Source organism: Ectothiorhodospira marina, assembly GCF_900109495.1.
Taxonomy (GTDB): domain Bacteria; phylum Pseudomonadota; class Gammaproteobacteria; order Ectothiorhodospirales; family Ectothiorhodospiraceae; genus Ectothiorhodospira; species Ectothiorhodospira marina.
In genome coordinates this window covers 115,344-170,962 of sequence record NZ_FOAA01000002.1, presented here as the reverse complement: position 1 = coordinate 170,962, position 55,619 = coordinate 115,344, and the positions used below count along the sequence as shown (strand labels likewise).

Annotated in this window: 57 protein-coding genes (1 of these 57 only partly in view); 21 read left to right on the top strand and 36 right to left on the bottom strand. The window is 63.6% G+C overall.

Annotation, left to right across the window (positions count from 1 at the left end; all coding sequences use genetic code 11):
* Window positions 1–87 precede the first annotated feature (87 nt).
* From ruvA to BMY52_RS03365, 8 genes are all read right to left on the bottom strand, one after another.
* The gene (gene ruvA, locus BMY52_RS03400) at window positions 88–693 is read right to left on the bottom strand and encodes a Holliday junction branch migration protein RuvA (protein WP_090250944.1); all 606 of its coding nucleotides are present in this window, start codon (window positions 691–693) and stop codon (window positions 88–90) included.
* The gene (gene ruvC, locus BMY52_RS03395) at window positions 690–1,199 is read right to left on the bottom strand and encodes a crossover junction endodeoxyribonuclease RuvC (RefSeq protein WP_177169830.1); all 510 of its coding nucleotides are present in this window, start codon (window positions 1,197–1,199) and stop codon (window positions 690–692) included. Before ruvC ends, ruvA begins: the two co-directional genes overlap by 4 nt.
* A complete protein-coding gene (locus BMY52_RS03390) occupies window positions 1,196–1,942 on the bottom strand; it encodes a YebC/PmpR family DNA-binding transcriptional regulator (protein WP_090250938.1) in 747 nt (248 codons plus the stop codon). The genes ruvC and BMY52_RS03390 overlap by 4 nt, the downstream gene beginning before the upstream one ends.
* Before the next feature lie 46 nt (window positions 1,943–1,988).
* A complete protein-coding gene (locus BMY52_RS03385) occupies window positions 1,989–2,630 on the bottom strand; it encodes an esterase/lipase family protein (protein WP_090250936.1) in 642 nt (213 codons plus the stop codon).
* Window positions 2,623–3,072 (bottom strand): dihydroneopterin triphosphate diphosphatase, encoded by a 450-nt coding sequence (nudB, locus tag BMY52_RS03380; RefSeq protein WP_090250933.1) that lies wholly within the window; start codon window positions 3,070–3,072, stop codon window positions 2,623–2,625. The genes BMY52_RS03385 and nudB overlap by 8 nt, the downstream gene beginning before the upstream one ends.
* 74 nt (window positions 3,073–3,146) lie before the next feature.
* The gene (locus BMY52_RS03375; RefSeq protein ID WP_245740534.1) at window positions 3,147–4,430 is read right to left on the bottom strand and encodes a BamA/TamA family outer membrane protein; all 1,284 of its coding nucleotides are present in this window, start codon (window positions 4,428–4,430) and stop codon (window positions 3,147–3,149) included.
* Between the two features lie 73 nt (window positions 4,431–4,503).
* Window positions 4,504–5,106, bottom strand: coding sequence for a DedA family protein (locus BMY52_RS03370; RefSeq protein WP_090250930.1), 603 nt, complete (start codon window positions 5,104–5,106; stop codon window positions 4,504–4,506).
* A 16-nt stretch (window positions 5,107–5,122) separates the two neighbouring features.
* The gene (locus BMY52_RS03365) at window positions 5,123–6,481 is read right to left on the bottom strand and encodes an NAD-dependent succinate-semialdehyde dehydrogenase (protein ID WP_090250928.1); all 1,359 of its coding nucleotides are present in this window, start codon (window positions 6,479–6,481) and stop codon (window positions 5,123–5,125) included.
* 177 nt (window positions 6,482–6,658) lie between these two features.
* Between BMY52_RS03365 and BMY52_RS03360 the strand changes: the two genes are divergently transcribed.
* Both BMY52_RS03360 and BMY52_RS03355 read left to right on the top strand, forming a co-directional pair.
* Window positions 6,659–7,597 (top strand): complex I NDUFA9 subunit family protein, encoded by a 939-nt coding sequence (locus BMY52_RS03360; RefSeq protein ID WP_090250925.1) that lies wholly within the window; start codon window positions 6,659–6,661, stop codon window positions 7,595–7,597.
* A 2-nt stretch (window positions 7,598–7,599) separates the two neighbouring features.
* Window positions 7,600–8,838, top strand: a complete 1,239-nt coding sequence (locus BMY52_RS03355) for a multifunctional CCA addition/repair protein (protein WP_090250922.1) — start codon at window positions 7,600–7,602, stop codon at window positions 8,836–8,838.
* On the opposite strand, the gene BMY52_RS03350 is transcribed toward BMY52_RS03355, so the two are convergent.
* Complete coding sequence (locus tag BMY52_RS03350) at window positions 8,822–10,003, bottom strand: class I SAM-dependent methyltransferase (RefSeq protein ID WP_090250920.1); 1,182 nt, start codon at window positions 10,001–10,003, stop codon at window positions 8,822–8,824. The two genes, BMY52_RS03355 and BMY52_RS03350, sit on opposite strands and share 17 nt — an antisense overlap.
* 108 nt (window positions 10,004–10,111) lie before the next feature.
* On the opposite strand from BMY52_RS03350, the gene BMY52_RS03345 reads away from it, so the two are divergent.
* Window positions 10,112–10,870 carry a pteridine reductase gene (locus tag BMY52_RS03345; RefSeq protein ID WP_090250917.1) on the top strand — a complete coding sequence of 253 codons (759 nt, stop codon included), beginning with the start codon at window positions 10,112–10,114 and terminating at the stop codon, window positions 10,868–10,870.
* Between the two features lie 44 nt (window positions 10,871–10,914).
* On the opposite strand, the gene folK is transcribed toward BMY52_RS03345, so the two are convergent.
* Both folK and folB read right to left on the bottom strand, forming a co-directional pair.
* Window positions 10,915–11,418 (bottom strand): 2-amino-4-hydroxy-6-hydroxymethyldihydropteridine diphosphokinase, encoded by a 504-nt coding sequence (gene folK / locus BMY52_RS03340; protein ID WP_245740531.1) that lies wholly within the window; start codon window positions 11,416–11,418, stop codon window positions 10,915–10,917.
* A complete protein-coding gene (gene folB, locus BMY52_RS03335; protein ID WP_090250914.1) occupies window positions 11,415–11,771 on the bottom strand; it encodes a dihydroneopterin aldolase in 357 nt (118 codons plus the stop codon). Before folB ends, folK begins: the two co-directional genes overlap by 4 nt.
* 142 nt (window positions 11,772–11,913) lie before the next feature.
* Here folB and rpmB point away from each other — a divergent pair, with 142 nt between their 5' ends.
* Together rpmB and rpmG are read left to right on the top strand one after the other, a co-directional pair.
* A complete protein-coding gene (rpmB, locus tag BMY52_RS03330) occupies window positions 11,914–12,150 on the top strand; it encodes a 50S ribosomal protein L28 (protein WP_090250912.1) in 237 nt (78 codons plus the stop codon).
* A 12-nt stretch (window positions 12,151–12,162) separates the two neighbouring features.
* Window positions 12,163–12,330: a 50S ribosomal protein L33 gene (gene rpmG / locus BMY52_RS03325; protein ID WP_025280648.1), complete on the top strand. Its 168-nt coding sequence runs from the start codon at window positions 12,163–12,165 to the stop codon at window positions 12,328–12,330.
* Between the two features lie 70 nt (window positions 12,331–12,400).
* Here the strand turns inward: rpmG and BMY52_RS03320 are convergent, their stop codons facing one another.
* The gene (locus BMY52_RS03320; protein ID WP_090250909.1) at window positions 12,401–12,616 is read right to left on the bottom strand and encodes a DUF6967 family protein; all 216 of its coding nucleotides are present in this window, start codon (window positions 12,614–12,616) and stop codon (window positions 12,401–12,403) included.
* 29 nt (window positions 12,617–12,645) lie between these two features.
* Window positions 12,646–13,155 (bottom strand): Hsp20/alpha crystallin family protein, encoded by a 510-nt coding sequence (locus BMY52_RS03315; protein WP_090251145.1) that lies wholly within the window; start codon window positions 13,153–13,155, stop codon window positions 12,646–12,648.
* 200 nt (window positions 13,156–13,355) lie between these two features.
* On the opposite strand from BMY52_RS03315, the gene BMY52_RS03310 reads away from it, so the two are divergent.
* Complete coding sequence (locus BMY52_RS03310; protein ID WP_090250908.1) at window positions 13,356–14,345, top strand: chorismate transformation FkbO/Hyg5 family protein; 990 nt, start codon at window positions 13,356–13,358, stop codon at window positions 14,343–14,345.
* The gene (gene mutM / locus BMY52_RS03305) at window positions 14,338–15,153 is read left to right on the top strand and encodes a bifunctional DNA-formamidopyrimidine glycosylase/DNA-(apurinic or apyrimidinic site) lyase (RefSeq protein ID WP_090250905.1); all 816 of its coding nucleotides are present in this window, start codon (window positions 14,338–14,340) and stop codon (window positions 15,151–15,153) included. Before BMY52_RS03310 ends, mutM begins: the two co-directional genes overlap by 8 nt.
* 237 nt (window positions 15,154–15,390) lie before the next feature.
* On the opposite strand, the gene BMY52_RS03300 is transcribed toward mutM, so the two are convergent.
* The 3 genes from BMY52_RS03300 to BMY52_RS03290 form a co-directional block, all read right to left on the bottom strand.
* Window positions 15,391–15,645, bottom strand: coding sequence for a YfhL family 4Fe-4S dicluster ferredoxin (locus tag BMY52_RS03300; protein WP_090250903.1), 255 nt, complete (start codon window positions 15,643–15,645; stop codon window positions 15,391–15,393).
* 143 nt (window positions 15,646–15,788) lie between these two features.
* Window positions 15,789–16,268 (bottom strand): pantetheine-phosphate adenylyltransferase, encoded by a 480-nt coding sequence (gene coaD / locus BMY52_RS03295; protein ID WP_090251142.1) that lies wholly within the window; start codon window positions 16,266–16,268, stop codon window positions 15,789–15,791.
* Window positions 16,269–16,292: 24 nt separating this feature from the next.
* Entirely contained in the window at window positions 16,293–17,618 is a 1,326-nt protein-coding gene (locus BMY52_RS03290; protein ID WP_090250900.1) for an MFS transporter, read from the bottom strand.
* 235 nt (window positions 17,619–17,853) lie between these two features.
* On the opposite strand from BMY52_RS03290, the gene BMY52_RS03285 reads away from it, so the two are divergent.
* A complete protein-coding gene (locus BMY52_RS03285; protein WP_090250897.1) occupies window positions 17,854–18,252 on the top strand; it encodes a DUF6627 family protein in 399 nt (132 codons plus the stop codon).
* Window positions 18,253–18,263: 11 nt separating this feature from the next.
* Window positions 18,264–19,313 (top strand): PA2778 family cysteine peptidase, encoded by a 1,050-nt coding sequence (locus tag BMY52_RS03280; protein ID WP_090250895.1) that lies wholly within the window; start codon window positions 18,264–18,266, stop codon window positions 19,311–19,313.
* Between the two features lie 493 nt (window positions 19,314–19,806).
* Here BMY52_RS03280 and trhA read toward each other — a convergent pair whose 3' ends face one another.
* Window positions 19,807–20,466 (bottom strand): PAQR family membrane homeostasis protein TrhA, encoded by a 660-nt coding sequence (gene trhA / locus BMY52_RS03275; protein ID WP_090250892.1) that lies wholly within the window; start codon window positions 20,464–20,466, stop codon window positions 19,807–19,809.
* Window positions 20,467–20,742: 276 nt separating this feature from the next.
* Here trhA and BMY52_RS03270 point away from each other — a divergent pair, with 276 nt between their 5' ends.
* Entirely contained in the window at window positions 20,743–21,675 is a 933-nt protein-coding gene (locus BMY52_RS03270) for a carbohydrate kinase family protein (RefSeq protein ID WP_090250889.1), read from the top strand.
* A 71-nt stretch (window positions 21,676–21,746) separates the two neighbouring features.
* On the opposite strand, the gene mgtE (BMY52_RS03265) is transcribed toward BMY52_RS03270, so the two are convergent.
* The 3 genes from mgtE (BMY52_RS03265) to rluD form a co-directional block, all read right to left on the bottom strand.
* Window positions 21,747–23,102: a magnesium transporter gene (gene mgtE / locus BMY52_RS03265; protein WP_090250887.1), complete on the bottom strand. Its 1,356-nt coding sequence runs from the start codon at window positions 23,100–23,102 to the stop codon at window positions 21,747–21,749.
* Between the two features lie 21 nt (window positions 23,103–23,123).
* On the bottom strand, window positions 23,124–24,479 hold the full coding sequence (gene mgtE, locus BMY52_RS03260) for a magnesium transporter (RefSeq protein WP_090250885.1): 1,356 nt from the start codon (window positions 24,477–24,479) through the stop codon (window positions 23,124–23,126).
* A gap of 95 nt (window positions 24,480–24,574) precedes the next feature.
* Window positions 24,575–25,522 carry a 23S rRNA pseudouridine(1911/1915/1917) synthase RluD gene (rluD, locus tag BMY52_RS03255; RefSeq protein WP_090251140.1) on the bottom strand — a complete coding sequence of 316 codons (948 nt, stop codon included), beginning with the start codon at window positions 25,520–25,522 and terminating at the stop codon, window positions 24,575–24,577.
* A gap of 118 nt (window positions 25,523–25,640) precedes the next feature.
* On the opposite strand from rluD, the gene BMY52_RS03250 reads away from it, so the two are divergent.
* Both BMY52_RS03250 and BMY52_RS03245 read left to right on the top strand, forming a co-directional pair.
* The gene (locus BMY52_RS03250) at window positions 25,641–26,426 is read left to right on the top strand and encodes an outer membrane protein assembly factor BamD (protein WP_090250882.1); all 786 of its coding nucleotides are present in this window, start codon (window positions 25,641–25,643) and stop codon (window positions 26,424–26,426) included.
* Window positions 26,427–26,470: 44 nt separating this feature from the next.
* Window positions 26,471–26,992: a nitroreductase family protein gene (locus BMY52_RS03245; RefSeq protein ID WP_090250881.1), complete on the top strand. Its 522-nt coding sequence runs from the start codon at window positions 26,471–26,473 to the stop codon at window positions 26,990–26,992.
* 434 nt (window positions 26,993–27,426) lie between these two features.
* Here BMY52_RS03245 and BMY52_RS03240 read toward each other — a convergent pair whose 3' ends face one another.
* From BMY52_RS03240 to sucC, 4 genes are all read right to left on the bottom strand, one after another.
* A complete protein-coding gene (locus BMY52_RS03240) occupies window positions 27,427–27,765 on the bottom strand; it encodes a P-II family nitrogen regulator (protein WP_090250878.1) in 339 nt (112 codons plus the stop codon).
* Window positions 27,766–27,828: 63 nt separating this feature from the next.
* On the bottom strand, window positions 27,829–29,463 hold the full coding sequence (locus BMY52_RS03235) for an NAD+ synthase (RefSeq protein WP_090250875.1): 1,635 nt from the start codon (window positions 29,461–29,463) through the stop codon (window positions 27,829–27,831).
* A gap of 96 nt (window positions 29,464–29,559) precedes the next feature.
* The gene (gene sucD, locus BMY52_RS03230; protein ID WP_090250872.1) at window positions 29,560–30,429 is read right to left on the bottom strand and encodes a succinate--CoA ligase subunit alpha; all 870 of its coding nucleotides are present in this window, start codon (window positions 30,427–30,429) and stop codon (window positions 29,560–29,562) included.
* Window positions 30,430–30,488: 59 nt separating this feature from the next.
* Window positions 30,489–31,655: an ADP-forming succinate--CoA ligase subunit beta gene (gene sucC, locus BMY52_RS03225; RefSeq protein WP_090250870.1), complete on the bottom strand. Its 1,167-nt coding sequence runs from the start codon at window positions 31,653–31,655 to the stop codon at window positions 30,489–30,491.
* A 148-nt stretch (window positions 31,656–31,803) separates the two neighbouring features.
* On the opposite strand from sucC, the gene BMY52_RS03220 reads away from it, so the two are divergent.
* The 8 genes from BMY52_RS03220 to zapD all read left to right on the top strand — a co-directional run bounded on the left by BMY52_RS03220 (window position 31,804) and on the right by zapD (window position 40,611).
* Window positions 31,804–32,046 carry a PP0621 family protein gene (locus BMY52_RS03220; protein ID WP_090250867.1) on the top strand — a complete coding sequence of 81 codons (243 nt, stop codon included), beginning with the start codon at window positions 31,804–31,806 and terminating at the stop codon, window positions 32,044–32,046.
* A gap of 51 nt (window positions 32,047–32,097) precedes the next feature.
* On the top strand, window positions 32,098–33,738 hold the full coding sequence (locus BMY52_RS03215; protein WP_245740530.1) for a two-component system sensor histidine kinase NtrB: 1,641 nt from the start codon (window positions 32,098–32,100) through the stop codon (window positions 33,736–33,738).
* A 21-nt stretch (window positions 33,739–33,759) separates the two neighbouring features.
* A complete protein-coding gene (locus tag BMY52_RS03210) occupies window positions 33,760–35,121 on the top strand; it encodes a sigma-54-dependent transcriptional regulator (RefSeq protein WP_090250865.1) in 1,362 nt (453 codons plus the stop codon).
* Between the two features lie 154 nt (window positions 35,122–35,275).
* Window positions 35,276–36,991 carry a type IV-A pilus assembly ATPase PilB gene (pilB, locus tag BMY52_RS03205; RefSeq protein ID WP_090250863.1) on the top strand — a complete coding sequence of 572 codons (1,716 nt, stop codon included), beginning with the start codon at window positions 35,276–35,278 and terminating at the stop codon, window positions 36,989–36,991.
* Window positions 36,992–36,994: 3 nt separating this feature from the next.
* Window positions 36,995–38,203 carry a type II secretion system F family protein gene (locus BMY52_RS03200; RefSeq protein WP_090250861.1) on the top strand — a complete coding sequence of 403 codons (1,209 nt, stop codon included), beginning with the start codon at window positions 36,995–36,997 and terminating at the stop codon, window positions 38,201–38,203.
* Window positions 38,204–38,211: 8 nt separating this feature from the next.
* On the top strand, window positions 38,212–39,075 hold the full coding sequence (locus BMY52_RS03195; RefSeq protein WP_090251135.1) for a prepilin peptidase: 864 nt from the start codon (window positions 38,212–38,214) through the stop codon (window positions 39,073–39,075).
* Between the two features lie 37 nt (window positions 39,076–39,112).
* Window positions 39,113–39,712, top strand: a complete 600-nt coding sequence (gene coaE, locus BMY52_RS03190; RefSeq protein ID WP_090250858.1) for a dephospho-CoA kinase — start codon at window positions 39,113–39,115, stop codon at window positions 39,710–39,712.
* 56 nt (window positions 39,713–39,768) lie between these two features.
* Window positions 39,769–40,611, top strand: coding sequence for a cell division protein ZapD (zapD, locus tag BMY52_RS03185; protein ID WP_090250854.1), 843 nt, complete (start codon window positions 39,769–39,771; stop codon window positions 40,609–40,611).
* A gap of 27 nt (window positions 40,612–40,638) precedes the next feature.
* Here zapD and BMY52_RS03180 read toward each other — a convergent pair whose 3' ends face one another.
* The 5 genes from BMY52_RS03180 to BMY52_RS03160 form a co-directional block, all read right to left on the bottom strand.
* Window positions 40,639–41,136: a hypothetical protein gene (locus BMY52_RS03180; RefSeq protein ID WP_143050411.1), complete on the bottom strand. Its 498-nt coding sequence runs from the start codon at window positions 41,134–41,136 to the stop codon at window positions 40,639–40,641.
* A 12-nt stretch (window positions 41,137–41,148) separates the two neighbouring features.
* Window positions 41,149–42,126: a Nudix family hydrolase gene (locus BMY52_RS03175; protein WP_090250850.1), complete on the bottom strand. Its 978-nt coding sequence runs from the start codon at window positions 42,124–42,126 to the stop codon at window positions 41,149–41,151.
* 17 nt (window positions 42,127–42,143) lie between these two features.
* Window positions 42,144–43,358, bottom strand: coding sequence for a bifunctional glutamate N-acetyltransferase/amino-acid acetyltransferase ArgJ (gene argJ, locus BMY52_RS03170; protein ID WP_090250848.1), 1,215 nt, complete (start codon window positions 43,356–43,358; stop codon window positions 42,144–42,146).
* A gap of 3 nt (window positions 43,359–43,361) precedes the next feature.
* Complete coding sequence (secA, locus tag BMY52_RS03165) at window positions 43,362–46,223, bottom strand: preprotein translocase subunit SecA (RefSeq protein WP_090250845.1); 2,862 nt, start codon at window positions 46,221–46,223, stop codon at window positions 43,362–43,364.
* 106 nt (window positions 46,224–46,329) lie between these two features.
* Window positions 46,330–47,247: a M23 family metallopeptidase gene (locus BMY52_RS03160; protein WP_090250843.1), complete on the bottom strand. Its 918-nt coding sequence runs from the start codon at window positions 47,245–47,247 to the stop codon at window positions 46,330–46,332.
* Window positions 47,248–47,413: 166 nt separating this feature from the next.
* Here BMY52_RS03160 and BMY52_RS03155 point away from each other — a divergent pair, with 166 nt between their 5' ends.
* The gene (locus BMY52_RS03155) at window positions 47,414–47,824 is read left to right on the top strand and encodes a DUF721 domain-containing protein (RefSeq protein ID WP_090250840.1); all 411 of its coding nucleotides are present in this window, start codon (window positions 47,414–47,416) and stop codon (window positions 47,822–47,824) included.
* 11 nt (window positions 47,825–47,835) lie between these two features.
* On the opposite strand, the gene lpxC is transcribed toward BMY52_RS03155, so the two are convergent.
* From lpxC to murC, 7 genes are all read right to left on the bottom strand, one after another.
* The gene (lpxC, locus tag BMY52_RS03150; RefSeq protein WP_090250837.1) at window positions 47,836–48,747 is read right to left on the bottom strand and encodes a UDP-3-O-acyl-N-acetylglucosamine deacetylase; all 912 of its coding nucleotides are present in this window, start codon (window positions 48,745–48,747) and stop codon (window positions 47,836–47,838) included.
* Between the two features lie 232 nt (window positions 48,748–48,979).
* Window positions 48,980–50,194 (bottom strand): cell division protein FtsZ, encoded by a 1,215-nt coding sequence (gene ftsZ, locus BMY52_RS03145; protein ID WP_090250833.1) that lies wholly within the window; start codon window positions 50,192–50,194, stop codon window positions 48,980–48,982.
* A 120-nt stretch (window positions 50,195–50,314) separates the two neighbouring features.
* A complete protein-coding gene (gene ftsA, locus BMY52_RS03140; protein ID WP_090250830.1) occupies window positions 50,315–51,550 on the bottom strand; it encodes a cell division protein FtsA in 1,236 nt (411 codons plus the stop codon).
* Window positions 51,551–51,625: 75 nt separating this feature from the next.
* On the bottom strand, window positions 51,626–52,402 hold the full coding sequence (locus BMY52_RS03135; RefSeq protein ID WP_090250827.1) for a cell division protein FtsQ/DivIB: 777 nt from the start codon (window positions 52,400–52,402) through the stop codon (window positions 51,626–51,628).
* A gap of 10 nt (window positions 52,403–52,412) precedes the next feature.
* Window positions 52,413–53,348, bottom strand: a complete 936-nt coding sequence (locus BMY52_RS03130) for a D-alanine--D-alanine ligase (protein WP_090250824.1) — start codon at window positions 53,346–53,348, stop codon at window positions 52,413–52,415.
* Complete coding sequence (gene murB, locus BMY52_RS03125) at window positions 53,345–54,247, bottom strand: UDP-N-acetylmuramate dehydrogenase (protein WP_090250821.1); 903 nt, start codon at window positions 54,245–54,247, stop codon at window positions 53,345–53,347. Before murB ends, BMY52_RS03130 begins: the two co-directional genes overlap by 4 nt.
* On the bottom strand, window positions 54,244–55,619 hold the 3' portion of the coding sequence (murC, locus tag BMY52_RS03120) for a UDP-N-acetylmuramate--L-alanine ligase (protein ID WP_090250819.1). Its footprint extends 55 nt past the window's final position; only the last 1,376 of its 1,431 coding nucleotides appear in the window; its start codon lies off the right edge, out of view; it ends in the stop codon at window positions 54,244–54,246. Before murC ends, murB begins: the two co-directional genes overlap by 4 nt.

Here is a 55,619-nt window from a genome sequence, read left to right as displayed (position 1 = left end):
CATCCCCAGCCCTTCTCCCCCAGGGGAGAAGGGAGCTGAAGCCCCTCTCCCGCTGGCGGGAGAGGGGTTGGGGTGAGGGCCGGACCGTCAGTTCTTCAGCGTGGCCTTCAGTGCCCGCCGGATCATGTCTTCACTGCTGTCAGACTCCCCTTCCACCTTGCTGACCAGACGGCTGGCTTCCTGGGGCTTGTAGCCCAGGGAGACCAGGGCGGCAACGGCATCGCCGGTCGGATCAGTCGGGCCGGTGGCGATGGTCCCGCCCCCCCCCAGGGTTCCCTGAGCCTGAATCTGCGCCGTCACCTTGTCCCGCATCTCGATGATCAGGCGCTCGGCGGTCTTGCGCCCGATTCCCGGCAGGCGGGTGAGCGTGGTGATGTCGTTGTCCATGACGCAGCGGTGAAAGGCCTCGGCACTCATGCCCGACAGGATCGCCAGGGCCATCTTGGCGCCCACGCCGCTCACGCGAATCAGGCTGCGGAACAACGCCCGCTCGTCGGGGCTGGCGAAGGCAAACAGGACATGGGCATCCTCGCGCACATGCAGATGCGTGTGCAGGATCACCTCCTCACCGGTCTGAGGCAGCTCATAGAAGGTGGACAGGGGCGCCTCCAGTTCATACCCCACGCCATTCACCTCCACCATGAGTTGGGGCGGCTGTTTGAGCACCAGCACACCACGCAAACGTCCGATCATCGACCTCTCCTGGCAAACCCTGCCGGCAAACGGGACAGGGTGGCATGGGTATGGGCATGGCACAGGGCCACGGCCAGTGCGTCAGCGGCATCCGTGGCAGGCGTTGCCTGCAACTCCAGGATCATCGTCACCATATGCTGCATCTGCTCCTTGGCCGCCGCCCCGGTACCCACCACCGCCTGCTTGATTGACCGGGGCGCGTACTCGGCGACGGTGAGCCCGCCCTCCACGCCGGCACAGATGGCGGCGCCACGCGCCTGACCCAGCTTCAGGGCCGAGGACGGGTTACGGGAGACGAAGACCTGTTCCACCGCCATGGTGTCGGGCCGGTGCCGGGCAATGATCGCCTGCACCTGTCTGAAGATGAAACCCAGACGCTCGGGCAGTTCCTCGCCCTTGACGCGAATGCAGCCGCTGTCCACATAGGTGCTGCGACGCCCGTCGGTGTCCAGCACCCCGTATCCCGTCACCACGGAGCCGGGGTCAATACCGATGACCCGCATCAGGACATGCCCTGCATGACCTCGTCCGGGAAGTCGGCGTTGGTATAGATATTCTGCACGTCGTCCAGGTCATCCAGCATGTCCAGGAGCTTGAGTACCTGCTGAGCGCTGTCCACGTCCAGACTGCTGGCCGTGGCGGCGCGCATGGTCACCTCGCCTCGCTCCGGTTTGAACCCAGCCTCGGTCATGGCCTCACGCACAGTCTCGTATTCATCCGGGGAGGTGAGCACCTCCATGGAACCATCATCGTTGACCACCACGTCTTCGGCACCCGCCTCCAGGGCAGCCTCCATGATGCGCTCCTCATCGAGCCCTTCCGGGTAGCTGAGCACGCCCTTTTTATCGAACAGATAAGCCACGGAGCCATCGGTCCCCAGGTTGCCGCCACACTTGCTGAAGGCATGGCGCACTTCGGCAACCGTGCGGTTGCGATTATCGGTCATGCAGTCCACCATCAGGGCGGCACCGCCGGGGCCGTAACCCTCGTAGCGAATCTCCTCGTAGGTGACCCCTTCCAGTTCCCCGGCGCCACGCTTGATGGCCCGCTCCACCGTGTCCTTGGTCATGTTGGCATCCAGCGCCTTGTCCACGGCCAGGCGCAGACGGGGGTTGGAATCGGGATCCGAGCCACCCATGCGGGAGGCCACCGTGATCTCCTTGATAAGCTTGGTGAACAGCTTGCCGCGCTTGGCATCCTGAGCATTCTTGCGGTGCTGGATATTAGCCCATTTACTATGTCCGGCCATGTGATCTCTTCTGTTGGTTGCTCTTGGATACTATGCCTCGGAGGCATCATGAATGGGTGGTCCGACCCGCAAAATCCCCTGTGCGCAGAAAGGCACAGACTGCCTGGGCCACCGGCCGGGCCGTGAGCAGGGTGAAATGGGTGTAGGGCACGGTGAGATGCGCGGTCACTGCCTCGCACCGGGTCTCGTCCAGGTCGACCGTGCCGTCGCCCTCACCCGGCGGCGCGGCTCCCAGGGCACGCCCGACGCCCAGGCCACGCGCGCCGGCGATCATGCCCAGTTCGCGCCCGCCTTTCCAGCGGGGCGCATCCCCCAACAGCCCCCGCTGGACACTGCACCCCAGGGTCCAGCGGGTCAGGGACCAGCGCGCCAGCGCGGCGGCCACGCCACTGCCGGAAACCGGCGTGCCCAGCATGACCACCCGACCCGGTCGCTGCAGAGGAAACTGATGGAACAGGTGCATGATCACCAGCCCACCCAGGCTATGCCCCACCAGGTGAATCACATCGGCATCGAGGGTACGCAGATAGGCATCCAGGCGGGCCGCGTTGGTTTCGGGCGTGGCAAGGATACTGGAATAGCGAAAACGGTGCACGGCAAAGCCCTGCCGACTCAGTCGATGGGCCAGCAGCCCCATCTCCAGACCGGTCATCCACAGGCCATGTACGTAGACTACGGCCTCACGCATCCTGGGAATCCAGGCCTTTGGGCACGCAGTTCAAGATCGCCTCGGCATTGGTCCAGGAGGCCACCTGACGGGCCGCCTCATCCCTGGGCAGCCAGCAATATTCGCCATGTTCGTGGAGGCTGAGCCGAATGGCTGTCCCCGCCGGTACGCGCAGGGTGAAGTGATGTTCCAGGTTCTCATCGGCATCGGGGGGATACCGTTCCCGCCAGGGAGATACGATGGGAAAGCGAACCTGTCGATGCAGATTCACCAGGCCATCGGCACACAGACCCGTCTCTTCCTCCAGTTCACGACGGGCAGCCTGGACAGGGGACTCCCCCCATTCCAGGCTGCCGGTCACCGATTGCCAGAAATCCGCCGGTATGCGACGGCGCAGCAACAGCACCCGACCAGCCTCATCGTGGACCACCACCAGAACGGATTCAGGACGTTTGAAGACCATGTTATCAATACTTTACAGGGGACCACCCGACAGTAAAAGCGCTCGCCCCAATGCCGCAAATGCTGCCAAAGCGCCTAGAACGCGTGATTGGTGCCGGCATACACCCGGGAGTCGTTGGCGCTGACCCCATAGGCGTAGTCCAGCCGGAGATCGGTACGCACGAACCAGCGCAGGTTGATACGCAAGCCCAGCCCAGCGCCCAGATGAACGTCGGACAAGTCTATATCCCGTCGCGGCCAGACACCCCCCACATCCACAAATCCCACCCCCCGCACATCGGCGCGCCCGAACAAGGGTCGCAGATATTCGGTATTAAGCAACAGGAGCAGATCTCCCTCCCGGTAATCCCGGGGATACCCCCGCAGATTGCTGCCGCCCCCCAGGGAATAGGCCTCATCGCCAAAAGCGGTACGACCAGCGACGGCGAAGCGGGCCTGATAATTCAGGTTGGCGGCCAGTTCATGATCATCCAGGGGCCGGTATGCCCGGTAGTACAGGCTCAGATCCTGGTGGCTGGTATCCGATCCGATGGCCCGCCCACCAAAAGATACGGAGACCCCGTATTCCACCCCCTCCCGACGCCTGCCCAGGTCAGCGACATCGGTAAAGCCAAGCCCCCCACTCCAGCTCAGCACCCGGGCATCCTCGGGTACCGCCCCGCCAGGTGCATGGGCTTCATGGCGTCGCTCCTCCCGGTTCACGCCCAGGCTTGCCCGCCAGCCGGTGCTGGGTCCCTGTCGATCCAGCCAGCGGGTGATGGAAGCACCCCACTGCTGTGTCATCTTGTCGTGCTTGCCATGACCGTCCTCTGCCGAGGCAGACTCCACCACCGAGTCGTCCTCAAAAGACAGACTCAGGCCCCAGGCGGTACGCGGAATGCGGGGGATACTGTAGCTGACCGAGAAGGTACGGGACGCCTCCTCGGAGGTATCGCTGCCAGCATCCTCCCATTGCAGACGCATTCTCAGCACCTGGTTGTAACCGAGAAAATTATCGAAACGCAGATCGCCGCCGTAACGGATATCGCCATCAGAGGTGCGACTCAGCCTCGGCAAGGGAAAGATATAGTACTTCTCACTGACGGAGAAAATCACCTCGGCCTCGCCGTCGGTGACTTCCACCCGTGATGCCACCGACCGGAACAGGCCCATGTTCATCAGGGCCTGGCGACTGTGCTCGAGGGCCTGGGCATCCAGGGGGTCTCCGCCACGGATGGTCAGCTCCTGGCGCATGACCGATTCGCGGGTCACCCGATTGCCTTCGAAGCGGATCTCACTGATGACAGGGACATCGGGGGACGGCTCAGTCAGGGCCGGCATGGCCCCCAGGCACAGGACGACAAGAAATCCCGACAGCATCCAGAACCTCGATGACGCCACCGACCGCCCCTCTTTCCGAATTCTTGTCACGTACGGTGTTGCCCCATCGCTCTCACTGCCCCTTGATGCCCTGCTCCAGCAGACGGCGTATCACGAAGATCCCCAACACCAACAGCACGATGGCCATCATCAGGGCCCCATAGACGCCCAAGTAGGGTTTCAGGGCACTCCAGTGTGCACCCAGGGCATATCCCGCCCCTCCCAGGAAGCTGTTCCAGGCAAAGGTTCCCAGAAAGGTCAGACCAAGGAAACGCCCCCAGGGCATGGGCAGCAGCCCGGCCGGGATGGACACCAGACTGCGCACCGTGGGGATCATCCGCCCCCCGGCCACGATCCAGTCTCCTCTTCGCGCATACACGCCCAGCACCCGGTCCAGATCGGACTCGCGCACCAGTACCCAGCGACCATGGCGCCGAACCAGATCCCGCATGCGCCCCTCGCCGGCCCGTCGGGCCAGCAGATAGATCAGCGCGGAACCCAGCGTGCCCCCAAGGGAACCTGCCAGGATGGACAGCCACAGGTTCAGCAACCCCTCGTGGGCCAGAAACCCGGCAAAGGGCATCAATGCCTCGGGGGCCAGGATGACCAGAGAGACCCCCAGGGCCCAGTAGCCGTAATCACTGATCGCATCCATCGCCAGTTCGACCATATCCATGGGTGTCAGGGCTCTCTCAACGCAGGGTGAGGGTCTTGGTGTTCACGAAGGCCAGGATACCGGCCCGGGCCAGTTCCCGACCGTAACCGGAGTCTTTCACACCACCGAAGGGCAGTCGCGGATCGCTCTTGACCATGGAATTCACGAAGGTACTGCCGCAGGCCAGCTGCCGGGCCACGGCCGCCCCCCGTTCGGGATCGCGGGTCCATACACTGCCACCCAGGCCAAAGCGGGTATCATTGGCGATGCGCACGGCGTCGGCATCGTCCTTGGCACGCAGGATGCTGGCCACGGGCCCGAACAGCTCCTCCTGGTAGGCCCGGGTGCCGGGCACCACCCGATCCAGGATCGACGGGGCATACCAGGCCCCCTTGCCCTGCAGTGGCTCACACCCGAGCACCGGCACGGCACCCTCGGCGATGGAGTCCTGCACCTGCTGGTGAAGCTCATCGCGCAGATCCATGCGGGCCATGGGGGCCAGACTGGTGTCCTCCCGTGTGGGATCTCCCGGCTTGAGGGCCTTGACCGCCGCCTTGAAACGCTCCATGAAACCCTCGGCGGCGCCAGGCAGGAGGATGAAGCGCTTGGCGGCGATGCAGCTCTGGCCGGCGTTCTGATACCGGGACACCACCGCCTGCTCCACGGCACGGTCCAGATCCGCATCGTCCAGGACAATGAAAGGGTCCGACCCACCCAGTTCCAGCACCGAGGGTTTGAGGGTCTCGCCCGCAACCGCAGCCACGGCCCGCCCCGCTGGCTCGCTGCCCGTGAGGGTGACACCATGAACCCGCGGGTCACGGATGACGTCGGATACCGCATCGGAGGGAATCATCAGCGTCTGGAAGACCCCGGCAGGGAAACCCGCGTCACGGAAGATTTCCTCCACCGCCAAGGCGCAGCGGGGCACATTGGAGGCATGCTTGAGCAGCGCGGTATTGCCTGCCAGCAACGTGGGCGCGGCAAAGCGGAACACCTGCCAGAAGGGAAAGTTCCAGGGCATGACGGCCAGGATCGTTCCCAGGGGCTGAAACACCACTCGCGCATCCCCCTCCACCTCGGGCACGACCTCATCGGCGAGAAATTCTGCCGCATGATCGGCATAGTAGTCACAAACAGTGGCACAACGATCGATCTCGCCCCGGGACTCACGCAGCAGTTTGCCCATCTCCTGGGTGATCATGCTGGCAAAGTGATCTCGTCGGTGGCGCAGGACGTGGGCCGCCTGACGCATTAAATCAGCCTTCTGGGCCAGCGCCAGCCCCCGCCAGGCGGGGGCGACACGCTCGGCCTGACTGAGGGCCTTGTCAATACGCGGCCGGTCCCAGGTCTCAAATACATTGAGCACGGAGCCGTTGGCGGGATTGACAGAACTCATGGGCACAGGTGAACTCCTTGGGATGCTGGGGGCCATACCTTAGTATATGCGGCCGGTTGACAGTGTTTAGGGAAAGCCGCCGCCACTTCGTTCAAGACGAGGAACGCGGCCGATGGGGGCCAGGACGCCGGTTTGCCGATCCTTTTCAATGTACTTCAAGACGGGACTAACAAAAGCATGAACATCCGGACGGTGTGTGTGTTGGGGGGCACGGGTTTCGTCGGGAGCCACCTGGTCACCCGACTGGTGGACCAGGGATACCGTGTCAAGGTTCTAACCCGGAGAGCCTATCGCTCCCGGCACCTGATGGTGCTCCCCGGCGTCAGGCTGGTGGAAGCGGACTGCCACGAGGCCTCGGTACTCCGGACGCAGTTCCAGAATTGCGAAGCCGTGATCAACCTGGTGGGTATTCTAAACGAGCATGGCCATGATGGCAGCGGTTTCCGTCACACCCATGTGGATCTGGCCCACACCGTGATCGAGTCGGCCCGCGAAGCCGGCGTGAGACGACTGTTGCACATGAGCGCCCTGAACGCCGACCCGGCCAGCGGCCCCAGCCATTACCTGCGCACCAAGGGCGAGGCAGAGAATATCGTGCACACCCTGGCAGGCGAGGTGGCGGTCACCAGCTTCCGCCCCTCGGTGATCTTCGGCCGGGGCGACAGCTTCTTCAACCGCTTTGCCAACCTGCTGCGCATCACCCCGGTGCTGCCCCTGGCCTGCCCCGACGCCCGCTTTGCGCCCGTGTTCGTGGGCGATGTGGTCGAAGCCTTCGTGACCGCCATGAGGGATCCGGCCACCGACGGCGAGCGCATGGATCTGTGCGGCCCCCAGGTTTACACCCTGAAGGCGCTGGTGGAATACACGGCAAGGCTCCTGGAAAAGCCACGACTGATCATTGGTCTGTCCGACAGGTTATCCCTGCTGCAGGCCCGGGTCATGGAATACGTGCCCGGCAAGCCGCTGAGCCTGGACAACTATCATTCGCTCCAGCGTGACAGCATCTGCCCCTCGGGCGGGCATTGCCCCACCGCCCTGGAATCGGTGGTGCCTCGATACCTGGGCGGACACACCCGGCACAACCGGCTGCAGCAGTTGCGCAGCACGCCGCGCTGACCATGCAGACCTATCTGGTGGGTGGCGCGGTGCGCGACGAACTCCTGGGGCTGCCCGTCGGGGAGCGGGACTGGGTGGTGGTGGGGGCCACCGTCCAGGCGATGCTCGACCAGGGGTTCACCCAGGTGGGCAGGGATTTCCCGGTCTTTCTGCACCCACGCACCCACGAAGAGCACGCCCTGGCGCGCACCGAACGTAACACCGGGCCCGGTTACCATGGGTTCGAAGTGCATGCCTCACCCGAGGTGACCCTGGAGGAGGACCTGGCCCGGCGTGACCTCACCATCAACGCCATGGCCCGGGATGAACAGCACCGGCTGATCGATCCCTTCAACGGTCAGGCAGACCTGCGGGATCGCTGGCTTCGTCATGTTTCCCCCGCCTTTACCGAGGACCCGGTGCGAGTGCTGCGTGTGGCCCGCTTCGCCGCCCGCCTGGCCCCCCTGGGTTTTCAGGTGGCCGACGAGACCCGCCGGATGATGCAACACATGGTGAACACGGGTGAACTGGATGCCCTGGTGCCCGAGCGGGTCTGGCAGGAGACGGAAAAGGCCCTCAAGGCCCCGGCGCCAACGGCCTTCTTCCAGGTGCTGCGTGACTGTGGGGCCCTGGCGGTGCTGTTCCCCGAACTGGAGGCCCTGTACGGCGTGCCTCAACCCCCCCGCTACCATCCCGAGATCGACACCGGTGTGCATGTGTTCATGGTGCTGGATCAGGCCACCCGTCTGAGCGACGATCCGCTGGTCCGCTTTGCCGCCCTCACCCACGACCTGGGCAAGGGCAACACCCCTCGGGAGATCCTGCCCAGCCACCGAGGGCACGAGGAACGCGGCGTGGTGCTGATCGAGTCCTTGTGTGATCGACTCAGGATCCCCAACCGCTACCGGGAGCTGGCCCGACTGGTCGCCCGCTATCACGGGCTTGTGCACCGGGTATTTGAACTGCGTCCCCAGACCCTGGCGCGCACCCTGGAGGGGCTGGATGTATATCGTCGCCCCGAGCGCCTGGAATCCGTGTTGCTGGCCTGCCAAGCGGATTATCGAGGGCGCACAGGCTTTGAGGCCAGACCGTATCCCCAGGCCGATTACGTGCGCCGCGCCCATGCCCGCTGCGCCGCCCTGCAGGCCCGGGAACTGGTGGCGCAGGGACTGAAGGGGCCGGCCATTGCCGAGGCCTTGCAACAGCAACGCGTTCAGGCCCTCAAGGCGCTAAAGGCCGAAGAGACTACAGACGAGGAATAAGGTCTCGCCCCGAAAACCCCATCAGCGGCACCGGTACACCCCGCCCCAGGGCCATGACCTGGAAGCGCTCGCCCATCTCCCCGGGCAGGGTGAGCATGCGGACCTGGGCCGCCAAGTCCATCTGCTCGCGCAGGCCCTCGGCCTGACACGCCTGAAAGACCGACTCCAGGCCGGCGCCCATGAGGAACCAGGCCTGCGTGGTATAACCCAGCAACGACAACCCCGCGGCCTCTCCGGCCTCGGCCACAGCGGTGAAATCCACATGGGCGGTGATGTCCACGATTCCCGGCCAGACCAGGGGTTCGTCCAACGCCCGGTGACGGTAGTGGGCCATCAGGGTGCCCCGATAACGTTCCGGGCTGTAATACTCCTGACGCGGATACCCGTAATCCACCAGCAGAATCACGCCGGCCGCCAGGCACTCGGCGGCTGCCCGCAGCCACCCGGACAACCCGGGATTGATCTCCGAGACATACCCCGATGGCCAGGCGCCGCCCGTGGTGTCATGCAGGACGTGCACCGTGTCCGCCAGCGTTTCCCCTGCCGGACGATCGGCCCATTCCAGGCGCTCACCGAGTGCCACGCCCCGCTCCCGCACCGCCCCATCATGCCAATGGAACACCTGCACGGGCATGGCATCCAGCACCTCGTTACCCAGCATGACGCCCCGCAGGCTCCCGGGTTCCGGCAGGGCATCCAGCCACTGCACGCGGTTGCGCAGGGCCTCGGGCAATAACGCCACGGCCGCCCGCTGGCGCTGACGCAGATCCGGACTGAGCTCCAGGATCAGGTAACGATCCGGCAGGGATTCCAGTCCCTCCAGGGCAGTGAGGATCTCTACCGCCAGAACACCCGTTCCCGCCCCAAACTCGAGGATATCGCCGCCCCCCAGAGACTCCAGCACCTGGGCACACTGACGGGCGACACAACGACCGAACAGGGGCGATACCTCCGGGGCCGTGATGAAATCGCCCCCCCGCCCCAGCTTGTGGCTGCCCGCCGTGTAATAGCCCAACGCGGGGGCATACAGGGCCAACTCCATGTAACGATGGAAAGACATCCAGCCGTCGCCTGCGTTAATCTCCTGTCTGACCCGTTCCAGCAGGTGCTGGCTGACCTGCAGGGCTTCGGGTTCAGGCGTGGGTAAGGGGGAATCCGCGTGCATGCATGCAGTCCAAGATGATCGGCGCCATGGGGAGGGGCATTGTCGCCCCACCCGCCCCGCGCCTCAAGCCGTCGGCCCACCGCTTCGCGAGCAGCACAAGGAAACCGCATGGAACAGCCCAAGCACCCCGACCTGAACGGCAAGACCGCCTTCATCACCGGCGGCGCCCGCCGCATTGGTGCCGAGATGGCGCGCACCCTGCACAAGCAGGGCATGAACCTGGTGATCCACTATCGAAGTTCCGGGCACGAAGCCCGGACCTTGCAGGAAGAACTGCATCGCCAGCGCGCCGATTCGGTGCATCTGGTGGGAGGAGAGCTGCTGGAACCCGGGGCACTCAGCCGCCTGGCTAACGAGGCAAAGGCGGCCTTCGGCCGAATGGATGTTCTGGTGAACAACGCCTCCACCTTCTACCCCACGGCCCTGGGGGAAATCACCGAGGCCCACTGGGATGACCTGATGGGCACCAATCTCAAAGCCCCCCTGTTCCTGTCCCAGGCACTGGCGCCAGCGCTGAGGCAGAGCGAGGGCTGCATCCTCAACATCGTGGATATCCACGCACTGCGCCCCCTGAAGGGTTACCCGGTGTATTGCACGGCCAAGGCAGGATTATGGATGCTCACCCAGTCCCTGGCCCGTGAACTGGGGCCCCGCGTCAGGGTGAACGGCATTGCGCCCGGCGCGATCCTGTGGCCGGAAGCGGAGGAGAATGCCGGCACCCATGAGGAAATGATTCAGCGCACGGCACTCAAACGGGAGGGCTCACCCGAGGATATCGCCACCACGGCCCTGTTCCTGATCCGCGATGCCCGCTATATCACGGGCCAGGTGATCCCGGTGGACGGGGGGCGCACCACGGTGCAGTGAGCACAGGCGCCCTCGTGCCCCCCGGTCAGGCACTCATTCGAGGACTAGACCGCCACGCGGCGCAACCATTGCCCACCGGGATCAAAGGTCTCCCACAAGCGGCCAATGGAGGTATTGAGCACTGGATGGATCACGTCGGCGGCAATATCCGCCAGGGGGCCGAGCACGAAGGCGTGGCGGGTGATCTCGTCACGCGGCAACTGCACTCCCGGCGCCTCCAGAACAAGATCGCCCAGTAACAGCAGATCCAGATCCAGGGTGCGATCGGCAAAGCGTCCACCACCCCGCTTGCGACCATGACGCGCCTCCATCGCCTTGAACCGGGCCACCAGGGCATCGGGCGATTGCTCCGTATCGAACCCCGCCGCCAGGTTGTAAAAGGGACTGCCATCAAAACCCACGGCCCCGGTCTCATAGACGGGAGAAAAGGTGACTTCTCCGAAGGCCTCCAGGAGCTCCCGGCGGGCGACTTCCACGTACCACTCGCGGTTCACGTTGGTGCCAATGCTCACAAAGGCACGGCGCAACTGGGATCCCGGCTGAGTCATCCACGCTCCCCACGCTCGATACTCACACCCACCTCCCGCGCCCCGCGGACCGCGCCCGGCTTGCCCAGGGTGAGACGCAACCAGGGCACGGAGAACTCCGCCATCACCATGCGGGCGATATCCTCGGCCATGGCCTCCACCAGTTCCCGTTCATTGCTTTCCACCAAGGCAATGACACGCTTGGCCACGGCCTTGTAGTTCAGCGTATGGTCGATACAGTCAGAATCGGCCGCGGGGCGGATATCGGTGCCCATCTCCAGGTCAATGCGCACCTCCTGGCGGATACTACGCTCCCAGTCGAAGATGCCGACAGTGGTTTTCACCTTCAAATCACGTATGTAGACGATGTCCATGGGCTCGGACTATATACGCCACCCCGAGCGGGCACCAGCCCCTTACCGGCCCGGCACGGTGCGCTGTACTTGCTCCCACCCTACCCTTCTGCTAAGGTTCCCGGCTTTCCTCAAATCAGCCTGGTTTTTCCGGAGAACACCAATGGCCCGAGTCTGCCAAATCACGGGTAAGCGCCCGATGACCGGGAACAACGTATCCCACGCGAATAACAAGACGCGTCGTCGCTTCCTGCCCAACCTGCACGAACACCGTTTCTGGGTGGAGAGCGAGAACCGTTTCGTGAAGCTGCGCATCAGCCACAAGGGCATGCGCATCATCGACAAGAAGGGTATCGACGTGGTCCTGACGGATCTGCGCGCCCGTGGCGAAAAGGTCTAAGGAGACGCACCCATGGCAAAAGGCATTCGTGAAAAGATCCGCCTGGTGTCCAGTGCCGGCACCGGCCACTTCTACACCACCACCAAGAACAAGCGGAACATGCCCGACAAGATGGAGATCAAGAAGTTTGATCCCGTCGTGCGTCAGCATGTGATGTACAAGGAAGCCAAGATCAAGTAAGACCGGCCGAGTTGCCGGCAACACCTGGCTGATGAGCCCACCGCACGGCGGTGGGCCGCCAGTTCAAGGATCATTCCCTACCCTGTTCGGCCTCCAGCCGTTCCACCGTCTCCCGAGCCCAGACCTGCATGAGCCCGCCCCAGCGGCTCGCAGTGGCCGGGTCCAGATCCAGATAAGTGTAGCGCCCGCCGTCCCGTATCAACACACGCAGCAACGGCATACCGCTCTCGTGCATCACCTGCCGCACCTCGATCTCTTCCCCCATGGGGGCCTGAATCTGCTCCATGCCACACCCTCCGCCGGATGGTGACGGGCTCAGCCCGCCTCCACAGTGATGCGCCGTTGCGCGTGCGCGTTGCTCAACCGCGGCATCTCCACACGAAGCACGCCATGCTCGTAGGTGGCCCGAGCGCCCTCGGTATCCACCGGCCCCGGTAGCGGGATCGCTCGCTCGAAGCGCCCGTAAGCGCACTCAGCGATATGGTAGCGGCCCCTGCTGTGCTCCCGCTGGACCCCTTTCTCACCCTGGATCACCAGATGATCATCAATCACCTGGATATCAAAACTTCCCCGATCCATACCCGGCGCCTCCAGGCGCACCACCAGGCGATCCGTGTCATCGAAGACCTCGGCCGCCATCACGCCCCAGCCGATACTGCGGGTCTCCAGCTCATGCTCATCCCGTTCACCCCCGTCGGCGGACCGCCCCCCTGGACTGAATCGGGTAATGGCCCCCGAGGCGCGGGCATACAGACGCTGCCAACCGCCCAGAATGCTCTCCCAGGCATCACTCACGCCCTGACGCAGATGCTGCAGGTTCGACATCTTCATCCTCTCCTTTACACTGTGGTGATCCCACCATCATGAATGAGCGAGTGTATCCTCGCTTTCCAGTCAAGTATCACGTCGTCCCGACATATTTCAAGCCTGGCAGAACACCACGAGCAGCTTAGCGTTTCCAGCACCCCCCTCTTTTCATCCAATGATGATACGACGATCGCCCATGATCCGGTAACATTAGCCCCATGGCGAATATCCCCGAATCGACAACACTGACCGTCCGACTGCTGGCCGAGAGCGAACTTGCCACGCGCGACCCCCACCGCCTGGCCGTCATCCGCTTCGGCCAGCAGAATTGTCTGGATCCGGCCCGCCCCACGGAACTCACCCTGGCCCTGCCCCCCCTGGTGACCGACACCCCCGTGGAGGTCTGGGAGACCAGCGAACCCGTGGCGGCCGGATGCGACCAGGACATGGGTTACGCCCACACCCGGGATGTACTGTTTGGCTGGATCCTCGTGGACGAGGCCCGCTTCGACCACGACATGGACCAGGCCGCGGAGTACGCCTATGACCGGGTACTGGCCTTCCACCGGGCCATGGGATTCCCCTGCCTGCTGCGAATCTGGAACTACTTCCCGCACCTGCATGATGAGGTCGACGGCCTGGACCGCTACCAGGCCTTCTGCCTGGGACGACACCGAGCCCTCGACCGCGTCCCCCTCACCGAGGGAGAACTGCCCGCCGCCACCGCCATCGGCACCACCTCACCCGGCCTGGTGATCTACTTCCTTGCAGGACGGGAACCGGGCGTGCAGATTGAAAACCCCCGCCAGGTCAGCGCCTTCCACTACCCGCGGCGCTACGGACCCAAAAGCCCGTCCTTCTCCCGCGCCACCCTCAAACCCTGGCCGGGCAAACCGCACCTGTACATCTCCGGCACCGCCAGCATTGTCGGGCATGAAACCCTGCATACCGACGTCATCACACAACTGGATGAGATCCTGGAGAATCTGCGCGCCCTGATCGGCTCTGCCGGCGCTCCCATGGCCACACTGAACGGCAACCCCGGCGCGCTCTCCCTGCTCAAGGTCTACGTGCGCCACGCCCAGGACGTGGACGCCGTACGAGACCGCCTGCAGGCAGCGCTGGGGCCCCAGGCACCGGCCGTTTACCTGCGAGGTGACATCTGCCGGGACGACCTGCTGGTGGAGATCGAAGGTCTGCATGCCTGAACTACCCGAGGTGGAAACCACCCGACGCGGCATCGAACCCCACCTCACCGGACGCCGCATCCAGCAGGTCTGCGTCCGGGAACCGCGCCTGCGCTGGCCGATACCCGACGACCTGCCCCAGCGCATACAGGGTGGCGAGATCACCGGCGTGGACAGAAGGGGCAAATACCTGCTCATCCAATGCCCCCCAGGCACCATCCTGATCCACCTGGGCATGTCCGGCAGCCTGCGCCTTGTCCCCCCCGGCACCCCGCCCCGACCCCATGACCACGCGGACCTTACCCTGAACTCCGGCCTCACCCTGCGCCTGCACGACCCCCGCCGCTTCGGCGCCCTGCTCTGGTTTAACCCCGAAACCGGCAACCACCCCCTGCTCGCGCACCTGGGACCGGAACCCCTGGGAGAAAGCTTTGACGGAAACTACCTCTTCCGCGTCAGCCGCGGCCGCCGGGTGAGCATCAAAGCCTTGATCATGAACAGCCAGATTGTGGTGGGTGTCGGCAACATCTACGCCTCCGAATCCCTCTTCCTGGCCGGCATCCGCCCCCGCCGCGCCGCCGGCCGACTCACCCGCGCCGAAGCCGCGCGTCTCGTCACCGCCATCCGCCAGGTCCTGGAAGCCTCCATCGCCCAGGGCGGCACCACCCTCAGAGACTTCGTCCACGAAGACGGCGCCCACGGCTACTTCAGCCAGTCCCTCAGAGTGTACGGACGCCCCCAAGCCCCCTGCCCCGTCTGCCACGCCCCCATCAAACACATCACCCAGAGCGGCCGCTCCAGCTACTACTGCCCAACCTGTCAGAAGTAACCACCAAACGGTGGGCACACAAGCCAGAAGCATCCGGGCGGGTGAAGCCCTCCGGGGGTGTTCACCGCATGGATGCGGTGGCCAAGCCTACAAGGATGTATTCACGGCGTCCCCCGGTGGGCTTTACCCACCCGGATGCCTACCCGAAAGGTACAGACGCCCCCAAGAGCGGCGGGCGCACAAACAAAAAGGGCCGGGTACAAAGCCCCGGCCCCACATAACGGAACAACGATTGCCTCAGGAAGCCCCAGCAGTAATCCGCTCAAACTTCGCCATCAACGCCTCATGGCTCTCTTCGTGATCTGGATCCTTCGGAATGCAATCCACAGGGCACACCTCCACACACTGAGGCGCATCAAAATGACCCACACACTCCGTGCACAGGCTCGGCTCGATCACATAAATCTCGTCTCCCGGAGAGATCGCACCATTCGGGCATTCCGGCTCGCACACGTCACAATTGATGCACTCGTCGGTAATCATCAGGGCCATAACACACTTTCCTCTTCAAAAACAATAAGATGTAATCACTTGTCCGTGGCCATGCACTCGCCTGCTCACCCCCTTTGGGGCCAACCGACAGACCTCATGTCACAGCTTCTTATGATCCCGCCCACAGCGGATGACCGCGCATCTTAGCCCAAGCGGGCGCGTAGCGCAGCCTCCACACTGTCCGCCACGAAGTGTGAAACATCCCCACCCAACGCAGCCACTTCCCGCACCAGACTTGAGGAAACATACGAATACTCCTCGGCAGGCGTGAGAAACACCGTCTCAAGATCCGGCGCCAAATGCCGATTCATGCTGGCCAATTGGAACTCATGCTCAAAATCGGACACCGCCCTGAGACCACGCAACAACACCCGCGACCCATGCGCAGCCGCAAAGTCCGCCAGCAACCCATCAAATCCACAGACCTCCACCCGCTCAAACCCCTGCAGCGCCTGACAAGCCATATCCACCCGCTCATCCAGGGTGAAAGTAGGCCGCTTCGTCGGGTTTGCGGCCACAGCCACCAACACCCGATCAAATAACCGATGCGCCCGACGGACGATATCCATATGGCCATTGGTGATGGGATCAAAGGTCCCAGGGTAAACGACAGTCACTGGCATGTTTTGCATCCCGATCGGAGTCAGTCACAACAAATTCACACGGCGAGGGCACTCGCGCTCTTCCGCCACACGCCGCCCCCGAGCCTCATCAAGGCCGAGCGCCCCCACCAGGGCCAGCGCGAACAACAGACTGCAGAACAGGATGGACACGTGCAGACCCACCAGCATCTGCAACAGCCCCAACCCCATCAAGCCCACGATGGCGGCCATTTTACTGGCCAGGCCCCAGAAACCAAAGAACTCCGCCGCCCGCGGACGCGGCGCCAACACACCCACCAGGGCCCGCCCCGCGGACTGCGTGGAACCCAGGCACAAACCCGCCACGCTGCCCACCATCAGGAACACATGCTGGGCCTCCAGCGGCAGCACCTGCCCCAACCAGGGCGTCGCAAAGATTAAGGTAACTGCCACAATCCACAACATCAGAGTGGCCAGATAAATGGTGCGAGCACCCATCCTGTCCTGAAGAAAGCCAAACCCCAAGGCGCCGGCGGCCGCCGTCAACTGGACGGTCACGAACATGATGATCCTCACCTGTTCGTCCCATTGAATGACCTGGGCACCGTAGATGAAAGTGAAGGATATAATGATATAGATCCCTGCCATCGCAAAAAAGACCGAGACCAGCAGTATCGCCAAATCACGGTAATGCCTGAGATCCTTGAACGTGGCTCGTACCCGCCGAAAACCGATCCCCAGATAACTGCGAAACCCACCCTTGAGCCGCCGGGAGCGCCCCCGCTCGCCCACCCAAAGGAATGTGGGAATGGCCGCCACCAGGAAGAACACCGCCGCAAACGGCCCTACCCAACGGATGCGATCAAAATTCTCCTGGCTGACCTCCCCAAGCATGACCAAGGCAAAGGCCGTCGCCACCAGCCCACCCACATAACCCAGGGCCCAACCAAACCCCGAGATCCACCCCAACTCCTCGCGGGGCCCCAGCTCGGGCAGGAAACTGGCGATGAACGACTCGCCGATGGCGTAGGCAAAATTCGAGCAGATGATCAGCAACATGCCCAACCACACATACCCCGGGGCCACGAAGTACAACAGCCCGGTGGTGATCACCGTCAGCACGTAGCTGGCAAACAGAAAGCGCTTGCGAACACCAGAAAAATCCATGATTGCGCCTGCCACTGGCCCCACCACCACGACCAACAGGTAACTCACTGCCAGGGCAATGCTCCACAGCAAATTACCCAGACGATAGTCCGTCTCGACATCGCCAACGATGACCCGCGTGAACAGATCACCGAAGATCACCGTGATGATCAGCAAGGTATAGGCCTGGTTGGCGAAATCGAACATCGCCCAACCAAAGATTTCCTTGAAAGAGGCCCGCTTCATGGCAGTCACCGCATGGGTTGCCGGGTCAGGTTAGGTGCACACCTGCCCCGACGCAACTGTTCGCCCAATTCGTTGAAACGCCGCCGGCCGATGCCGCCTGCAAGCGCCACAGGCCATTCCCGAACAGACCCCACTCATCCAGCAACACGCCATGACAGCCCGGATAATGACATTTGACCAAAGCCACAGCGCGGCTGAGAATGCATGGACACTTCACCCACGCTTGAGGATCATCATGAAAAGAAATCCCCTTGTGCAACGCCTGATCACCCTGGTCTGCATCATCGCCCTGCTGGCGGCCGGCACTGCGCCCCTGCACGCCTCCATGGTGGGAACGGATCAACTCATCCTGTCCGAACAGGCCCAGGTAGACCGGGAACAACTACTGGCCACCCTGGAGCGGGATGATGTGCGCGAACAACTGTCCGCCCTGGGCGTGGACCCCAGCGAGGCCGCCCAGCGGGTGGCACGGATGACCGACCAGGAAGTCCGCGAACTGAACGAGCGCATCGAAGACATGCCCGTGGGCTCCGCCAGTGTACTGGGCGTCGTGGTACTGATCTTCATCGTCTTCATCATCACCGACGCCATCGGCGCCACCGACATCTTCCCCTTCGTGCGCCCGGTGAACTGATCCCCCCGGTCATGACACATGACCCGAGACGATGGCCGCGGGGGTGGGCCACCCCCGCGGGACTCATGTGCCTGGTGCTGGCGGTGCTGCTACTCAACGGCTGCGCCACCCCGCTGCAAACCCGCGACCTGCTGCGTGACCCACCCGACGAAATGCCTCGTCAGGTGGAACTGGATCAGACCCCCTTCCACCCCCAGGAACGCTATCAATGCGGCCCGGCGGCCCTGGCCACCGTGCTGGGGGCCCGCGGCCTGATGGTTCACCCCGACGACCTGGTGGATGAAGTCTACCTACCCGAACGCCAAGGCAGCCTGCAGACCGAAATGCTGGCCTCAGCAAGGGCCCGCGGATTCGTGGCCTACGTCATCGAAGCCCACATGGAAACACTCCTCAAGGAAGTGGCCGCGGGCCAGCCAGTGCTGGTCTTCCAGAACCTGGGCCTCAACGCCTTCCCCTACTGGCATTATGCCGTGGTGATCGGATTCGATCTGGACGCAGAAGAGATCATCCTGCGATCAGGCACCATCCGCCGCCATGTCACCCCCATGCCCGTCTTCGAGCGCACCTGGCGTCGCGGCAACTACTGGGCCTTCGTGGTACAGCCCCCCGGCCAACTGCCCGCTACCGCCCGGCCCCTCCCCTGGCTGCGCGCCGCCAATGCCCTGGAGGCCACCGGCCAGCTCGACACCGCCGCCACGGCCTACAAGACCGCCGCCCGCCACTGGCCGGAACACCCCGTGGCCTGGATCGGCCTGGGCAATACCCTGTACGCCCTCGAGGACCACACCGGCGCTGAACAGGCCTTCCGGCAACTCATCCAGACAGACCCCGAGGCCCATGCCGCCTGGAACAACCTGGCCCACGTCCTCCATGCCCGCGGCTGCGGCACCCAGGCCCTCGAGGCCGTCACCTGCGCCCTGCGCATGGCCCCGGACGAACCCCATTACCAACGCACCCGGGAGACCGTAAAGGCATCCCCCAACACCCCAACCGGGAACGACACCTGTCTCCCCGCACTTTGCCCTATCGACCACCCCCATAGTGGCCGATACCCGGACTGAAGCATCCAGGCGGCGCTGCGGATGCCACCGGGCATCCCCACGACCCATGAACATCACATACACCGCCCGGGCCGTTCGCGAACGGCCCCTACGGGGTCCGGGGTGAAATCACGCGTTCTTGGATCCCCGGCGCATCGTAGGGGCGCTTCGAGAAGCGCCCGGGCGGCGTCGCGGATGCCACCGGGGCATACCCACAGCCCGTCAACATCACATACACCGCCCGGGCCGTTCGCGAACGGCCCCTACGGGGTCCGGGGTGAAATCACGCGTTCTCGAATTCCCGGCGCATCGTAGGGGCGCTTCGAGAAGCGCCCGGGCGGCGTCGCGGATGCCACCGGGGCATACCCACAGCCCCTCAACATCACATACACCGCCCGGGCCGTTCGCGAACGGCCCCTACGGGGTCCGGGGTGAAATCACGCGTTCTTGGATCCCCGGCGCATCGTAGGGGCGCTTCGAGAAGCACCCGGGCGGGATCCGAACCCACCGGCATTTAGGCCCCATACCAGAGAATCGCAAAATAATGACAAACCGTCCCCGCGATCACGAACAGATGCCAGATGAAATGGGCATAAGGCACCCGCTGATCCAGCGCATAGAAAACCACGCCACCGGTATAAGCCAATCCACCAGCCACCAGCCAGATCAAACCGGGCGTGGGCATCAGCTTGAAAAGGGGCACAATGGCGATCACCACCAACCAGCCCATGAGCAAATACAGCCCTGTGGACAGAATGGGGTGAGACAGACCATTGAACACCTTCAGCAACACCCCCAGCCCCGCCAGCCCCCAGACCAGGCCGAACAATGTCCAACCCCAGGGCCCACCCAGAACGCCGAGCGTCAAGGGCGTATAGGTGCCGGCAATCATCAAAAAGATCACCGAGTGATCCACTACCCGAAAGGCCCGCTTCACCCGACCATGAGGCATGGCGTGGTAAAGAGTGGAAGACAGATAGAGAATCACCATGGTGGCCGAGAACACACTCGCCCCGACCACAAAACCTGCACTCCCCGAACGCACCGCCTCCAGAATCAGGAACGGAATGCCCACAATCACCGCCACCAGGGCAAGCCCATGGCTAATGCTGTTGGCGAGTTCCTCACCCGTTGTCTGATGACGCCGGTGCAGGGTTGTCGAGGCAGCACTCATGGATGTCACCCTCATTCATTGACGGCAAACGCAGAAACGGTTCCAAGCCAACTTTGACGATACCGCCACTGGACCCGATTCGCAATTGAGAGCCAACACCACTATCATGGGCGGCTGACAACATCTCTCTCGCCTGTCCACGATCCTGCGTGGGCTCCCCACGGAGCCACGCCACCCCGGCCTCCCGCCGGACCTCACGGACAGGCCACGGCGCTCGCCCGGAGCACCGGGCCGACCCCACGGTCGGTCACCCATTCAACCAAGCCAGGAGATCCGATGTCTGCTCTTATCTGCGGTTCATACGCCTACGACACCATCATGGTCTTTCCCGACCGTTTCAAGAACCACATCCTTCCCGAAAAGGTCCACATGATCAACGTGTCCTTCCTGGTACCCGGGATGCGTCGGGAATTCGGCGGCTGCGCCGGCAACATCGCCTACAACCTGAAGCTCCTGGGCGGCGACCCCTTGCCCATGGCCACCGTTGGCGCTGACTTTGATCCCTATGCCGAATGGATGGACAAGTGCGGTATTACCCAGAAACACATCACCGTCGTCCCTGAGCACTACACCGGGCAGGCCTTCATCACCACGGACCAGGACGACAACCAGATCACCGCCTTCCACCCAGGCGCCATGGGTGAATCTCATCGCAACAAGGTGAGCGACGCCAGCGGCGTGAAGATCGGCATCGTCTCCCCCGATGGCCGCGACGGCATGATCCAGCATGCCGAACAGTTCGTGGAAGCCGGCATCCCGTTCATCTTCGATCCGGGCCAGGGCATGCCCATGTTCGACGGCAACGACCTGCGCCGCTTCGTGGAACAGGCCACCTACGTCACCCTGAACGACTACGAGGCCCAGTTGATGAGCGAGCGTACTGGCTGGAGCCATGAGGAACTGGCCACCCACGTGGACACCCTCATCATCACCCGCGGCGGCGAAGGGTCCGACATCTACACCCAGAACGGCAAGATCCACGTGCCGGCAGCCCCCATCAAGGGCATTGAAGACCCGACCGGCTGCGGCGACGCCTATCGCGCCGGCCTGCTGTGGGGTCTGACGAACGACCTGGACTGGGAAACCACCGGTCGCATCGCATCCCTGATGGGCGCCATCAAGATCGAACAGGTGGGCCCGCAGAACCATGCACCCAGCCGCGCTGACATCGAGGCCCGCTTCAAGGAAGCCTTCGGTCGGGAGATGTGAACCAACCTCCCTCCCCTCTCCCGCCAGCGGGAGAGGGGCTATTGTCCACCCTTGGCCCCTCACCCAAAGGGCTATGCGCTGAGTTGCAGCACCAGCGTCGCCACCCCGAAATAGACCAGGATGCCCCCCACGTCCGCGATGGACGTGACCAGCGGTGCGCTGGCAGTGGCCGGATCCATGTTGAGTCGAGTCAGCAGCAGGGGCAGCATGAGCCCCAGCATGCTACCGACGATCACCACCAGCACCATCGCGATCGCCACCGCCAGGCCCACCTGGGGCCCACCGAGCCAGATGCCCGCCCCCCAGACCGCCAGGCCCAGGGTGCCCCCCAACGCAATGGAGACGAACAACTCCTTGCCCCACAGCTTCAGGCCATCCCTGAGTTGCACGTCCCCGGTGGCCAGCGAACGCACCATCAGTGTTGATGCCTGAGTGCCCGCATTCCCCCCTGTGGCAATGACCAGCGGGAGGAAGAAGACCAGCGCCACCACCGTCTCGATGGCCTGTTCAAAGAGTGAGATCGCCGCGCCACTGACCATATTCACAAAGATCAGGATCAGCAGCCAGCCAACCCGCTTGCGATAAAGCACCCCCAGCGCCACGTCCCTGAGGCTGGTGACCGTGGACCCCACGCCCACACTCCCCATGCGCAGAAAGTCCTCCGTGGTCTCCTCGGTCGCCACATCCATGACATCGTCCACGGTGATGATGCCGACGAGGATGTCCCGTTCGTCCACGACCGGCAAAACCTCCAGGTCATAATGACGAATCAGACTGGCGGCCTTCTCCTGGTCCATGCGGGTCTGGGCGCGCACCACATCCTCGCGCAGCAGTGTATCCACTCGACGCCGCGGAGAACCCACCAGCAACTCCTTGAGTTTCACGGCCCCCAGCAACCGCCCTTCCCCATCGGTGACGAACACCACATTGACGGTCTCGCTCGCCTCGAACTCACGGCGCAAGTGATCCAGGGCCTGCTCCAGGGTCCAATGGGGGCGAACCGCAAGAAACCCCGGCGTCATGCGCCGCCCGGCACTTTCCTCCGGATAGGCCAGCAGGCTCTTGATCACCCACTGATGCCGATCCGGCAACAGATCCATCACCTCCCGGGCACGATCATCCGGAAGGCTGTCGATCAACGCAGCCGTATCGTCATAGGAAGAGCGCCTGAGCAGCTGCGACGTCTCCTCGTCAGTCAGATCCTGAAGAATGCGCTGCTGCTGCTCCTGAGTCAGATAGGAAAAAACGTCCGGGGCACGGTCATCCGGCAACAGCCGGATCAGCACACCCCAGGCCTCCGGTTCCAGATGCGCCGTCAACGCCGCCAGGTCCTGATCCTGCAACGCGTCCAGCATCGTGCCCAGGGCCTCCGGATCCGGATTTTCCAGGTGCGCCTTGAAGACATCCGGGCTGATGGTTTCTATCATGTCCACGTACCTGCTCCTCAACTAGCGCGGCAGTCCCAGCATCGCCGCCGCCAAACCGAAATAAATCGTGATACCGGCCACATCAGCGATGGACGTGACCAGCGGAGCACTGGCGGTGGCAGGATCCAGTCGCAGGCGAGACAGGATGAACGGCAGGATCATCCCGACCATGCTGCCCACCATGACAATCAAGAGCATGGCCAACGAGAGCATCAGAGCGATCTCCGGCCCACCGCGCCAGAGCCCCAGCAGGGAGACGGTGGCGCCCATGGTCAGACCCAGTGCCCCGGCCACGGCCAACTCCCGCCCCCAGAGACGCAGCCAATCGCCTGGCCTGGCATCTCCGGTTGCCAGGGAACGCACCATCAGGGTGGAGGACTGTGCCCCGGCGTTACCCCCACCTGCAATCACCAAAGGCAGGAAGAACACCAGCAATACCAACGATTCAATGGACTGCTCATACCCGGCGATGATGTAACCCCCCAGAATGTTCAGGCCCACGAGGATGAGCAGCCAGCCCACCCGCTTGCGGTACAACAACCATGGTCGGGCATCGCGCAGACTGAGGTTCAGGGCCCCGACGCTTCCCATCTTCTGGAAATCCTCGGTGGTTTCCTCTTCCTCCACGTCCAGCACATCATCCACGGTGATGATACCCAGCAACTCGCCATCCTCATCCACCACCGGCAGGGCCGGCAGGTCGTAGTGACGCATGATGTGCAGGGCCTCTTCCTGAGGCTGTTGGGCGTCGATGGAGATGACGTTGCGGGTCATCAAGCCAGAGACCAGAGTCTCTGTCTGCTGCTTGAGAAAATGCTTCAGGGCCAGCACGCCCTGCAGCACCCCCTCGTCATCGGTCACGTACACCAGGTTGACCGTCTCGCCCCGCCCGGCCTGCACACGCAGATGATCCAGGGCCCGGGCCATGGTCCATTCAGGGCGCACGCTGACCACGGCCGTGGTCATCAGACGTCCGCAACTGTCCTCGGGATAGCCGAGCAGGCTGAGCGCCCGACGGATGGAACGAAAGGGCAGCAAACGCAATAACTTGCGCACCTGGTCCCGGTCCAGATCCTCCAGCAAGGCCGTCAAATCGTCCGGTAGCATCTCCGAGAGCAGATAGCGCCCCTCGTCCACGGACACCTGCTTGATCAACTGCAGCTGATGATGGGGGTCCAGATAGGAAAACACATCCACCCGACGACCGGGCGGCAGCAGGCGAAACACCTCCCGGCGGGGGTCGGGCTCCAGTTCCATGAGCACATGGGCAATATCCTGTATGCGCATCTCGTCCAGGCGCTCGCGCACACCGGCAAGATCCCCCTCCTCCAGGCATTCCTGGAGTTGTTCCAGGTCTCGTTCGTGCAGAAATTCCATAAGGCGGCCCCAGGATCAAAGGCGCATGACACGCATCACGCGCATGCCATTATGTCACTTGATTTTTTCGATGGAATGGCACCGGCGGCAGACAATCAACCGCCTTGCAGACAGGCCAGCAAGTCTGCCATATCCCGCGGCAGGGGTGCTTCCCAGGAGACCGTGTCGCCGTGGCCGGGATGCACCAGGGTCAGCCGGGTGGCGTGCAGGGCCTGACGACGGAAGCCCTGAATCGTCTCGATGGCGCCGTCAGGCAGTCCGGCAGGCAGCCGGAGTCGTCCACCATAAACCGGGTCTCCCACGATGGGGTGGCGCAGGTGGGCCATGTGTACGCGGATCTGGTGGGTACGGCCGGTTTCCAGGCTCACACGCAACAGAGTGAAGCCCTCCAGCCGCTCTTCCACTCGATAATGGGTGACTGCAGGTCGCCCCCCACTCACCACGGCCATGCGCTTGCGATCCACCGGGTGACGGCCGATGGGTTCATCCACCGTGCCACCGGCCACCATTTCACCCTGAACCAGCGCCAGATATTCCCGACCCACCGTGCGTGCCTGCAACTGGCGCACCAGGTCAGTATGGGCCTCCAGGGTGCGGGCCACCACCAGCAGACCCGAGGTGTCCTTGTCCAGGCGATGAACAATGCCGGCCCGGGGCAGATGCGTCAGCTCCGGCGCATGATGCAACAGGGCATTCACCAGGGTGCCCCTTGGATGGCCGGCCGCAGGATGTACCACCAACCCTACGGGCTTGTGGATCACGATCAGGCAATCGTCCTCATGAACGATCTCCAAAGGCAGATCCTGAGGGGCGTCCTCTCCCGGCGCGTCCAGACAGGCGCGCACCTCCACCACGGCGCCTTCGGCGGCCTTATCACGGATACGCGGTGCCACACCATTCACACGCACCCAACCCGCTTCGATCCACTGCTGGATGCGACTGCGGGAATAGTCGGTAAATAGGCGCGCCAGGACCGCATCCAGGCGTTTCCCCGCCAGATCCGGCGGGATGGTGGCGTCCAGGTGAATGGTGGTCTGGGGCATGGATTCACACATCTGTCTGGTGGGTGTCGAAGGACCCGGGACGCACGCCACTTCGATGGCTTTACCGCCCGGGTCCTTAGTATACTCTGGGGCTGATGCTTGATTCGCCGTGGCCCCCATGTCCGCTCTTCGTAATACCCTGATCCTGATCCTCCTTGCCGCCCTGATCTCCGGCTGCGGCGCCATGCGCCAGGACCCGACGCGGGACTGGTCCGCCAGCCAGCTTTACGAAGAGGCCAAGGCCGCGCTTGAGCGGGGCAATTATGACCAGGCCGTGGAACACTACGAAACCCTGGAGGCCCGGTTCCCCTTTGGTCGACACGCCCAGCAGGGGCAGCTGGAGATTGCCTACGCCTATTACAAGGCCCAGGAACCGGAAATGGCCATCGCCGCCATCGACCGATTCCTGCAGATGAACCCCCGTCACCCCCATGCGGACTACGCCTATTATCTGCGGGGCCTGACCAACTATGAACGTGACCAGAGTTTCCTGAATCGCTGGGTGCCGCAGGATCAGGCCCGCCGTGACCCGGTGCCGCTGCGCACTGCCTTCGAGGATTTTGGCACTCTACTGCAATATTTCCCCGACAGCCGCTATGCGCAGGATTCACGCGAGCGCATGGTGCGGCTGCGCAACATGCTGGCAGCCCACGAGATGCATGTGGCCGACTTCTACATGCGCCGCGGGGCTTGGCTGGCGGCCGCTCAGCGGGGTCGATATGTGTTGGAGCATTACGACGGCTCGGGGGCCGTGCCCGACGCCCTGGAGATCATGGTTCGGGCGTACCGGGAGTTGGACATGGACGATCTGGCCGAGGATGCCCTGCGGGTGCTGAGGCAGAATTTCCCGAACAGGGCCGACGAACTGGCAGCCCTGCCACATGGGACCAGCGCACCCGTTTGACGTCGGGCGCCCGATCATCGCACAGGCACGAGGAGACAACCGGGATGTGGGATTTCTTTCAGACCGTCAGGCACCGTCATTCCATCCGCAGTTACCAGCCCGACATGCCCGTGGAGCCGGAAAAGCTGCATGCCATTCTGGAGACTGCCGTCACTGCACCTTCGGCGGGGGATCTGCAGTCCTATCGGATCATCTGCATCACGGATGCCGCACTGCGCCAGTCCCTGGTGAGCGCCGCCCATGATCAGGCCTTCATCGCCCAGGCGCCGGTGTGCCTGGTGTTCTGCACGGACGCGGCACGGGCCGAGCAACAATATGGTGAGCGTGGGCGGGAGCTGTACGCGCTGCAGGATGCCACCATCGCTGCCGCCTATGCGCAACTGGCCGTAGTGGCTGCCGGGATGGGGTCCACGTGGGTGGGTTTCTTCGACGAGGACGCGGTGATCAACGCGCTCGGGCTCGAGTCCGGCCTGCGTCCGGTGGCACTGTTGTGTGTAGGATATCCGGCGGAGATCCCGGAGGCTTCCCATCGGCGCCGCCTGGATGAGGTCGTGACCTACCGATAGATAGCGGGGCCGACTGGCGGGGCATCCCCCAAAATGGGGACAGACCCCTTTTCGGCTCGTTCGGGGCGGGTTTGCGGGGTCTCGTTGACGGGGGGCGGTGACTGGAGGCTTCGACCGGTGTGCACCGGGGGCGAGGTGTTGTCCGCGGGACGCCGTGAATACGTCCCTGTAGGCTTGGCCACCGCATCCATGCGGTGAACACCCGCTGACAACACCTCGCCCCCGGTGCACACCTGCATCCGTAATGGGGACAGACCCCTTTTATCGACCCCTTTTATCGGGGTGGGGGCCGTTCCATCCGTAATGGGGACAGCCCCCTTTAATCCCTGACCCTGTAGGGGTCGTTCGCGAACGACCCGGGCGGTGTACCCGAAGTCGACGACGCCAGAGGTGACCCGGATGGCATCCAAAGGCCGCCCTCTGGCCCAGGGGGCTTACAACGCGTCGGTGTTTTCCTCGCCGGTACGGATGCGAATGGCCCGCTCCATGTCGGTGACGAAGATCTTGCCGTCGCCGATCTTGCCGGTGCGGGCGGCCTTGATGATGGCGTCCACACAGGCGTCCACCAGGCTGTCATCGACGCCAATCTCCAGTTTGACCTTGGGGATGAAGTCCACCACATATTCGGCACCACGGTAGAGTTCGGTATGACCCTTCTGGCGCCCGAAACCCTTCACTTCCGTGGCGGTCAGCCCGGTGACGCCGATTTCCATGAGGGCTTCGCGCACGTCTTCGAGTTTGAAAGGCTTGATGATGGCTTCGATCTTTTTCATGGGTTCCGGATTCCGTTTGAGCCGCAGGATGCGCGGCGCGGTCAGGATGAAATGACAGGGGTGTTATCTTAACAGCCTGCCATAGCCGGATGTAATGGGATAGCGCCGATCCTTGCCGAAGGCCCGCGGCGTGACCCGCACACCCGGGGGGGCTTGGCGGCGTTTGTACTCATTGCGCAGGACGAGGCCGATCACCCGCCTGACCACTGCCTCGTCGTAGCCGGCATCGACAATGCGAGAGAAGGATTCATCCCGCTCCACAAAACGCTCCAGGATGGCGTCCAGGATCTCGTATGGTGGGAGGCTGTCCTCATCGCACTGATCAGGGGCCAGTTCCGCCGAGGGGGGACGTTCAATCACCCGCTCCGGGATGGCAGGTCCACGCTGGTTGCGGTAGCGTGCCAAGCGATACACCCATAGCTTGGCAAGATCCTTCAAAGGCGCGAAGCCCCCGGCCATGTCCCCGTAGAGGGTGGCATAGCCCACGGCCATTTCACTCTTGTTGCCGGTGGTGAGCAGCATGCGGCCGGTCTTGTTGGAGAAAGCCATCAGGATGGTCCCTCGACAACGGGCCTGAATGTTCTCCTCGGTGGTATCGGCGGCCAGGCCAGCAAACGCCTCCGACAGACCGCCCATGAAGGCTTCCACCATGGGCGCGATGGGGATCTCCCGAAAGCGCACGCCCAGCAGCTTTGCCTGGGCCGCGGCATCCTCCCGGCTCATGCCGGCGGTATAGTGATAGGGCATCATGATGGCTTCCACTGCGTCCGGCCCCAGGGCATCCACGGCAATACATAGCGTCAGGGCCGAGTCGATCCCGCCGGACAGGCCCAGCACGGCCCCCTTGAAACCATTCTTGTTCACGTAGTCACGCACCCCCAGCACCAGGGCGTCGTAGAGGCTGGCTTCAGGCGGCTGGGGAGGCGCCACGATCCCACTGGAAAATCTGATATTTCCGGCATCGTGCTGCACCTCCAGCAGGTACACGCCCTCTTGCCAGGGAGGGGCGCACAAGCGCAAGCTGCCCTCGGCATCCACCGCCATGGAATGGCCGTCGAACACCAGTTCGTCCTGCCCGCCCACCAGGTTCAGATAGGCGATGGGCAGCCCGGTCTCGGCCACCCGCGTACGCAGCACCTCCAGGCGCTCCTGGTGTTTATCCCGATGGAAGGGCGAGGCATTGATGTTGAGGATGAGCCGCGCGCCAGCCTGCCGGGCCCGCTGGGCTGGCTCCGGCTGCCAGATATCCTCGCAGACGGTGACGCCCATGGGCAGTCCACCCACTTCCACCACGCAGGCTTCATCACCGGGACGGAAATAACGTTTTTCATCGAAGACGCTGTAGTTGGGGAGGACCTGCTTGTCGTAACGGGCCAGCACCTGACCATCCCGCAGCCATACTGCCGCATTGCATAGGCCGCCGCGGTCGCGAAGCGGTGCCCCCAACAGGACATCGATACCCCGTACCTGGGCGGCCACCTCATCAAGGGCCTGCACAACTCGGTCCAGCAGGCTGCCGCGCATGAGCAGGTCTTCCGGTGGGTAGCCGGTCAGGGCCAACTCGGGGAACAGAACCAACTGAGCCTCATGGCGGTCGCGGGCCTGGCAAGCGGCCTGGATGATTCGCTCGGCGTTGCCTTCAACGTCGCCCACCATGAGGTTCATCTGGGCCAAGGCGATCTTCACGGTCTGAGTCATGGAATCAATGCGGTCTCTATACAGAAAAGGGCCCGGGACCGGCGACGGCAAACGTCGCCCGGACCCGGGCCCGGGTCATGTCGGGATGCGACGCCCTCAGCCCAGCAATTCCTTGAGGCGCTGGCCCATGTCGGCGGGAGAATGGACCACGGCCACGCCAGCCGCCTCCAGGGCCGCAAATTTCTGGTCTGCCGTACCCTGCCCCCCGGAGATAATGGCCCCGGCATGGCCCATGCGCCGCCCCGGCGGGGCCGTCACGCCGGCAATGTAGGCGACCACGGGCTTGCTGACGTGTTTCTGGATATAGGCGGCGGCCTCTTCCTCGGCGGTGCCACCGATCTCGCCCACCATGATGATGCCTTCGGTCTGCGGGTCCTGCTCGAACAGTTCCAGACAGTCCACGAAGTTCATGCCATGGATGGGGTCGCCGCCAATGCCCACGCAGGTACTCTGCCCCAGGCCAGCGTCGGTGGTCTGTTTCACGGCCTCGTAGGTCAGGGTACCGGAGCGAGAGACGATACCCACCCGGCCGGGCTCGTGAATATGCCCCGGCATGATGCCGATCTTGCAGGCCCCCGGGGTGATCACGCCCGGACAATTGGGGCCGATGAGGCGCGCCGAACTGCCCGCCAGGGCTGCCCGAACGCGAAGCATGTCCAGCACCGGAATGCCTTCGGTGATGCAGACGATGACCTGAATGCCCGCATCCGCTGCTTCCAGGATGGCGTCTGCCGCGAAGGCAGCCGGCACGTAGATCATGGTGGCCTGGGCGCCCGCCTCTGTGACCGCATCATGCACGGTGTCAAAAACGGGCAGTTCCAGGTGAGTCTGCCCCCCCTTACCCGGGGTGACCCCTCCCACCATGCAGGTCCCATAGGCGATGGCCTGCTCCGAATGGAAAGTGCCCTGCTTGCCGGTAAAGCCCTGGCAGATGACGCGGGTGTTCTTGTCGATCAGGATGCTCATGAAAAGTCCGTGTCCGCCCTTGTGAGTCTGGCTGATTCGTCGGGATGGGAGTGATCCGGTCAGGCCTCGGAGGCCGCCTTGACCACCTGCTGGGCGCCCTCGGTCAGGCTGGGTGCGGTGATGATGTTGAAGCCACTGTCCGCCAGGAGTTGGCGCCCCTGTTCCACGTTGGTGCCTTCCAGCCGCACCACCACCGGGACGGTGATATGCACTTCCTTGACCGCCGCGATGATCCCCTCGGCAATCAGATCGCAGCGCACGATACCGCCGAAGATGTTCACGAACACCGCCTTCACCGCATCATCGGAGAGGATCAGCTTGAAGGCCTCGGCCACCCGCGCCGCAGTGGTACCGCCTCCCACGTCCAGGAAATTGGCAGGCTCGCCCCCATGGAGCTTGATCAGGTCCATGGTGGCCATGGCCAGGCCGGCGCCGTTGACCATGCAACCGATGTTGCCATCCAGTCGCACGTAGTTCAGTTCGTGTTCCCGTGCCTGGGCCTCGCGTGCCTCCTCCTGGGAGATGTCGCGCATGCCTGCCAGAGCCGGGCGACGGTACAGGGCGTTGTCGTCGATGTTCACCTTGGCGTCCAGGGCGATGAGCTCGCCGTTGCCGGTGACCACCAGGGGGTTGATCTCCACCAGACTGGCGTCACTATCGACGAAGAGTTGATACAGCCGGGTGAGCAGCTTCACGAAGGCTCCCACCTGCTTGCCTTCCAGGCCCAGGGCGAAGGCTGCCCGACGCCCCTGGTAGGGCATGATGCCGGCGGCCGGATCGACAAACTGGGTGAGCAGTCTTTCAGGGGTCTTGGCGGCCACCTCCTCGATATCCATGCCCCCGGCGGCGGAGACCATCACCGCCACCCTGCGGGTGCCACGATCCACCAGCAGGCTCACGTAGAGCTCCCGCTGGATATCGGTAAGGGACTCCATCAACAAGGTATTGACCGGCAGACCCTCGGGGCCGGTCTGGTGGGTCACCAGGGTGGTCCCCAGCAGATCCGACACGGCCGCCAGCAACTCGCCGCGCCCCCGCACCCGCTTGACCCCACCGGCCTTGCCCCGGCCACCCGCATGAACCTGGGCCTTGACCACCCAGGCATCACCGCCCAGTTGCTCCATGGCCTCGTCCACATCCTCGGGACGCTGAATGGGGACCCCCTCGGGCACGGGGATCTGGTGTTCTCTGAACAGGGTCTTGGCCTGAAATTCGTGAAGGTTCATGGATCCTGAGTATCAAAGGGGTGAATTTCGCCGGCGGGTCGCCCGATGCATCAAGGGTCAGACCCGGAATGGCTGATCACATACTCACTGCCGACGCCTTTTATGTAGTACCTTTTTATACACCACTCAAACCCGAATCACCGTACCCATGAACATCCTGTTCCTGATTGCCGCCTTCGTACTGGTCTTCATGGTGGTCCGACTGCTGCTTAAAACACCGGACGTGAAACGCCCCAAACACCCACAGCAGGTGAGTTCCGGTCACATGCTGCGTTGTGAGTACTGTGGCCTGCACGTACCGGAGAATGAAGCGGTGAAGGAAGGCCCGCGGGCCTTCTGCTCCAACGATCACCGGGATCTGGCACTCGCTCAAGAGTCTACACGAGAATAACACGCGTCGCGGCATGACTCCCCTCGCCCTGCCGCCCCCGCCTGACGGGGCATGAAGCTCTTCGGCCTGTCCCGTCCTGGCTGGACACGGCGCCCCATGGACGATGTCTGGCGGGCGCTCCGACTGTTCAGCCTGTATCGGTTCTTTGTTGCCGGGATGCTGGTGGCCCTGGTGGTGCTGGGCACCGGCCCGGAAACCCTGGGGCAGTCCCACCCGCGCCTGTTTTTGCTGTGCGCGTCCCTATACCTGGTGCTGAGCTTCGGATTCGGCACGGCGGCGCGATTGTACACGCCCTCGGCGGAGATCCAGGTCTACACCCAGGCCATCACCGATACCCTGTGCATCACCCTGCTCATGTACGCCAGCGGCGGCGTGAGCAGCGGCCTGGGCATGCTCACCATTCCGGCCATGGTCGGACTGAGTGTGCTGGCCCCGGGACGCCCGGCGCTGTTCTTTGCGGCGCTGGGCTCCATCGCTCTGCTGCTGGCGCAGATACACGGCTATCTGGTCGACCCCACCCGGGACGCGGCGCTGACCCAGACGGGGCTGCTGGGTGCTGCCCTGTTCGCCACGGCCCTGCTGGGGCTGGTGCTGTCCCGCCGGGTGCGGGAGAGCGAGGCGCGGGCGGAGCGTCACAGTGTGGACCTGGCCAACATGGCCGAACTCAATGCCCACATCATCGAGCGCATGCAATCAGGTGTCATCGTCGTGAATGACACCGGCCATGTGCATCTGATCAACGAAGCGGCCTGGGGGTTGCTGGGCAATCCCAGCCCCGACAACCCCAGCGACCTTGAAAAGATATCCCCACAGATCGAGGCTGCCCTGCAAGACTGGCTGGCAAAGCCAGGTACCCAAAGCCATCAGACCCTGGAGGCAGGGGCTTACGGGCCGGAGTTGCGGGTACGATTTACCCGACTGGGGGTGGATCGTGCCGTGGGGACCCTGATTTTTCTGGAGGATACCGCCGAGCTGCATCGGCAGATGCAGGCCATCAAGCTGGCCTCACTGGGCCGCCTGACCGCCAGTATTGCCCACGAGATCCGCAACCCCCTGGGGGCCATCAGCCATGCGGCCCAACTACTGGGAGAATCGGAATCCCTGGACCCGGCGGATCGCCGCCTGGCAGGGATCATCCAGGATCAGAGCCAGCGCATGAACGCGCTGATCCAGAACATCCTCGGCCTCTCCCGACAGGCTTCGCCTCGGGGGGAGTCCCTGTACCTCAAGCCCTGGCTGGAACGGTTTACGGAGGAGTTCCGGCGGCATTACCATCTGGAACCGGTCCAACTGCAGGTGGCCATCCGGCCCGATGATGCCCGCGGGCGTTTCGATCCGGAACAACTCCACCAGGTTCTGTGGAATCTGTGCGTGAATGCCCTACGCTATGGCACCCGCGCTGGCGAGCCGCCGCGCATCCGCATTCAGGGCGGCACCCAGGACATCTCCCGGCAACCCGTGGTGGATGTGATCGACGAAGGCCACGGGGTCAAGCCCGGCATCGCGCGTCAACTCTTCGAACCCTTCGTGACGTCCGGCAACCAGGGCACCGGGCTCGGGCTATACATTGCACGGGAACTGTGCGAGAACAATGGAGGTGGACTGGAATACCTGCCCCTGCCCACCGGCGGCAGTTGTTTTCGCATCCGGTTCCCCATGCCCGAACACACCGCAACCGAACCGGCCCCTTGAGCCGCTGCCGATAAAGACGCCATGGGCATCCAGCACGTACTGATCATCGACGATGAACCGGACATCCGGGAACTCCTGGAGATCACCCTGGGCCGCATGAAACTGCATACCCGCTCTGTCGGATCGGTGCGCGACGCCAAGGCCCTGCTGGGCAGTGAGGCCTTTGATCTGTGCCTCACCGACATGCGTCTGCCCGACGGTGACGGCATCGAACTGGTGGAACACATCCAGGCCCATCACCCCTGCCTGCCGGTGGCGGTGATCACGGCCTATGGCAGCATGGATACGGCCGTACAGGCACTCAAGTCCGGTGCCTTCGACTTCGTTTCCAAACCCGTCGACCTCACCACCCTGCGGGACCTGGTGAGCAGTGCCCTCAAACTCTCGGCGCCAACGTCCACTGCCCGCATCGATCGGGCCCACGAGGCCAGCCAGGAGAACGACAACCTGCTGGGCAACGCCCCGGCCATGCTCAGGCTCAAGGCCACCATCGCCAAGCTGGCCCGCAGTCAGGCCCCCGTGTACATCCTGGGCGAGTCGGGCAGCGGCAAGGAGCGTGTGGCCCAGGAGATCCACCGGCTGGGCCCGCGGGCCGAACGCCCCCTGGTGCCCGTCAACTGTGGCGCCATCCCCGCCGAGCTCATGGAGAGTGAATTCTTCGGGCATATCAAGGGCAGCTTCACCGGAGCCGTCACCGACAAGCAGGGCCTGTTCCAGGCCGCACAGGGAGGCACCCTGTTTCTGGACGAGGTCGCGGAACTGCCCCTGCACATGCAGGTGAAACTGCTGCGCGCCATCCAGGAACGGGCCATCAAGCCGGTAGGCGCGGCCCGCGAGATCGCCGTGGATGTACGCATCCTCTCGGCCTCCCACAAGGATCTGGCCACCGAGGTGGAAAACGGCCGCTTTCGCCAGGACCTGTATTACCGCCTCAATGTCATCGAACTCAAGGTACCCAGCCTGCGCGAGCGGCTTGAAGATCTGCCCCGGCTGGCCGACTACATCCTTGGGCGGTTGGCCGAGCGCTGGGGGGAATCCCCCAGGCGCCTGAGTGGGGCGGCCATGACCCAGTTGGCCGGTTATCACTATCCGGGCAATGTGCGGGAGCTGGAAAATATCCTGGAGCGAGCCGCCACGCTGTGTGACGGGGATCTCATCGAGGCAGAAGACCTGCAACTCCCCCGGGCCGCGGAACCGCCCGCCCCGGCGGCGGACACCGGCCGGGAGCCACTGGAGGAACGCCTGGCCCATGAGGAAAAGCGGGTGATCCTGGAGGCCCTGGAGGCGGTCGGCGGCGATCGGGAGAAAACAGCGCAAAGGCTTGGGCTGAGCATGCGCCAACTGGGTTTTCGATTATACCGACTGGGCCTGGAGGGCCCCTGACACCACGGTGAGCGGTATCGCGAAATGACGTCAACGGGGAATGCCCATATACTCATAACGGATCAAGACAGATCCACAGGCGGCGCGGGGCTTGAGCCTGGCGTCCTTTACCCCGAGACTACCCCCTTGCAACCCTCTGCCTGAACGGTCGCCCATGTCCACACCAGCCAGTTCCATCCCCCTGAGCGGCCTTGCCCGCAGGCTTGTCCAGGATGGCCAGCTCAACGAGGCAGACGCCAACCGGGCTCTGGAGCAGTCGCGCAAGAAGCGTGTGCCGCTGGTGGCTTACCTGGTGGACGAGAACCTGGTCCAGGCCCGCGGCCTGGCACAGTCTGCCTGCGAGGAGTTTGGCACCCCGCTATTCGACCTGGACACCCTGGATCGGGATCATCTGCCCAAGAACCTCATGGATGAAAAGCTGGTCCGCCAGCATCAGGCCCTGCCCCTGTACAAGCGCGGCAACCGCCTGTTCGTCGGCCTGGCCGACCCCATGAACCTCACGGCCCTGGATGAGATCAAGTTCAATACCGGCATTGCCACCGAGCCGGTGCTGGTGGAGCAGGACAAGCTGGTCAAACTGATCGAGGATGCCCTCAACGACTCCGGGGCCATGATGGAAGGCCTCATGGACGACGATCTGGACGATCTGCAAATCAAGGGTGACGAGGACGATCGGGGGCAGGATGTCTCGGAAAGCGACATCGACGACACGCCGGTGGTGCGCTTCGTCAACAAGGTATTGCTGGATGCCATCAACAAGAAGGCCTCGGACGTCCATTTCGAGCCCTATGAAAAGAATTTTCGGGTGCGCTTTCGCCTGGACGGAGTGCTCTCGGAGGTGGCCCATCCGCCCGCCAACCTGGCACCCCGCATCACTGCCCGCATCAAGGTCATGTCCCGCATGGACATCTCCGAGCGCCGCATCCCCCAGGACGGGCGCATCAAGATGCAACTCTCCAAGAACCGCGCCATCGACTTTCGCGTGAACACCTGCCCCACGCTGTATGGCGAGAAGGTGGTACTGCGTATCCTGGATCCGACCAGTGCCTTCCTGGGTATTGACGAGCTGGGCTATGAGCCGCATCAGAAGGAACTCTATCTGAATGCCCTGAGCAAGCCCTATGGCATGATCCTGGTCACCGGCCCCACCGGCTCCGGCAAGACGGTCTCCCTGTATACGGGCCTGGGCATCCTCAACACGGCGGACCGCAACATTTCCACCGCCGAGGATCCGGCCGAGATCAACATGCCCGGCGTCAATCAGGTAAACGTCAACCCCAAGGTGGGCCTCACCTTCGCCAGCGCCCTGCGGGCCTTTCTGCGTCAGGATCCGGACATCATCATGGTAGGGGAGATACGCGACCTGGAAACCGCCGAGATTGCCATCAAGGCGGCTCAAACAGGCCATCTGGTGCTGTCCACCCTGCACACCAACGATGCTCCCCAGACCCTCACCCGACTGGCCAATATGGGTGTCCCCTCCTACAACATCGCCTCATCCATCCTGCTGATCATTGCCCAACGGCTGGGACGACGCCTGTGCAATCATTGCAAAACGCCCCACGATGTACCCGACGATGTGCTGCTGGAAGAGGGATTTACCGAACAGGAGGTCAAGGAGGGCATCAAGCTGTTCAAGCCAGTGGGATGCGATCGCTGCACTCTGGGTTACAAGGGTCGCGTCGGGATCTACCAGGTGCTGCCCATCTCCGAAGGCATGCAGCGACTGATCCTGGAAGGGGGGAATGCCATGCAGCTGGCCGAACAGGCTGACAAGGAAGGCGTCCCGGACCTGCGCCGCTCGGGACTGCTCAAGGTCAAGGCCGGCATCACCAGCCTTGAAGAAATCAACCGCATCACCAAGGACTAAGCCATGGCCGAGACAATGACCGTGTTTGTCTGGGAAGGCGTGGACAAGAAGGGAGCCCGGGTCAAGGGAGAGACCACGGCCGCCAATGAGAACCTGGCCAAGGCAGATCTGCGCCGCCAGGGCATCAATCCCCTCAAGGTCCGCAAGAAGCCCAAGCCCCTGTTCGGGGGCAAGAAGAAAATCACGCCCAAGGACATTGCCGTGTTTCTGCGACAGATGTCCACCATGATGAGCGCCGGCGTGCCGCTGGTGCAGGCCTTCGAGATCGTGGGCCGGGGCCACGAAAACCCCTCCATGCAGGAACTCATCCTGCGCATCAAGGCAGACGTGGAGGGGGGCTCCACCTTCGCCAGCGCCCTGGCCAAGCATCCGCTCCAGTTCGACAACCTGGTGGTCAACCTGGTGGGGGCCGGTGAACAATCGGGCGCCCTGGAGACGCTGCTGGATCGCATCGCCACCTACAAGGAGAAGACCGAGTCGCTCAAGGCCAAGATCAAGAAGGCCATGTTCTACCCGGCAGCGGTCATCGTGGTGGCTTTCATCGTCACGGCCATTCTGCTGATCTTCGTGGTACCTCAGTTCCAGGATCTCTTCCAGGGTTTCGGCGCCGACCTCCCCGTGTTCACCCAGTTCGTGATCGGCATTTCCGATTTCTTCCAGAATTACTGGTGGGGAATTTTCGGAGGGATTGCCCTGGCGGTATTCGCCTTCGTCCAGGGTAAGCGACGATCTCCCGGCTTCAGGCGCCAACTGGACCTGTGGTCCCTGAAGATTCCAGTGGTTGGGGAACTGCTGCGCAAGGCCTCCATTGCCCGCTTTGCCCGCACCCTGTCCACCATGTTCTCTGCCGGCGTGCCGCTGGTGGAGGCCATGCAATCGGTGGCGGGGGCCACGGGCAATGCCCTCTATTACGAGGCCACGATGCGCATGCGCGACGAAACGGCCGGGGGTACCCAACTGCAACAGGCCATGCGCAACACCGGGGTCTTCCCCAACATGGTGGTGCAGATGGTGGCCATCGGCGAGGAATCAGGCTCCCTGGATGAGATGCTCGGCAAGGTGGCCGACTTCTACGAGGAGGAAGTGGACAACATGGTCGACGGCCTTTCCAGCCTCATGGAGCCCATGATCATGGCCTTCCTGGGTGTCGTGGTGGGCGGTCTCGTGATCGCCATGTATCTGCCCATCTTCCAGTTGGGGGCCGTGGTGTGATTGAACTCATGGCGAACACCCCCTGGCTGCTGCTCACCGTGACCGGGCTGTTCAGCCTGCTCATCGGCAGCTTCCTCAACGTGGTGATCCATCGGTTGCCCATCATGATGGAACGTCAGTGGCAGAGTGAGGCCCGGGCCTGGCTGCAGGCCCAGGGGCAAGGCGGAGACGGTGGCGAGGTGGCCGGCCCTTACAATCTGGTCGTCCCTCGCTCCGGCTGCCCCCATTGTGGACACCACATCAAGGCCGTGGAAAACGTTCCGGTGCTGAGCTACCTGCTCCTGCGGGGACGTTGCTCGTCCTGTGGCGCCCGCATCTCACCCCAGTACCCGCTGGTGGAGGCGGCCACGGCGTTGCTGTCCATGCTGGTGGTCTGGCACTTCGGGTTCACCTGGGCCGCTGGCGCCGCCCTGCTGTTCACCTGGTCTCTCATTGCCCTGGCGGTGATCGACCTGCGCACCACCCTGCTGCCGGACATGATCACCCTGCCCATGCTATGGCTGGGTCTGATCGTCAATCTGCCCGGCCTGTTCACTGATGCCACCAGCAGCGTCATCGGCGCCATTGCCGGCTATCTCAGCCTGTGGCTGGTGTACCATGCCTTCCGGCTGCTCACGGGCAAGGAGGGCATGGGCTATGGGGACTTCAAGCTCTTCGCCCTGATCGGGGCCTGGCTGGGCTGGCAGGTGCTGCCGCTGGTCATCCTGCTGTCCTCCCTGGTCGGCGCAGTGGTGGGCATCGCCCTGATCGTGACCCGGGGACGGGACCGTGATATCCCCATCCCCTTCGGCCCCTACCTGGCCGCCGCCGGTTTCATCGCCCTGCTATGGGGAGATGCCATCATCAGGGTGTATCTGCAGGCCGTGGTCTGATGCGGACCCGCCTCTCGTCCATGGAACACCGTCCCCCATGCTGACCGTCGGTCTGACCGGAGGCATCGGCAGCGGCAAGTCCACGGTCGGACGCCTGTTCCAGGCGCGTGGCGCCGGGCTGATTGACTCGGACGTGGTGGCCCGGCAGGTGGTGGAACCGGGCAGCAAGGGGCTGAAGTGCCTTGGCGAGGCCTTCGGCGACACCATTCTGGATGCCCACGGCCACCTGGACCGGGCTGCCCTGCGGGAATTGGTCTTCCAGAACAGCCAAGCGCGTCACAGATTGGAATCCCTGTTACACCCTATGATCTGGGCCGAGATGGACCGCCAACAATCAGAAACTCACGCCCCTTACTGCATGTTGGTGATCCCCTTGCTGGTGGAATCGGGCGTGCAGGGACGGGTGGACCGGGTGCTCGTGGTGGACTGCCCCGAGGATCTGCAGCGCTCCCGGGCCAGTGCGCGTGACAGGGTCTCCCCGCAGCAGATTCAGGCGATCCTTGATGCGCAGGCAACCCGCGCCCAGCGCCTGGCCGCCGCCGACGACATCATCGACAACAGCAGCGCACCCGATGTCCTTGAAAGCCAGGTTGAGGCGCTGCACCGGCGGTATCTGGACCTGTCTGCCGGCCGCTGAAACAGCGCGGACCCGCCACGGCCCCGGGGCCGGCCCCCTACTTCAGAGGTGATAACATGTTTGTGAATTTCGGCCGCAAAGCGGAAAATAACGAGTATGTGGTCCACAACCCGCCTTCGGTCGCACCCGTGAAGGGATCCATCATCTACGAACAGCCTCTCCACGAGCGCATGCGCCTGTTCATGCGCTTGGAGGTATTGATGCACCGATTCTGGCATAGCCTGCAGCACGATGGCGGCCCTGATACCCACAACGCCCTGCTCACCCTGATCGAGTTACTCAACCTGACCAACCGGGTGGATCTTAAACGCGAACTCATGAAGGAACTGGAGCGTCAGACCACCAATCTGAGCCGGCTCAAGGAAGATCCTGGTGTGGATCAGCGGCGCCTGCAGGCGGTGATTGATCAACAACGCAAACTGATCGAAAACATTCACACCATCAACGGCCAGTTGGACCAGCAGGTCAAGGGCAACGACTTTTTCAACAGTGTGCGCCAGCGGGTGGCCATTCCCGGAGGCACCTGTGACTTTGACCTGCCCGCCTACCATTTCTGGCTGATGCGACCGGTCTCCGAACGCCGCAAGCTACTGGAGGAATGGGCTCGCCCCTTCGATGACATCCACGAGGCAGTGGGTCTCATCCTGGAACTCATTCGCAACGCCGGGGCCCCGCAGAATCTCACCGCCAGCAAGGGCTTCTACGAACAGACCCTGGACACCAGTCAGCCCTGGCAGATCATCCGCATCGCGCTGCCCCAGAACGCCCCCTTCTACCCCGAGATCAGCGCCGGGCGACAACGCTTCAATGTGCGTTTCCTGCAGCCAGGCGACATGCGCGAAAGGGCCCCGCAGTGCCAGGGGGATATCTCGTTCTCGCTGACGTGCTGCGCCCTGTAGCAACGGCGCGCAGGGGACAGCGCGGCTTCAGTCCTGCGTGCCACGTGCCGGGCGACTGAGCAGCACCGGAATCCGCACCTCATACTCCCGCCCCTCGTAGGCAAACCGCACCTGGGCCAGCCAGTCCAGGCGCCCTGACATGCATACGGGCAGGGCCGATGGGGCACGCCATATGCCTTCATCGCCCGCCCCGAACGCGAATCGGTTCACGCCCATGTCCATGCCCGGCATGACATAGGACACTTCCAGGGGCTCCACCGGCCCTTGGGCTTCCAGAATCAGATCAAAGTCCTCCAGGGGCGGGATGGTGTCCGGACCGCGAAGCATCAGGCGCATTCCATCCAGCGCCACGGTGCAGCCTGCACGATTCAATTCGCAGTCTTCAGCCACTGCCAGCACCACCCGGTCACCGGCCCCAGGATCCAGCATGGGGCGCAACCAGGATTCACCAGCCCAGATGCTCAGCCCCAGAACCAGCAGGATCACCGGCAGGACCTGCCACGGAGGAGGATTTCGAAGGTTCATGAAGAGACACTCCTAGTCGGATGAACAAGCGGGCCAGACCCCACGGATACCGGCCACACCCTGCCCCCCATGGGCCCGGGCACGAGGGATGTCCTCGGGGGTCATCCCGCCCAGGGCATAAACCGGACAGGCGGCCTGGTCAGCCAATGACGCGAAGCGGGTCCAGCCCAGCGGTGCGGCCCCGGGATGCGTCCTGGTAGGCGCCACGGGGGAAACCACGACGAAATCGCAACCCGCCTGTCGGGCCTGCGTCATGGAGACCTCATCATGCACCGAGGCTGCCACCAGAAAATCGGAGGCCAGCCCGGACGGTCGCCCGCGCCAATCGCAAAGCCGCTGATGATTCAGATGAACGCCATCCGCTCCCAGGTCCCGGGCCAGCGCGGGATCGGCATTGAGCATGAGCCGAACCCCTTGGCGCCGACACAGGGCCAGAGCATCCTCGGCCAGAGCGGCATAGGCCCCAGCGTCCAGTTGCGGGGCACGCAGTTGCACCAGGCTCACGGCGGGGTCCCCAAGACTGCACTCCAGATGCACCCGCAACTGCTCCGGATCCCAGTGATCCGGGGTGATGAGATAGCGGTCCGGCAGGGACAGGGCCCGGATAATGGGGCGATTGGCCTTTGGGAAATTGCGGGCATCCAGGGCCTGAACAGGCACCCATTTCAGGGGTTGACCTTCCAGGCCCTGGGGGGTGCCCTGAAAGTCAGTCACCCGGACCACATCCAGGTGGACCTGCAGGTCCGGGTAATCATGGGTCAGGCAGATCAGGGGTTCATGACTCAGGGGGGTGATGCCCAGTTCCTCGGCAAGCTCGCGGGTCAGGGCCTGGTCGCGGGACTCCCCAGGCTCTCGCTTCCCTCCTGGAAACTCCCAGCGCCCCCCCTGGTGGACATCCTGAGGGCGACGGGTGATCAGACACCGCCCCTGGTCATCCATGATCACGGCCACCACCACGGGCAGGGGCGAGCGGTCGTCACAGGTGGCCATGCGCCCTCTCCCGAGGTTCAGGAACGGTATTCGGCGTTAATGCGCACGTAGTCGTAAGAGAAGTCACAGGTGTATACCTCGGCCTGTCCATGCCCTCGCCCCCCCAGGTCGATGGTGATCATGATGTCCGCCTGATCCATGACCCGTTGACCGGCCTGCTCAGTGTACTCCGGCGCCCGCCCACCGTCGGCAACGATTCGCACGTCACCCAGATGGATGGTCACTGCATCCACATCCAGCGCCGGCAGGCCGGCGCGCCCCACGGCGGCCAGGATACGGCCCCAGTTGGGATCAGAGGCAAACAGGGCCGTCTTCACCAATGGCGATTGAGCCACGGTCATGCCAACAGTGCGCGCCTCCCGGGCATCCCGGGCATGGGTTACCCGCACGGTGACGAACTTGGTGGCCCCCTCCCCGTCCCTGACGATGGCCTGAGCCAGGCTGCGGCAGATGCGCAGCAGGGCTGCCTCGAAAAGGCCGCGATCCTCGGCGCTCTCCACTGCCACACCGGAGGCCCCGGTGGCAGCCAGGACGCAGGCATCGTTGGTGGAGGTATCGCCGTCCACGGTGATGGCATTGAAACTCTGATCGGCACATCGCTCCAGCATGGCCTGCAGCTGATCGGATTCCACCCGCGCATCAGTGGCCACATAGGCCAGCATCGTGGCCATGTCCGGATGGACCATGCCGGAGCCCTTGGCAATCCCGGTGAGGGTGACCGTACCGCCGGAGAGTTCCACCCGCTCACTGATCCCCTTGCCCACCGTGTCAGTGGTCATGATAGCGCGCATGGCGGCCTTCCACCCTTCTGCGTTCAGTCCCTCCATCGCCGCTGGCAGGACATCGACGATACGCTCCACGGGCAGGGGTTCCCCGATGACGCCAGTGGAGAAGGGCAGCACACGCTCCGGTTGGGTATCACCCGCCTCGGCCACTGCGGCGCAGCAGGCCTGCGCCGCCTGCATGCCTGGCGCGCCGGTTCCTGCGTTGGCATTGCCGGCATTGATCAGCAGATAGCGCGGCGCCTCCTGGGCCAGGTGGTCCCGCGCCACATGCACCGGCGCAGCACAGAAGGCGTTACGCGTGAAGACAGCAGCACAGCGACTACCGGGCGCCAACTCCATCAAGACCAGGTCATCGCGGCCCTTGTAGCGGATACCTGCTGCCACGGCGCACAGGCGCACTCCAGCGATGGGCAGCAGGCACTCGGGTTCAAAGAGATGAACGGCCATGGCTCAATCCAGCTTGCCGTGGCAATGCTTGTACTTCTTGCCGGAACCGCACCAGCAGGGGTCGTTGCGTCCCAGCTTGGGTTCTTCCCGACGGTAGGGCTGTTCCTGCTCATCCTCTGACTGACCGGCATCGCCGCCCCGGGGAGCACCCTGACCGATCGGCTGAGGGACGCTGCCGCCCTGGGCACCACGCGCCGGTTCTTCCTCGCCCAAGGGGCTACCTGGCTGCGCATGCTGGAACTGCATCTTCGAGGGCCTGGTGGTGGTGCGCGTCTGTTCCTCCAGGGCCGCCACATCCTCGGCGGAACGCACCTGCAACCGCATCAGCATGGACACCACGTCATGTTTGACGCGCTCCAGCAGGGATTCAAACATGGCAAAGGCTTCTTTCTTGTACTCCTGCTTGGGATTACGCTGGGCGTAGCCACGCAGGCCAATGCTCTGGCGCATGTAGTCCATGGCGGCCAGATGCTCCTTCCAGTGGCTGTCCAGCACCTGAAGCATGACGTCCTTCTCGATGCGGCGCATCATTTCTGGTCCCACCACGTCAGCCTTGGCCTTGAGTGCCGTGTGGAATGCCTCCTTCAGGCGCTCTCGCAGGGTCTCCTCGTGGAGGTCATCGTCCTTCTCCAGCCAGTCGGCAATATCCAGCTTCATACCGAACTCGCTCTCCAGGGCCTGGGCAAGGCCGGGAACGTCCCACTGCTCTTCAATGGAACCGGGGGGGATGTACTGGCTCACCGTCTGGTCGAGTACATCTTGGAGCACGGGCTCGATGGTGTCGGAAATATCCTCCGAGTCCAGCAACTCCCGGCGCTGTTCGTAGATCACCCGGCGCTGGTCATTGGCCACATCATCGTATTCCAGCAGGCTCTTGCGAATATCGAAGTTATGTCCCTCCACCTTGCGCTGGGCATTCTCGATGGCCTTGGTGACCCAGGCATTCTCGATGGCCTCGCCCTCCTTCATACCCAGGCGCTGCATCACCGCCTTGACCCGGTCGGAGGCAAAGATGCGCATCAGGTTGTCTTCCAGAGACAGGAAGAAGCGGCTTGAGCCGGGATCCCCCTGACGGCCCGCGCGACCACGTAACTGGTTGTCGATACGCCGGGACTCGTGGCGCTCGGATCCGATGATATGCAGGCCACCGGCCTCCAGGACTGCCTCGTGGCGCTTTTCCCAATCGGCCCGGATCTTCTTCACCTGCTCTGGATCCGGCGTCTCCCCCAGGCCCTCCAGCTCCGCATCCAGGCTGCCTCCCAGAACAATGTCGGTCCCGCGACCGGCCATGTTGGTGGCGATGGTCAGCGCACCGGGACGACCTGCCTGAGCAATGATATGGGCCTCGCGCTCATGCTGTTTGGCGTTGAGCACCTCGTGATGGATCTTTTCCTTGTTGAGCAGCTTGGCCAGGGTCTCCGAGGCCTCCACTGAGGCGGTACCCACCAGCACGGGCTGTTTGCGTTCCCTGCAGTCCTTGATCTCCTCGATGATGGCCTTGTACTTCTCCTGCTGGGTCATGTAGACAAGATCCTGCATGTCATTGCGCACCATGGGGCGGTTGGTGGGGATCACCACCACCTCCAGGGCGTAGATATGCTGGAACTCGTAGGCCTCGGTATCGGCCGTGCCGGTCATGCCGGACAGCTTGTCGTAGAGGCGGAAGAAGTTCTGGAAGGTGATGGATGCCAGCGTCTGGTTCTCGTTCTGGATCGGCACCCCCTCCTTGGCCTCCACAGCCTGGTGCAGACCATCGGACCAGCGCCGCCCCGTCATCACCCGCCCGGTGAATTCATCAATGATGAGGACCTTGTTGTCCCGCACCAGATACTGCACATCCCGTTGGAACAGGGCATGAGCCCGCAAGGCCGCATTCAGGTGATGCAGCACGGGGATGCTGGCGGCATCGAACAGACCCTGGCCTTCCTTGAGCAAACCGGCTTCCAGCAGCAGTTGCTCGGCCTTTTCCTGACCCTCCTCGGACAGGAAGACCTGCTTCGCCTTCTCGTCCAACACATAATCACCCTCGGACTCCTCGTCCTCCTGAGGGATGAATTGAGGGACAATATCCTTCATCCGGGTGTAGAGGTCGGAGTTTTCGCTGGTGGGGCCGGAGATGATCAGTGGCGTGCGGGCCTCGTCAATGAGGATGGAGTCCACCTCGTCGACGATGGCATAGGCCAGATCCCGCTGTACCCGATCCTCGGCGCGGAACGCCATGTTATCGCGCAGATAATCGAAACCATATTCGTTGTTGGTGCCATAGGTGATGTCAGCCGCATAGGCCTCCCGACGGGTCACCGGGCGCAGGTGCAGCGGCGCCTCGTCGTTACCAGGGAAATCGGGATCGAAAAGATAGGAGGCGCTGTCCACACCCTTGCCACCAGAGGCATTGATCACCCCCACGGACAGCCCCAGCGCATGATAGACACGCCCCATCCAGGCCGCATCCCGGCGGGCCAGGTAGTCGTTCACCGTGATCACGTGCACGCCCCTGGCGGGCAGGGCATTGAGGTAGGCCGCCAGGGTGGCCACCAGGGTCTTGCCCTCACCGGTGCGCATCTCGGCGATGCGACCGTCATTGAGCACCATGCCACCGATGAGCTGCACATCGAAATGGCGCATCTCCATGAACCGCCGACCGGCTTCGCGCACCACGGCGAAGGCCTCGGGCATGAGATCTTCCAGGGTCTCATCCTTGGCCAGACGATCACGGAATTCCCGGGTCTTGGCCTTGAGAGCCTCTTCGGAGAGGGCCTTGACCTCTTCCTCCCGTTCGTTGACGCGCTCCACCACTTTGGCATAGCGCTTGACGAGGCGGTCGTTACGACTGCCGAAGATCTTTCTTACGAGGGTTGTGACCATGAAGGTTTCGCGCTGCGTGACTGGGTTTTTGTTCGGCCATGATAACTGATCGTCCACCGGGGCGCAGGAGGCCGGGGACCGCGCCCGATGAGCCCACCCGGGCTGTCTAGCCGGAGGACTGGATGAAGCGATGAGGATTGGTATGACGACCATCCTTGAGCACTTCGAAATGCACATGGGTGCCGGTGGCCCGGCCGGTGGCGCCCATGGTTGCGATCACGTCGCCCTTGCGCACCGCATCGCCCACCGAGACCCGCATATCCCGATTGTGGGCATAGCGCGTGACATAGCCGTTACCGTGATCGATCTCCACCAGTTTGCCAAAGGCATCGTTATCGTCGGCAAACACCACGATACCGCCGGCCACCGCAATGATTTCGGTGCCAGGCCGGGCGGCAAAGTCCACCCCCCGATGAAAGGCCTGGCGGCCGGTGAAGGGGTCGGTGCGGGTGCCATAGCCGGAGGACATCCAGCCCGTCTTCACCGGGCGACCCGCGGGGGTGACCTCCTCCTGCAACTGCCCGGAGAGGATCAACCGATCCAGCAGCCGCAACTGGGACTCCCGATCGTCCAGAACCTGGGCCAGGGCGTCCAGTTCCCGCATCAGATCCGACCGCCGGGTGTCCTGCAGGACATCCTCGGGACCGCCAATACCGGGCAAGCCGGCAAAGTCGAATTCGCCATCCTCCAGGCCGGCCATGCTCACCAGCTTGCTCCCCAGGGCGTCCACGCGGGCGGCCTGAGCCTGAAGCCGGGCCACCCTGATGGTGAGGGCGTCGAGACTGGCCTCGGTGGTATCCCGGGCCTGGGCGAGTTGCTGGCGCTGCTCGACCAACGCCTGTTCCCACTGAATGACGATGGCATCCGAAGGAGCCTGACGGCTTCCCCACTGGTATCCGGCCCACAGCAGCAGGCCGCCGACCACCATCAAGGCGGCCAGGGGCACAGCAAACTGTTGCCAACGGGCACATTGGATACGACGCGGACCGTTCTGGCCCTGACCTGCGAGTAGAATGATCTGCATGACGACCTGAGTTTGTGAGTGACACCACCCGACCAAACCGCGAGCCGGAATAAGGCGGGGATGTGCCTGGCACAATCCCGTACAAAACGACAAACTTTGAGATAATAACGAAGCAGCCCGTTCAAGGGAAACCATTCACGCCCACACCCGCTTCGGAGCATTCACCATGCGTGCCCCTCGAACCTATCTCGATCCCACGATGCTGGAGCAGGCACGACGGCTGGAGGCCATGACTCAGAGTGTGCGCACTCTGCTGCCGCCGGGGCTACGGGACCATTGCTGGGTGGGAAACATCAAGGAAGGCGTATTGATCCTGGTGACGGACTCCGGCACCTGGGCGCATCAGCTACGCTACATGCAGCGGGAAATCCTCAAGCAGATGAAGGCCTATCACGGCATCAGCGCCCGGTCGGTGAAGATCCGCGTGCGACCGGTGATGCAAGCCTTTACACCGCGCCCCGGCAAGCCGTTACCCCCGCTCAACGAAGAGGCTCGCGAGGCCCTGTCCCGAGCCGCGGACTCAGTGGGGGATCCTGAACTCAGGCAGACCCTGCGTCGCTTTTCAACGCAGGGTTGATGCAGCAGTCGTCAGGCGGTGGCCGCCTGAGCGTAAGAGATGGGCAGGCGCTCGGATTCGTCCTCGAAGGTCACGATCTCGTAGGCATCCGGCTGGTGAATCAGCTGGCGGATCAGGCGATTGTTCAAGGCATGACCTGACTTGTAGCCCTCAAACGCGCCGATCAGGCTGTAGCCCAACTGGTACAGATCACCGATGGCATCCAGGATCTTGTGCTTCACGAATTCATCCTCATAACGCAGGCCGTCTTCGTTGAGCACACGGAAGTCGTCGAGTACCACGGCATTATCCAGACTGCCCCCCAGGGCCAGCTGCTTGCTGCGCAGGGCCTCGATATCCCGCATGAAACCGAAGGTGCGGGCCCGACTCACTTCCTTGACAAAGGACGTGGTGGAAAAATCCAGCTCGGCACTCTGGATACCTCCACTGAAGATCGGGTGATCAAAGCCGATGGAGAAGGCGACCTTGAAGCCATCGAAGGGTTCGAAGCGGGCCCACTTGTCATCCTCACGCACTTCCACCGGCTTCTTGATCCGAATGAAGCGTTTGGGCGCGTTCTGTTCGACGATCCCCGCTGACTGGATCAGAAAGACGAAGGGCCCCGCACTGCCATCCATGATGGGCACCTCGGCGGCGCTGACCTCGACATAAAGGTTGTCGATACCCAGACCTGCCACCGCAGAGAGCAGATGCTCCACCGTGGACACCCGCACGGGACCATCCACCATGGTGGTGGAGAGGCAGGTATCTCCGACATTCTCGGGGTGCGCCTTGATCTCCACCACTGGATCCAGATCCACGCGACGGAAGACCACGCCGGTATCCGCCGGGGCCGGGCGCAACATCAGGTAGATCTTCTCCCCGGTGTGAAGCCCCACCCCGGTGGCCCGGATGGTGTTCTTGAGTGTGCGTTGTCTGATCACAGTGATGTCCTCGAAGCGTCGGACAGCCCCCGCAGGGCGCCCTGCCGTTCCCGCCAGGGCCGGACCGGCGTCGATAAAAGTTGTCAACTATAGCACAGCATCATCTAATGTGCAGTGCAGCATAAACGGCCGATCAGCGGCCCGACCTCCCCGCTGGGCGCCCGCGCGGGGGACCCCGCCGGGTGGGGGACCCCGCCACGCGGGGCACCCCCCCGTCCTCCACAGACCATGATCAGTCAGCCTGCTTGCGCAGGAAGGCCGGGATATCCAGGTAGTCCATATTGGTGTTACCGGAAGAATCGTACCCCCCATTGCCTTGCTGCTTGCGCATGACTGCGGGGCGATCCAGCTTCTCGTAATCGACCACTTCCAGCTCCGACTGCCCCTGCTGCACAGCCGCGGCTGCCGCACCGCCGCCAGCGGCGGCCACCTGGTGGGTCTCCACCAGTTTGACGGCAGGCTTTTCCCGGGTGGGACGAGTGGCCTGCCCGGGGGTGCCCAGACCGGTGGCCACCAGGGTCACGCGCAATTCGTCGCTCATGTCCGGATCGATCACCGTACCCACCACCACGGTGGCGTCTTCGGAGGCAAATTCCTTGACGGCGGCGCCCACTTCCTCGAACTCACCGATGGACATGTCCATGCCAGCGGTCACATTCACCAGAATGCCGCGGGCCCCGGAAAGGTTCACATCCTCCAGCAGCGGACTGGAGATGGCAGCCTCAGCAGCCACCCGGGCACGATCACCACCGGAGGCGGTCCCCGTCCCCATCATGGCCATGCCCATCTCCGACATCACCGTGCGCACGTCGGCGAAGTCCACGTTGATCAGGCCCGGACGCGTGATCAATTCAGCGATCCCCTGAACCGCCCCCAGCAGCACGTCATTGGCCGCCTTGAAGGCATCCAGCAGGGTGACGTTCTTGCCCAGCACCGAGAGCAGCTTGTCGTTGGGAATGGTGATCAGGGAATCCACATACTTGGCCAGATTCTCCATGCCCGACTGAGCGACCTGCATGCGCTTCTTGCCCTCGAAGGGGAAGGGCTTGGTGACCACCGCCACGGTCAGCACCCCCATCTCCTTGGCGATCTGCGCCACCACCGGCGCCGCGCCGGTCCCCGTGCCACCGCCCATGCCGGCGGTGATGAAGACCATGTCGGCCCCATCGATCATCTCCTGGATACGCTCACGGTCTTCCAGGGCGGCCTCGCGACCCACGGTGGGATCGGCACCAGCCCCCAGACCCTTGGTGATATGGGCGCCCATCTGCAGCAGGGTTTTGGCGTCCACCCGCTTCAGGGCCTGGGCATCCGTATTCGCGCAGACGAAGTCCACGCCCTCAATGGAAGCGTTGACCATATGCTGTACCGCATTACCACCGCCGCCACCGACGCCGATGACCTTGATCACCGCGTTTTGCGGATAGGTATCCATCAGTTCAAACATTTCTGTTACCTCCTAGAACCCATTGGTTCATTCAACCTGATTGATTTTGCGAATCCCGACCACACCCAGCCAGTCGCCGCATTCCCGTGTGTTCTTTGCCATTCCCTTACCAGCCCCGCATCACAGGTTCCCCTGGAACCAGCTGCGCATGCGTGCCCAAACCGATTTCATGCCACCGCCACGCACCCCTTCGCCGGTACGTTCCTGGCGGCTTTCATGACCAAACAACAGCAGACCCACCCCGGTGGAATGCACTGGATTGCGAACCGCATCCACCAGCCCGGTCACGTAATGTGGCAATCCCAGTCGCACTGGCATATGGAACACCTCTTCGGCCAGTTCCGCGACGCCCTCCATCTTTGAGGACCCCCCGGTCAACACCACGCCCGCGGCCACCATCTCCTCGCAACCGGAGCGCCGCAGTTCCGACTGCACCAGAGACATCAATTCCTCATAGCGGGGCTCCACCACCCCGGCCAGGGTCTGACGCGAGAGCCGGCGCGGCGGGCGGTCCCCCACGCCGGGCACCTCTATGGTCTCCTCCGGATCCGCCAGCTGCCGCAGGGCGCAGGCATACTTGATCTTCAAATCCTCGGCATACTGGGTGGGCGTGCGCAGGGCCACGGCGATGTCGTTGGTCACCTGGTCCCCGGCAATGGGGATCACCGCCGTGTGACGGATGGCCCCATCGGTGAACACGGCGATATCGGTGGTGCCACCACCGATATCCACCAGGCACACCCCCAGCTCCTTCTCGTCCTCGGTGAGCACGGCGTAACTGGACGCCAGTTGCTCGAGGATGATGTCATCCACCTCCAGACCACAGCGGCGGACACACTTGATGATGTTCTGGGCTGCAGACACGGCGCCCGTCACCAGATGCACCTTGGCCTCCAGGCGCACCCCGGACATGCCCACCGGCTCGCGAATCCCCTCCTGTTCATCGATGATGAATTCCTGGGGCAGCACATGCAGGATGCGCTGGTCCGCCGGTATGGCCACTGCCCGTGCGGCATCAATCACCCGCTCCACGTCCGCCGGCGTGACTTCCTGGTCCTTGATGGCCACCACACCGGTGGAGTTGAGGCTCTTCACGTGACTCCCGGCAATGCCGGTGAACACCGAGTGGATCTGACAGCCCGCCATCAACTCGGCCTCCTCGATGGCCCGCTGAATGGACTGTACGGTGGACTCGATATTGACCACCACACCCTTCTTGAGGCCCCGGGAGGGATGCGAACCGATGCCAACGATCTCGATCTCACCCTCATCGGTGATCTCGCCAACGATGGCCTCCACCTTGGAGGTGCCGATATCCAGGCCGACGATCATTCCCTTATCCGATCGCTTCGACATAAGTATTCTTCTCCCATACCCGGACGGTCGCTGTCTGTCGCTGTTGCCTGTTGGTCATGCATGTCTTCAATTCATTCATTCCGATACCTCCGCCGGCTCTTCCCAGGCGACGGCAATGCCGTTGGTGTAACGCATGTCGATACGCTTGATGGGCTCATCCCGATGCTCCGTCAATCGCGGATACATGCGCACCAGACGATCCAGACGATCCGTATCCATGCCACGCCCCATGACCACCTGACTGCCATCCTGCAGCCGGATCACCCAGGAGCGACGCGCATCCTCCCTGAGTCCCGCCACTTCCAGACCCACATCCGCGAGACGGGCCTGAACGGCAAGATAACGTTCCATCAGCGGCCGCTCGCGGCCTTCACGCCCCCTCAGGGTGGGCAACCCCTCCGGGTGAGTCTCCACCGGAGGGTGAAAAAGTTCACCATACTGATTGAGCAGTGCGGCCTCGCCCCAAACCGCCACCGGCACCTGCTCATCCACCCGAACCTTCAGGCGATCCGGCCATTCACGGCGCACCGAGACGCCGTACACCCAGGGCATTGCCTCCACCGCTTGCTCCACCGGCCGCAGGTCGAGGCTGAAGAAGCCGCCGCCCACATAAGGCGCCAGGGTCTGCGATATCTCCTGGCGATCCAGGTACTGAAACGCCCCCTCGATCACCACGCTGCGCACTGGCAGGGTCTCTGGATGCAGCAGACGCTCCACGCCCTGGGTCACAAGCGCCATCAGCAGCACAACCAGCCCTCCCAGCCATGCCAGGCGCAGGCCGCGGCGCAGCAACGGCCGGCGCCACCAGGGAGGTTGCGGTTGATGCCGCCGGGCCATGGTGCGTTTGCGCATGCGCACTGCATTACCGCCCTCCCGGCGTCAGGGTCGTGGCCAGAATGCGGACGACCAGCGCCTGGAAATCCAGCCCCGCCGCCCGTGCGGCCATGGGGACCAGACTGTGATCCGTCATGCCCGGCACGGTGTTCACCTCGATGAGCCAGGCGCCACCCTGTCCATCCAGCATCAGATCCACCCGGCCCCAGCCCTCACCGGATACCGCCTTGAAGGCATCCAGCGCCAGCCGCCGCAGCCGCTCTTCCTCCTCGGCGGGCAGCCCGCAGGGACAGTGGTAGCGGGTGTCTTCCGATTGATATTTGGCCTCGTAGTCGTAGAACGCCCGGGGGGTCTCCAGCCGGATCAGCGGCAGTGCCTGTCCGTCCAGGATGGCAACGGTGTACTCGGCACCACGCACCCAGCGCTCGGCGAAGACGGGACCGCCACACCGGGCAGCCGTCTTCTGGGCCTGAGCCAGCGCCTCAAGCCGCACCACCTTGGACATGCCAATGCTGGAGCCTTCCAGGGCCGGTTTGACGATCAGGGGCAGGCCCAGGGCGTCAACGATCGCCTGGGGGTCCGAGCCCTGCTCCAGCACCCGGAAGTCCGGCGTGGGCAGACCGGTGCCACGCCACAGACGCTTGGTCAGCAGTTTGTCCATGCCCAAGGCCGAGCCAGCCACGCCGCTGCCGGTGTAGGGCAGGCCCAGCACCTCCAATGCCCCCTGGATGACGCCATCCTCCCCGCCCCGGCCATGCAGGACGATAAAGGCCCGGTCGTAGCGGTCCCGCGCCAGCACATCCAGGATGTCCCGACCGACATCCACTCCATGGGCGTCCACATCGGCCGACCGCAGGGCCTTGAGCACCTCGGCACCGCTGCGCAGTGAGACCTCCCGCTCCGCGGACCAGCCGCCCATGAGCACCGCCACCTTGCCAAAATCCGCCACGTTCGAATGATTCATGCCCGAGCCTCCCGATGCGGTTCACCGACGATGCGCACCTCCGACTCCAGTGCCACACCGTCATGCGCCTGGACTGCCTGGCGCACATGGTTCATCAGGTCTTCGATGTCCTGGGCCCGGGCACCACCGGTATTAATGATGAAATTGGCATGCTTCTCGGATACCTGGGCACCACCGATGGCAAAACCCTTGAGCCCGCAGGCCTCGATCAGTCGCGCCGCATGATCTCCGGGAGGATTGCGGAACACCGAGCCACAGGAGGGTTGGCCGATGGGTTGGGTCTTGCCGCGCCGGGCCAGCAACTCCTTGATGTGCTGGCGGCTGCGGGCACCCTCGCCGGCCTGGAACTGGAGCACAGCCTCCACAAACCCCGCCTCTCCCGGGCCACGCACCGAGCGGTAACCCACCTGGTATTCCGAGGCGTGACGCCGCGTCATCCGCCCCTGGCGATCGATGGTCACCACCTCCCGTACATGGGACCAGGTGTCATCCCCCCAAGCCCCGGCATTCATGGCCAGGGCACCCCCCAAGGCGCCGGGGATCCCGGCGAAGAACTCACCACCCACCCGGTCATGCTCGGCGCAGAACCGGGCCAGCTTGGCGCAGGTCACCCCGGCCCCGGCCCGGACCCGATCATCTTCCAGTATCTCCAGGTCATCCATGATGCCACTGCAGGCGATCACCGTGCCGCGCACGCCCCCATCACGCACCAGCAGATTACTGCCCAGCCCAACCCACAGCAGGGGCTCCCCAGCACGCAGCCCGGAGAGGAAGCGGCCCAGGTCCTCCACATCGGCAGGGCGATACCAGCGATCCGCCGGCCCCCCCACCCGCCACGAGGTGTGGCGCGCCATCCATTCATTGATGCGCAGTTCGCCTCGCAGATGGCCCGCAGTCATTCCAGGCCTCCTGTCGTCCCGAGGGCCCGCGGCAGGCTGGCAGACAGCGCGCCCACATTGCCGGCCCCCTGGGTCAGCAGCACGTCACCATCCTCGAGGACACCCTTGAGGGCCTCCACAAGGCGCTCCGGGGCATCCACAAAGACCGGATCCACCCGTCCGCGCATGCGGATCGCCCGGGCCAGGGTGCGGCCGTCGGCCCCCTGAATCGGCTCCTCGCCCGCCGGATAGACCTCCAGCAAGACCAGCGCATCGGGCTCGGACAGGGTTTCGGTGAAATCCTCGAACAGGTCCCGGGTACGGGTATAACGATGAGGCTGAAACGCCAGCACCAGGCGGCGATCCGGCCAGGCAGCGCGGGCGGCGGCCAGGGTCGCGGCCACCTCGGTGGGATGATGACCATAGTCATCCACCAACAGCACTTGGCCGCTCGCGGTCTGCAATTCGCCGTACACCTGAAAGCGGCGCCCGATCCCCTGAAACCCCTGCAGCGCCCGCTGGATGGCCTCGTCGCCCACCCCCAACTCATGGGCCACGGCCACGGCGGCCAGGGCATTGAGCACGTTATGACGCCCGGGCAGGTTGAGGGTGACCGGGAAGCCGGCATCCCGACCCGGCAGGTGCAGAAGGAAATGGGTGCGGGTGCCATTGGCCCGCAGCTGTGTGGCCCGCACATCCGCCGGCTGCTCCACCCCGTAGGTGAGCATGGGGCGACCGATACGGTCCATCAACTGGCGAATATGGCCATCATCCACGCACAGCACCGCCAGACCATAGAAGGGCAGGTGATGCAGGAACTCCAGAAAGGCATCCCGCAGCCGGCCAAAATCCCCCTCATAAGCTGCCAGATGATCGGCATCAATGTTGGTGACCACGGAAATCATCGGTTGCAGACACAGGAAAGAGGCATCGCTTTCGTCCGCTTCCGCCACCAGGTAACTGCCCTGCCCCAGGCGGGAATGGCTGGCGGTGCTGTTGAGGCGTCCGCCGATGACGAAGGTGGGGTCCAGCCCCCCCTCGGCCAGCAGGCTCGCCACCAGGCTGGTGGTGGTGGTCTTCCCATGGGTGCCGGCCACGGCAATGCCATAACGAAAACGCATCAACTCGGCCAGCATCTCGGCACGGGCCACCACCGGGATGCGCCGCTCACGGGCTGCACATAGCTCCGGATTGTCCGGACGGATGGCACTGGAGATCACCAGCACATCGGCATGGGCCACGTGGGCGGCATCATGACCCTGATGCACATCCACCCCAAGCCCTTCCAGGCGCCGGGTGACCGCGTTCTCCGCCATATCCGAGCCGCTGACCTGATAGCCCAGGTTGGCCAGCACCTCGGCGATACCGCCCATGCCAGAGCCACCAATGCCCA

What these genes read in the sequence shown, in the direction of transcription:
- ruvA (WP_090250944.1), bottom strand. Translation starts at nt 693, where the DNA reads ATGATCGGACGTTTGCGTGGTGTGCTGGTGCTCAAACAGCCGCCCCAA.
- BMY52_RS03390 (WP_090250938.1), bottom strand. Translation starts at nt 1,942, where the DNA reads ATGGCCGGACATAGTAAATGGGCTAATATCCAGCACCGCAAGAATGCT.
- BMY52_RS03385 (WP_090250936.1), bottom strand. Translation starts at nt 2,630, where the DNA reads ATGCGTGAGGCCGTAGTCTACGTACATGGCCTGTGGATGACCGGTCTG.
- nudB (WP_090250933.1), bottom strand. Translation starts at nt 3,072, where the DNA reads ATGGTCTTCAAACGTCCTGAATCCGTTCTGGTGGTGGTCCACGATGAG.
- BMY52_RS03375 (WP_245740534.1), bottom strand. Translation starts at nt 4,430, where the DNA reads ATGCTGTCGGGATTTCTTGTCGTCCTGTGCCTGGGGGCCATGCCGGCC.
- BMY52_RS03370 (WP_090250930.1), bottom strand. Translation starts at nt 5,106, where the DNA reads ATGGATATGGTCGAACTGGCGATGGATGCGATCAGTGATTACGGCTAC.
- BMY52_RS03365 (WP_090250928.1), bottom strand. Translation starts at nt 6,481, where the DNA reads ATGAGTTCTGTCAATCCCGCCAACGGCTCCGTGCTCAATGTATTTGAG.
- BMY52_RS03360 (WP_090250925.1), top strand. Translation starts at nt 6,659, where the DNA reads ATGAACATCCGGACGGTGTGTGTGTTGGGGGGCACGGGTTTCGTCGGG.
- BMY52_RS03355 (WP_090250922.1), top strand. Translation starts at nt 7,600, where the DNA reads ATGCAGACCTATCTGGTGGGTGGCGCGGTGCGCGACGAACTCCTGGGG.
- BMY52_RS03350 (WP_090250920.1), bottom strand. Translation starts at nt 10,003, where the DNA reads ATGCACGCGGATTCCCCCTTACCCACGCCTGAACCCGAAGCCCTGCAG.
- BMY52_RS03345 (WP_090250917.1), top strand. Translation starts at nt 10,112, where the DNA reads ATGGAACAGCCCAAGCACCCCGACCTGAACGGCAAGACCGCCTTCATC.
- folK (WP_245740531.1), bottom strand. Translation starts at nt 11,418, where the DNA reads ATGACTCAGCCGGGATCCCAGTTGCGCCGTGCCTTTGTGAGCATTGGC.
- folB (WP_090250914.1), bottom strand. Translation starts at nt 11,771, where the DNA reads ATGGACATCGTCTACATACGTGATTTGAAGGTGAAAACCACTGTCGGC.
- rpmB (WP_090250912.1), top strand. Translation starts at nt 11,914, where the DNA reads ATGGCCCGAGTCTGCCAAATCACGGGTAAGCGCCCGATGACCGGGAAC.
- rpmG (WP_025280648.1), top strand. Translation starts at nt 12,163, where the DNA reads ATGGCAAAAGGCATTCGTGAAAAGATCCGCCTGGTGTCCAGTGCCGGC.
- BMY52_RS03320 (WP_090250909.1), bottom strand. Translation starts at nt 12,616, where the DNA reads ATGGAGCAGATTCAGGCCCCCATGGGGGAAGAGATCGAGGTGCGGCAG.
- BMY52_RS03315 (WP_090251145.1), bottom strand. Translation starts at nt 13,155, where the DNA reads ATGTCGAACCTGCAGCATCTGCGTCAGGGCGTGAGTGATGCCTGGGAG.
- BMY52_RS03310 (WP_090250908.1), top strand. Translation starts at nt 13,356, where the DNA reads ATGGCGAATATCCCCGAATCGACAACACTGACCGTCCGACTGCTGGCC.
- mutM (WP_090250905.1), top strand. Translation starts at nt 14,338, where the DNA reads ATGCCTGAACTACCCGAGGTGGAAACCACCCGACGCGGCATCGAACCC.
- BMY52_RS03300 (WP_090250903.1), bottom strand. Translation starts at nt 15,645, where the DNA reads ATGGCCCTGATGATTACCGACGAGTGCATCAATTGTGACGTGTGCGAG.
- coaD (WP_090251142.1), bottom strand. Translation starts at nt 16,268, where the DNA reads ATGCCAGTGACTGTCGTTTACCCTGGGACCTTTGATCCCATCACCAAT.
- BMY52_RS03290 (WP_090250900.1), bottom strand. Translation starts at nt 17,618, where the DNA reads ATGAAGCGGGCCTCTTTCAAGGAAATCTTTGGTTGGGCGATGTTCGAT.
- BMY52_RS03285 (WP_090250897.1), top strand. Translation starts at nt 17,854, where the DNA reads ATGAAAAGAAATCCCCTTGTGCAACGCCTGATCACCCTGGTCTGCATC.
- BMY52_RS03280 (WP_090250895.1), top strand. Translation starts at nt 18,264, where the DNA reads ATGACACATGACCCGAGACGATGGCCGCGGGGGTGGGCCACCCCCGCG.
- trhA (WP_090250892.1), bottom strand. Translation starts at nt 20,466, where the DNA reads ATGAGTGCTGCCTCGACAACCCTGCACCGGCGTCATCAGACAACGGGT.
- BMY52_RS03270 (WP_090250889.1), top strand. Translation starts at nt 20,743, where the DNA reads ATGTCTGCTCTTATCTGCGGTTCATACGCCTACGACACCATCATGGTC.
- mgtE (WP_090250887.1), bottom strand. Translation starts at nt 23,102, where the DNA reads ATGATAGAAACCATCAGCCCGGATGTCTTCAAGGCGCACCTGGAAAAT.
- mgtE (WP_090250885.1), bottom strand. Translation starts at nt 24,479, where the DNA reads ATGGAATTTCTGCACGAACGAGACCTGGAACAACTCCAGGAATGCCTG.
- rluD (WP_090251140.1), bottom strand. Translation starts at nt 25,522, where the DNA reads ATGCCCCAGACCACCATTCACCTGGACGCCACCATCCCGCCGGATCTG.
- BMY52_RS03250 (WP_090250882.1), top strand. Translation starts at nt 25,641, where the DNA reads ATGTCCGCTCTTCGTAATACCCTGATCCTGATCCTCCTTGCCGCCCTG.
- BMY52_RS03245 (WP_090250881.1), top strand. Translation starts at nt 26,471, where the DNA reads ATGTGGGATTTCTTTCAGACCGTCAGGCACCGTCATTCCATCCGCAGT.
- BMY52_RS03240 (WP_090250878.1), bottom strand. Translation starts at nt 27,765, where the DNA reads ATGAAAAAGATCGAAGCCATCATCAAGCCTTTCAAACTCGAAGACGTG.
- BMY52_RS03235 (WP_090250875.1), bottom strand. Translation starts at nt 29,463, where the DNA reads ATGACTCAGACCGTGAAGATCGCCTTGGCCCAGATGAACCTCATGGTG.
- sucD (WP_090250872.1), bottom strand. Translation starts at nt 30,429, where the DNA reads ATGAGCATCCTGATCGACAAGAACACCCGCGTCATCTGCCAGGGCTTT.
- sucC (WP_090250870.1), bottom strand. Translation starts at nt 31,655, where the DNA reads ATGAACCTTCACGAATTTCAGGCCAAGACCCTGTTCAGAGAACACCAG.
- BMY52_RS03220 (WP_090250867.1), top strand. Translation starts at nt 31,804, where the DNA reads ATGAACATCCTGTTCCTGATTGCCGCCTTCGTACTGGTCTTCATGGTG.
- BMY52_RS03215 (WP_245740530.1), top strand. Translation starts at nt 32,098, where the DNA reads ATGAAGCTCTTCGGCCTGTCCCGTCCTGGCTGGACACGGCGCCCCATG.
- BMY52_RS03210 (WP_090250865.1), top strand. Translation starts at nt 33,760, where the DNA reads ATGGGCATCCAGCACGTACTGATCATCGACGATGAACCGGACATCCGG.
- pilB (WP_090250863.1), top strand. Translation starts at nt 35,276, where the DNA reads ATGTCCACACCAGCCAGTTCCATCCCCCTGAGCGGCCTTGCCCGCAGG.
- BMY52_RS03200 (WP_090250861.1), top strand. Translation starts at nt 36,995, where the DNA reads ATGGCCGAGACAATGACCGTGTTTGTCTGGGAAGGCGTGGACAAGAAG.
- BMY52_RS03195 (WP_090251135.1), top strand. Translation starts at nt 38,212, where the DNA reads ATGGCGAACACCCCCTGGCTGCTGCTCACCGTGACCGGGCTGTTCAGC.
- coaE (WP_090250858.1), top strand. Translation starts at nt 39,113, where the DNA reads ATGCTGACCGTCGGTCTGACCGGAGGCATCGGCAGCGGCAAGTCCACG.
- zapD (WP_090250854.1), top strand. Translation starts at nt 39,769, where the DNA reads ATGTTTGTGAATTTCGGCCGCAAAGCGGAAAATAACGAGTATGTGGTC.
- BMY52_RS03180 (WP_143050411.1), bottom strand. Translation starts at nt 41,136, where the DNA reads ATGAACCTTCGAAATCCTCCTCCGTGGCAGGTCCTGCCGGTGATCCTG.
- BMY52_RS03175 (WP_090250850.1), bottom strand. Translation starts at nt 42,126, where the DNA reads ATGGCCACCTGTGACGACCGCTCGCCCCTGCCCGTGGTGGTGGCCGTG.
- argJ (WP_090250848.1), bottom strand. Translation starts at nt 43,358, where the DNA reads ATGGCCGTTCATCTCTTTGAACCCGAGTGCCTGCTGCCCATCGCTGGA.
- secA (WP_090250845.1), bottom strand. Translation starts at nt 46,223, where the DNA reads ATGGTCACAACCCTCGTAAGAAAGATCTTCGGCAGTCGTAACGACCGC.
- BMY52_RS03160 (WP_090250843.1), bottom strand. Translation starts at nt 47,247, where the DNA reads ATGCAGATCATTCTACTCGCAGGTCAGGGCCAGAACGGTCCGCGTCGT.
- BMY52_RS03155 (WP_090250840.1), top strand. Translation starts at nt 47,414, where the DNA reads ATGCGTGCCCCTCGAACCTATCTCGATCCCACGATGCTGGAGCAGGCA.
- ftsZ (WP_090250833.1), bottom strand. Translation starts at nt 50,194, where the DNA reads ATGTTTGAACTGATGGATACCTATCCGCAAAACGCGGTGATCAAGGTC.
- ftsA (WP_090250830.1), bottom strand. Translation starts at nt 51,550, where the DNA reads ATGTCGAAGCGATCGGATAAGGGAATGATCGTCGGCCTGGATATCGGC.
- BMY52_RS03135 (WP_090250827.1), bottom strand. Translation starts at nt 52,402, where the DNA reads ATGCGCAAACGCACCATGGCCCGGCGGCATCAACCGCAACCTCCCTGG.
- BMY52_RS03130 (WP_090250824.1), bottom strand. Translation starts at nt 53,348, where the DNA reads ATGAATCATTCGAACGTGGCGGATTTTGGCAAGGTGGCGGTGCTCATG.
- murB (WP_090250821.1), bottom strand. Translation starts at nt 54,247, where the DNA reads ATGACTGCGGGCCATCTGCGAGGCGAACTGCGCATCAATGAATGGATG.